At 75.0% G+C, this 56,153-nt stretch carries 50 protein-coding genes, 2 tRNA genes, 1 rRNA gene and 1 riboswitch; of the genes, 24 read left to right on the top strand and 29 right to left on the bottom strand.

Annotated features, from left to right (window positions below):
* Positions 1–27 precede the first annotated feature (27 nt).
* On the top strand, positions 28–486 hold the full coding sequence (locus tag ACIRRS_RS16020; RefSeq protein ID WP_402970606.1) for an RICIN domain-containing protein: 459 nt from the start codon (positions 28–30) through the stop codon (positions 484–486).
* 109 nt (positions 487–595) lie between these two features.
* Here ACIRRS_RS16020 and ACIRRS_RS16015 read toward each other — a convergent pair whose 3' ends face one another.
* The 3 genes from ACIRRS_RS16015 to ACIRRS_RS16005 form a co-directional block, all read right to left on the bottom strand.
* Positions 596–1,291 carry a tyrosine-protein phosphatase gene (locus tag ACIRRS_RS16015; protein WP_402970603.1) on the bottom strand — a complete coding sequence of 232 codons (696 nt, stop codon included), beginning with the start codon at positions 1,289–1,291 and terminating at the stop codon, positions 596–598.
* Between the two features lie 62 nt (positions 1,292–1,353).
* Positions 1,354–2,100 carry an SDR family oxidoreductase gene (locus ACIRRS_RS16010; RefSeq protein ID WP_402971061.1) on the bottom strand — a complete coding sequence of 249 codons (747 nt, stop codon included), beginning with the start codon at positions 2,098–2,100 and terminating at the stop codon, positions 1,354–1,356.
* Positions 2,101–2,116: 16 nt separating this feature from the next.
* Entirely contained in the window at positions 2,117–3,340 is a 1,224-nt protein-coding gene (locus ACIRRS_RS16005) for a DNA glycosylase AlkZ-like family protein (RefSeq protein WP_402970600.1), read from the bottom strand.
* A gap of 109 nt (positions 3,341–3,449) precedes the next feature.
* On the opposite strand from ACIRRS_RS16005, the gene ACIRRS_RS16000 reads away from it, so the two are divergent.
* The 11 genes from ACIRRS_RS16000 (at position 3,450) to ACIRRS_RS15950 (ending at position 15,819) form a co-directional block, all read left to right on the top strand.
* Complete coding sequence (locus ACIRRS_RS16000; protein WP_402970597.1) at positions 3,450–4,151, top strand: DNA polymerase beta superfamily protein; 702 nt, start codon at positions 3,450–3,452, stop codon at positions 4,149–4,151.
* A 96-nt stretch (positions 4,152–4,247) separates the two neighbouring features.
* Positions 4,248–4,320 (top strand) — tRNA-Lys (locus ACIRRS_RS15995).
* 432 nt (positions 4,321–4,752) lie between these two features.
* Positions 4,753–5,991: a cytochrome P450 gene (locus ACIRRS_RS15990; RefSeq protein ID WP_402971058.1), complete on the top strand. Its 1,239-nt coding sequence runs from the start codon at positions 4,753–4,755 to the stop codon at positions 5,989–5,991.
* 363 nt (positions 5,992–6,354) lie between these two features.
* The gene (locus tag ACIRRS_RS15985; protein WP_402970594.1) at positions 6,355–8,097 is read left to right on the top strand and encodes an LCP family protein; all 1,743 of its coding nucleotides are present in this window, start codon (positions 6,355–6,357) and stop codon (positions 8,095–8,097) included.
* Positions 8,098–8,180: 83 nt separating this feature from the next.
* On the top strand, positions 8,181–8,630 hold the full coding sequence (locus ACIRRS_RS15980) for an SRPBCC domain-containing protein (RefSeq protein WP_402970591.1): 450 nt from the start codon (positions 8,181–8,183) through the stop codon (positions 8,628–8,630).
* Positions 8,631–8,805: 175 nt separating this feature from the next.
* Positions 8,806–9,606: a VOC family protein gene (locus ACIRRS_RS15975; RefSeq protein ID WP_402970588.1), complete on the top strand. Its 801-nt coding sequence runs from the start codon at positions 8,806–8,808 to the stop codon at positions 9,604–9,606.
* Between the two features lie 97 nt (positions 9,607–9,703).
* On the top strand, positions 9,704–10,495 hold the full coding sequence (locus tag ACIRRS_RS15970; protein ID WP_402970585.1) for an HAD family hydrolase: 792 nt from the start codon (positions 9,704–9,706) through the stop codon (positions 10,493–10,495).
* Between the two features lie 150 nt (positions 10,496–10,645).
* Entirely contained in the window at positions 10,646–13,051 is a 2,406-nt protein-coding gene (locus tag ACIRRS_RS15965; protein WP_402970582.1) for a glycoside hydrolase family 65 protein, read from the top strand.
* Positions 13,052–13,143: 92 nt separating this feature from the next.
* The gene (locus ACIRRS_RS15960) at positions 13,144–14,877 is read left to right on the top strand and encodes a pyruvate dehydrogenase (RefSeq protein WP_402970579.1); all 1,734 of its coding nucleotides are present in this window, start codon (positions 13,144–13,146) and stop codon (positions 14,875–14,877) included.
* Positions 14,878–14,942: 65 nt separating this feature from the next.
* On the top strand, positions 14,943–15,578 hold the full coding sequence (locus tag ACIRRS_RS15955; protein WP_402970576.1) for a helix-turn-helix domain-containing protein: 636 nt from the start codon (positions 14,943–14,945) through the stop codon (positions 15,576–15,578).
* 37 nt (positions 15,579–15,615) lie between these two features.
* The gene (locus ACIRRS_RS15950) at positions 15,616–15,819 is read left to right on the top strand and encodes a DUF6126 family protein (protein ID WP_402970573.1); all 204 of its coding nucleotides are present in this window, start codon (positions 15,616–15,618) and stop codon (positions 15,817–15,819) included.
* A 21-nt stretch (positions 15,820–15,840) separates the two neighbouring features.
* Here ACIRRS_RS15950 and ACIRRS_RS15945 read toward each other — a convergent pair whose 3' ends face one another.
* The 5 genes from ACIRRS_RS15945 to ACIRRS_RS15925 form a co-directional block, all read right to left on the bottom strand.
* On the bottom strand, positions 15,841–17,268 hold the full coding sequence (locus ACIRRS_RS15945) for a PLP-dependent aminotransferase family protein (protein WP_402970571.1): 1,428 nt from the start codon (positions 17,266–17,268) through the stop codon (positions 15,841–15,843).
* A 132-nt stretch (positions 17,269–17,400) separates the two neighbouring features.
* On the bottom strand, positions 17,401–17,751 hold the full coding sequence (locus tag ACIRRS_RS15940) for a hypothetical protein (protein ID WP_402970568.1): 351 nt from the start codon (positions 17,749–17,751) through the stop codon (positions 17,401–17,403).
* Positions 17,752–17,878: 127 nt separating this feature from the next.
* A complete protein-coding gene (locus tag ACIRRS_RS15935; RefSeq protein WP_402970565.1) occupies positions 17,879–18,796 on the bottom strand; it encodes an undecaprenyl-diphosphate phosphatase in 918 nt (305 codons plus the stop codon).
* 97 nt (positions 18,797–18,893) lie between these two features.
* On the bottom strand, positions 18,894–19,103 hold the full coding sequence (locus tag ACIRRS_RS15930; RefSeq protein WP_402970562.1) for a hypothetical protein: 210 nt from the start codon (positions 19,101–19,103) through the stop codon (positions 18,894–18,896).
* Between the two features lie 86 nt (positions 19,104–19,189).
* Positions 19,190–19,966 (bottom strand): NRDE family protein, encoded by a 777-nt coding sequence (locus ACIRRS_RS15925; protein WP_402970559.1) that lies wholly within the window; start codon positions 19,964–19,966, stop codon positions 19,190–19,192.
* Positions 19,967–20,152: 186 nt separating this feature from the next.
* On the opposite strand from ACIRRS_RS15925, the gene ACIRRS_RS15920 reads away from it, so the two are divergent.
* Together ACIRRS_RS15920 and ACIRRS_RS15915 are read left to right on the top strand one after the other, a co-directional pair.
* On the top strand, positions 20,153–20,620 hold the full coding sequence (locus ACIRRS_RS15920) for a carboxymuconolactone decarboxylase family protein (RefSeq protein ID WP_402970557.1): 468 nt from the start codon (positions 20,153–20,155) through the stop codon (positions 20,618–20,620).
* An 11-nt stretch (positions 20,621–20,631) separates the two neighbouring features.
* Complete coding sequence (locus ACIRRS_RS15915; RefSeq protein ID WP_402970554.1) at positions 20,632–21,441, top strand: isocitrate lyase/phosphoenolpyruvate mutase family protein; 810 nt, start codon at positions 20,632–20,634, stop codon at positions 21,439–21,441.
* 82 nt (positions 21,442–21,523) lie between these two features.
* Here the strand turns inward: ACIRRS_RS15915 and ACIRRS_RS15910 are convergent, their stop codons facing one another.
* From ACIRRS_RS15910 to ACIRRS_RS15860, 11 genes are all read right to left on the bottom strand, one after another.
* Positions 21,524–21,787, bottom strand: coding sequence for a hypothetical protein (locus tag ACIRRS_RS15910; protein WP_402970551.1), 264 nt, complete (start codon positions 21,785–21,787; stop codon positions 21,524–21,526).
* A 44-nt stretch (positions 21,788–21,831) separates the two neighbouring features.
* Positions 21,832–22,902 carry a cytochrome P450 gene (locus tag ACIRRS_RS15905; protein WP_402970549.1) on the bottom strand — a complete coding sequence of 357 codons (1,071 nt, stop codon included), beginning with the start codon at positions 22,900–22,902 and terminating at the stop codon, positions 21,832–21,834.
* Positions 22,899–24,377: a cytochrome P450 gene (locus tag ACIRRS_RS15900; RefSeq protein WP_402970546.1), complete on the bottom strand. Its 1,479-nt coding sequence runs from the start codon at positions 24,375–24,377 to the stop codon at positions 22,899–22,901. The genes ACIRRS_RS15905 and ACIRRS_RS15900 overlap by 4 nt, the downstream gene beginning before the upstream one ends.
* Positions 24,374–25,000 (bottom strand): GTP-binding protein, encoded by a 627-nt coding sequence (locus ACIRRS_RS15895; protein WP_402970543.1) that lies wholly within the window; start codon positions 24,998–25,000, stop codon positions 24,374–24,376. The genes ACIRRS_RS15900 and ACIRRS_RS15895 overlap by 4 nt, the downstream gene beginning before the upstream one ends.
* Positions 24,978–25,325, bottom strand: a complete 348-nt coding sequence (locus ACIRRS_RS15890; RefSeq protein ID WP_402970540.1) for a DUF742 domain-containing protein — start codon at positions 25,323–25,325, stop codon at positions 24,978–24,980. The genes ACIRRS_RS15895 and ACIRRS_RS15890 overlap by 23 nt, the downstream gene beginning before the upstream one ends.
* Entirely contained in the window at positions 25,322–25,738 is a 417-nt protein-coding gene (locus ACIRRS_RS15885; protein WP_402970538.1) for a roadblock/LC7 domain-containing protein, read from the bottom strand. The genes ACIRRS_RS15890 and ACIRRS_RS15885 overlap by 4 nt, the downstream gene beginning before the upstream one ends.
* A complete protein-coding gene (locus ACIRRS_RS15880; protein WP_402971055.1) occupies positions 25,722–27,002 on the bottom strand; it encodes a sensor histidine kinase in 1,281 nt (426 codons plus the stop codon). The genes ACIRRS_RS15885 and ACIRRS_RS15880 overlap by 17 nt, the downstream gene beginning before the upstream one ends.
* Positions 27,003–27,224: 222 nt before the next feature.
* Complete coding sequence (locus ACIRRS_RS15875; RefSeq protein ID WP_402970535.1) at positions 27,225–29,393, bottom strand: SpoIIE family protein phosphatase; 2,169 nt, start codon at positions 29,391–29,393, stop codon at positions 27,225–27,227.
* A gap of 113 nt (positions 29,394–29,506) precedes the next feature.
* Entirely contained in the window at positions 29,507–30,088 is a 582-nt protein-coding gene (locus ACIRRS_RS15870; RefSeq protein ID WP_402970533.1) for a TetR/AcrR family transcriptional regulator, read from the bottom strand.
* Positions 30,089–30,118: 30 nt separating this feature from the next.
* The gene (locus tag ACIRRS_RS15865; protein ID WP_402970530.1) at positions 30,119–30,943 is read right to left on the bottom strand and encodes an alpha/beta fold hydrolase; all 825 of its coding nucleotides are present in this window, start codon (positions 30,941–30,943) and stop codon (positions 30,119–30,121) included.
* 93 nt (positions 30,944–31,036) lie between these two features.
* Positions 31,037–31,321 carry a YiaA/YiaB family inner membrane protein gene (locus ACIRRS_RS15860; protein ID WP_402970528.1) on the bottom strand — a complete coding sequence of 95 codons (285 nt, stop codon included), beginning with the start codon at positions 31,319–31,321 and terminating at the stop codon, positions 31,037–31,039.
* Positions 31,322–31,530: 209 nt separating this feature from the next.
* Positions 31,531–31,689, top strand: a riboswitch (cyclic di-AMP (ydaO/yuaA leader).
* A 12-nt stretch (positions 31,690–31,701) separates the two neighbouring features.
* Here ACIRRS_RS15860 and ACIRRS_RS15855 point away from each other — a divergent pair.
* Positions 31,702–32,553 carry a M23 family metallopeptidase gene (locus ACIRRS_RS15855; protein ID WP_402970525.1) on the top strand — a complete coding sequence of 284 codons (852 nt, stop codon included), beginning with the start codon at positions 31,702–31,704 and terminating at the stop codon, positions 32,551–32,553.
* 64 nt (positions 32,554–32,617) lie between these two features.
* Here the strand turns inward: ACIRRS_RS15855 and ACIRRS_RS15850 are convergent, their stop codons facing one another.
* A complete protein-coding gene (locus tag ACIRRS_RS15850; RefSeq protein WP_402970522.1) occupies positions 32,618–33,478 on the bottom strand; it encodes a hypothetical protein in 861 nt (286 codons plus the stop codon).
* Positions 33,479–33,501: 23 nt separating this feature from the next.
* On the opposite strand from ACIRRS_RS15850, the gene ACIRRS_RS15845 reads away from it, so the two are divergent.
* From ACIRRS_RS15845 to ACIRRS_RS15835, 3 genes are all read left to right on the top strand, one after another.
* A complete protein-coding gene (locus ACIRRS_RS15845; protein WP_402970519.1) occupies positions 33,502–33,639 on the top strand; it encodes a hypothetical protein in 138 nt (45 codons plus the stop codon).
* A gap of 108 nt (positions 33,640–33,747) precedes the next feature.
* Positions 33,748–34,488, top strand: coding sequence for a sensor domain-containing protein (locus ACIRRS_RS15840; RefSeq protein ID WP_402970516.1), 741 nt, complete (start codon positions 33,748–33,750; stop codon positions 34,486–34,488).
* A gap of 44 nt (positions 34,489–34,532) precedes the next feature.
* Positions 34,533–35,252 carry a hypothetical protein gene (locus ACIRRS_RS15835; protein ID WP_402970514.1) on the top strand — a complete coding sequence of 240 codons (720 nt, stop codon included), beginning with the start codon at positions 34,533–34,535 and terminating at the stop codon, positions 35,250–35,252.
* Here ACIRRS_RS15835 and ACIRRS_RS15830 read toward each other — a convergent pair.
* From ACIRRS_RS15830 to ACIRRS_RS15800, 7 genes are all read right to left on the bottom strand, one after another.
* Positions 35,249–36,325 (bottom strand): hypothetical protein, encoded by a 1,077-nt coding sequence (locus ACIRRS_RS15830; RefSeq protein ID WP_402970512.1) that lies wholly within the window; start codon positions 36,323–36,325, stop codon positions 35,249–35,251. The genes ACIRRS_RS15835 and ACIRRS_RS15830 overlap by 4 nt on opposite strands.
* Before the next feature lie 415 nt (positions 36,326–36,740).
* A tRNA-Met gene (locus ACIRRS_RS15825) sits at positions 36,741–36,814 on the bottom strand.
* 85 nt (positions 36,815–36,899) lie between these two features.
* The gene (locus tag ACIRRS_RS15820) at positions 36,900–38,162 is read right to left on the bottom strand and encodes a PrsW family intramembrane metalloprotease (protein WP_402970509.1); all 1,263 of its coding nucleotides are present in this window, start codon (positions 38,160–38,162) and stop codon (positions 36,900–36,902) included.
* A gap of 138 nt (positions 38,163–38,300) precedes the next feature.
* The gene (gene trmB, locus ACIRRS_RS15815; protein ID WP_402970506.1) at positions 38,301–39,131 is read right to left on the bottom strand and encodes a tRNA (guanosine(46)-N7)-methyltransferase TrmB; all 831 of its coding nucleotides are present in this window, start codon (positions 39,129–39,131) and stop codon (positions 38,301–38,303) included.
* Between the two features lie 101 nt (positions 39,132–39,232).
* A complete protein-coding gene (lhgO, locus tag ACIRRS_RS15810) occupies positions 39,233–40,468 on the bottom strand; it encodes an L-2-hydroxyglutarate oxidase (protein ID WP_402970503.1) in 1,236 nt (411 codons plus the stop codon).
* Positions 40,469–40,806: 338 nt separating this feature from the next.
* Positions 40,807–42,396, bottom strand: a complete 1,590-nt coding sequence (locus ACIRRS_RS15805; RefSeq protein WP_402970500.1) for a TROVE domain-containing protein — start codon at positions 42,394–42,396, stop codon at positions 40,807–40,809.
* 416 nt (positions 42,397–42,812) lie between these two features.
* Positions 42,813–44,240 (bottom strand): MFS transporter, encoded by a 1,428-nt coding sequence (locus tag ACIRRS_RS15800; RefSeq protein ID WP_402970497.1) that lies wholly within the window; start codon positions 44,238–44,240, stop codon positions 42,813–42,815.
* A 797-nt stretch (positions 44,241–45,037) separates the two neighbouring features.
* Between ACIRRS_RS15800 and ACIRRS_RS15795 the strand changes: the two genes are divergently transcribed.
* From ACIRRS_RS15795 to ACIRRS_RS15785, 3 genes are all read left to right on the top strand, one after another.
* The gene (locus tag ACIRRS_RS15795) at positions 45,038–47,182 is read left to right on the top strand and encodes an asparagine synthase-related protein (RefSeq protein WP_402970494.1); all 2,145 of its coding nucleotides are present in this window, start codon (positions 45,038–45,040) and stop codon (positions 47,180–47,182) included.
* A gap of 111 nt (positions 47,183–47,293) precedes the next feature.
* Positions 47,294–47,812 carry a universal stress protein gene (locus ACIRRS_RS15790; protein WP_402970491.1) on the top strand — a complete coding sequence of 173 codons (519 nt, stop codon included), beginning with the start codon at positions 47,294–47,296 and terminating at the stop codon, positions 47,810–47,812.
* A gap of 96 nt (positions 47,813–47,908) precedes the next feature.
* Positions 47,909–48,613: a DsbA family oxidoreductase gene (locus ACIRRS_RS15785; protein ID WP_402970489.1), complete on the top strand. Its 705-nt coding sequence runs from the start codon at positions 47,909–47,911 to the stop codon at positions 48,611–48,613.
* Positions 48,614–48,643: 30 nt separating this feature from the next.
* Here the strand turns inward: ACIRRS_RS15785 and ACIRRS_RS15780 are convergent, their stop codons facing one another.
* Together ACIRRS_RS15780 and ACIRRS_RS15775 are read right to left on the bottom strand one after the other, a co-directional pair.
* Positions 48,644–50,668: a sigma-70 family RNA polymerase sigma factor gene (locus tag ACIRRS_RS15780; RefSeq protein ID WP_402970486.1), complete on the bottom strand. Its 2,025-nt coding sequence runs from the start codon at positions 50,666–50,668 to the stop codon at positions 48,644–48,646.
* 532 nt (positions 50,669–51,200) lie between these two features.
* Complete coding sequence (locus ACIRRS_RS15775) at positions 51,201–52,067, bottom strand: TetR/AcrR family transcriptional regulator (RefSeq protein WP_402970483.1); 867 nt, start codon at positions 52,065–52,067, stop codon at positions 51,201–51,203.
* Between the two features lie 578 nt (positions 52,068–52,645).
* Here ACIRRS_RS15775 and ACIRRS_RS15770 point away from each other — a divergent pair.
* The 3 genes from ACIRRS_RS15770 to ACIRRS_RS15760 form a co-directional block, all read left to right on the top strand.
* A complete protein-coding gene (locus ACIRRS_RS15770) occupies positions 52,646–53,995 on the top strand; it encodes an NAD(P)/FAD-dependent oxidoreductase (protein WP_402970481.1) in 1,350 nt (449 codons plus the stop codon).
* 179 nt (positions 53,996–54,174) lie between these two features.
* On the top strand, positions 54,175–55,518 hold the full coding sequence (locus ACIRRS_RS15765; protein ID WP_402971053.1) for a PP2C family protein-serine/threonine phosphatase: 1,344 nt from the start codon (positions 54,175–54,177) through the stop codon (positions 55,516–55,518).
* A gap of 543 nt (positions 55,519–56,061) precedes the next feature.
* Positions 56,062–56,153 (top strand): 16S ribosomal RNA (locus ACIRRS_RS15760); the annotation flags it as partial.

Here is a 56,153-nt window from a genome sequence, read left to right as displayed (position 1 = left end):
GTCGTCGGCCGGTGGCAGAATCCGACCGTGACCAACTCCGCTGACACCCCGGTGACCGACGGCAGCTACCTGATCCGCAACGTCGGCAGCGGGCTGCTGCTGGAGGTCGCGGACGGCTCCAAGCGCCTCGGTGCCCGCGTCCGCCAGGGCGCCGACGACGGCTCCGAGGCCCAGCTGTGGCACCTCACCGCCGTCCACCCGGGCGGCGCGCTCGTCCATCTGGAGAACGCGGGCAGCGGCAAGCGCCTCGACGTCGCCGGGGCCGCCCTGGAGGACGGCGTGGCGATCCAGCAGTGGTCGGCCAACGCCTTCGGCGCCCAGGAATGGCTCCTCGAAGCCCACGTCGACGCCCCGGGCACCTACACGGTCACCAGCTTCATCAGCGGCAAGCCCCTCACCGCCGCCGAACCCCCGGCCGACACCGTCCACCAGTGGGAGGACCTCGACACCTCCGCCCAGTGGTGGCGCTTCGAACGCCGGCCCTGAGCGCGGCCCGCGCGCCGCTGCGCTGCCGCACCGCTGCGCCGCCGCGCCGCCGCCGAGGCCTCCGGCCCGGCGGCGGTGGCGTGCTACCCGCGCGTCTCGCCCCGGCCCGTCAGTCCGACAGGTTCGCCCGGAGGGCCGCGAGGTCGGCCGCCGTGGCGCCGTGGGCGGTGAGGTAGGCGGGGAGGTCGCCGTGGTGGGTGGTGATCCAGGTGAGGGCGGAGGTGAGGAGTTCGGCGCCGACGGGGCGGGAGACGCGCTCGGAGCCGGTCTCGTCGATGTAGGGGGTCGGGCCCTTGTCGAGGCCGAGGCCGACGTTGGAGCGAAGGAAGTCGGCGGTGATCTCCTCCGCCGTGGCGCCGAGGAGGGACTGCAGGACGGCGATCGTGAGCCCGGTGCGGTCCTTGCCGACGGCGCAGTGGACGATCACCGGGCCCGCGGCCGGGTCGGCGAGGAGGCGGACGACGGCGGCGAGGGAGGGGCCGGCGGTCTCGGCCATGAAGGGGTAGAGGGTCGCCTGGTCCTCGGGCCAGGGCCGGTCGAGGTCCTCGCGGTTGGCGGGCAGGGTCGGCAGGCCGACGGATTCGACGTCCAGGCCGTGGAGTTCGTCCGGCCAGACCTCCACCTCGAAGGCGCTGCGCAGGTCGACGACGGTGCGCAGGCCGAGGTCCTTGAGGCGGCTCGCGCCCTCCTCGGTGAGGGTGTGGAGGGAGCCGGAGCGGTAGAGCACGCCCCGGCGGAGGGCGCCGATGCCGCCCGCGTCACGGAAGTTGCGTACTCCGGGGATCTCGATGAAGGCGTCGGTCATGGCCCCACCGTACGGGCGGGGCCGGGGCGGGGGGAAGGAAACGCCAGGTGTACGGACGGGCGTCAGCGTCCGCCCGCGACGTTCAGGAACGCCCCGGTCGTGTACGAGGCCGCCGGGGAGAGCAGGAAGAGGATCGTCTCGGCGACCTCCTCGGGCCGACCGCCGCGCCGCATCGGCAGGTTGGGGGCGACGCGCTCGACCCGGCCGGGCTCGCCGCCGAGCGCGTGGATGTCGGTGTGGATCAGCCCGGGGCGTACGGCGTTGACCCGGACGCCCTCGGCCGCGACCTCCAGCGCCAGCCCCCTGGTCATCGAGTCCACCGCGCCCTTGGCGGCGGCGTAGTCGACGTACTCGTTGGGCGAGCCGATCCGGGAGGCGGCGGAGGAGACGTTGACGATCGCGCCGCCGGTGCCGCCGTGGCGGGTGGACATCCGGCGGACGGCCTGCGCGGAGCAGAGGAAGGCCGAGGTGATGTTGGAGGCCCAGGTGCGGTTGAGTCGGTCCTCGTCGATCTCCTCCAGCCGGCACTGCTTCTCCAGTGAGCCCGCGTTGTTCACCAGGCCGGTGAGCGGCCCGAGTTCGGCGTCGACGGTGGTGAAGAGCCGCTCGACCTCGGTGCTGCGGGTGACGTCGGCCCGGACGGCGATCGCGGTGCCGCCCTCGGCGCGGATCGCGTCCACGACGGCGGCCGCCGAGGCGTCGTCGTTGCGGTAGTTGACGCAGACCCGGTGGCCGCGGCGGGCGGCCAGCAGGGCGGTGGCGGCGCCGATGCCGCGGCCGGCGCCGGTGATGAGGGTGACATCGTCGATGGTCATGTTCCGTACTCTATCGACCAGTTGGGGAGCAGGCCCGTAGTGCGGCGATCTTCGGCGCGCGGCTCTTGGGGGAGTCGAGACTGAAGCCGCGGGCGTCGCCGAGCTCGTCCCGGACGAACGCCTCGGTGCGGGCGACGGCGTCGCGCAGGGCGTCGTCCAGTGGGACGAAGGGCTGCAGGACGATCTCGGACCGCTCGACGTCGTACTCCCAGAGGCCGACGATCCGGCCCCGGTCGAGGACGACGTGGGTCTGCGGGTCGGCCTCGCCGCCGAAGGTGCGCCCGGCCCGGCCGCCGGGCAGGGGGCGGGCGGCGTCGGCCGGGTCGAGGAGCCGGGGCAGGTCGCGGTGGAGCAGGTGGATGCCGTCGATGCCGGCCAGCAGGGTGTAGTGGGGTTCGGTCGGCGGCTCGGACTCCGTGAACTCCGCGAACTCCGCGGCGAGTTCGTGGGTGACGAGCAGCTCGGACCCGTCCGCGAGGGGCACGGCCCCGGCCTCGGCGGCGGCCGTACGGGCGGTGGCGGCGCCGAAGCCGGAGAACCAGCGGAAGTGCCGCAGGGTGGCGGGGCCGGCCCAGGCGAAGTAGCGGCGGGCGAGGTCGGCGGCGTCGCCGCGGACGGGCTGGTCCCAGGCGACGTAGCCGTAACGCTGTTGGTCCAGACGGCCGTTGACGGGCACCCGACGGATCCGGCCGCGCGACTGCAGCAGCCCGAGGGCGAGCGGCAGGGTCGTCGACACCCCGCGCTTGCGGCCTGCCTCGCCGAGGGAGCGGACGGCGTCGCCGACGGCCTCCCGGATGGTGGTCGGGTCCACGGGGTCGGCGGTGTCGAGGACGCTCTCGATGGCCAGGCAGAGCTTCTCGACCTCGTCCCGCTCGACGCCCAAGTGACGCTCGGCGGCGGACAGTTCGGCCTCCGGCGCGGCCGCTCCGGCCGCCAGCCCGAGCGCGAAGTCGGCCGCCGGCAGCACATAGGTGCAGCCCCGCGCGGAGGGCAGTTCGTGCACCTCCAGCCCGGCCACCGCCGCGTCCACCTCGGCCCGGTGCAGCCCGGCCCTGGCGAACAGGCCCAGGTACGGGGCCGCGCCGCCCACCGAGCGGGCCCAGCCGGTGGCGGCGAGGACCTCGGCGGCGGTGGCGCCGGTGTGCGGGCGGTCCAGCCACTGCCGGTGGGACCACCAGGCGCGCAGCCTGGCGGGGTCGAGGGCGGGCGGGGCGGTCGAGGGATCGAGCTGCATGGGGCCAGTATCGGCGGCGGGGCGGCCCCGGGGCGGGAATTCGCTCGCCCGGGCGCGGCCCCACCAGGCAGGATGCCCGTCAACGCCCCGCTCGGAAGGAGCCCGTCCGATGCCCGAAACCCTGCCCGACACCCCCGGTACCGTGCTGCTCTCCGGCATCGTCGGCTCCACCGCGTACGGCTTCGCGCACGCCGGTTCCGACATCGACCGGCTGGGCCTGTTCGCCGTCCCCACCGAGGAGTTGCACGGCCTGGACCGCCCGGCCGAGTCCCGTGTCACCACCGACCCGGACCTCACCCTGCACGAGGCCGCCAAGTGGTGCCGCCTCGCGCTGAGCTGCAACCCGACGGCCTCCGAACTGGTCTGGCTGCCCGCGGAGTTGTACGAGACCCGCACCCCGCTCGGCGAGGAGCTGATCGCGATCCGCGCGACCTTCCTCAGCGCGCCCGCCGTCCGCCGGGCCTACCTCGGCTACGCCGACCAGCAGTTCCGCAAACTCCTCACCCGCGACACCACCGACCCCGAGGCCCGCCGCCGGGCCGCCAAGCACGCCCGCCACCTCGTCCGCCTGACCGAACAGGCCGTACGGCTGCACGAGCAGGGCCTCAACCTGATCCGCCTGCCCGACCCCGAGCGCGTCCGCGACCTCGGCGAGCGCATCGCCGCCCACCCGGCCACCGCCGAACCCCTCCTCGCCCGGGCCGCCGACCGCCTCTCCCACCCCGGCGCCCTCCCCGACGCCCCCGACCCCCGCCCCGCCGAGTCCTGGCTCCGCAAGGTCCGCGCCACCCTCTACACCCCCGCCTCCTGACCCCCGCCACGCCCGCCCAATCCACTGGCCAAGCCCCTCCCTCCACCGGGTAGGATCGCGGTGGCCCTCCCCACCGGCACCCCGGTAGCGGGCCGCGGGCCGCTAGCTCAATTGGCAGAGCTGCGGACTTTTAATCCGTAGGTTCAGGGTTCGAGCCCCTGGCGGCCCACCGTTCTGTCGGGCCAGGTCGGAGATCATCCGGCCTGGCCTTTTTCGCGCCCGCGGCCGGTCGGTCGGGGAGGGCGGCGGTGGGGTCGTGGGCGTGCATCCGGGTGAGGTGCAGGGTGCGGGCGTCGGCGGCCTGGCCGTCGGGGAGTTGGAAGCATTCGGCGTTCCTGCGGGAGCCGGACCGGACCTGCCGGGTGCGGGGGCGGCGCAGGGGTTCGCGGTCGTAGAGGGCCCAGCGGCCGGTGATCGCGGAAGGCCGCGGCGGCCGGAAGTGATCGGGAGCGCGCGCGGCGGTGGCACGCGCTCTCGACGGACGGCGGAGGGCGGGCCATCCTCGACCGTGTGCGTGTACTCCCGTACACGCCTGGACCCGTGTGAAGGAGCCCTCGTGGAGCGCCCGTTGGATGGCCGGCCCGCCCCGCTGAACCGCCCGCTGGAGTGCCCGTTCAAGGGCCCGGTGCTCGTCCTGGACCCCACCGGCCGGGCCCGCGACGCCGAGAGTGCCGAACTGATAGCCCGCGGGCCGGCCACCCCGGCCGACATCCTCGGCGTGCACGTGTGGGCGGTCTCCGACCCGGGCCTGCTGGAGGAGCTGCTCAAGGACCCGCGGGTCTCCAAGGACGGCCTGCGCGACTGGCCCGACTGCGAGTCCGTGGCCGAGAACTGGCCGCTGGCCCTGTGGGTGACGGCCCGCAACATGTTCACCGCCCGGGGGGAGGACCACCGCCGGCTGCGCCGCCTGGTGAGCACCGCCTTCACCCCGCGCCAGGTGACGGCGCTCGCCGAGCGCGTCGAGGAGCTGACGGCCGAGCTGCTCGACGGGATCGCCGCCGCCGGCGAGGGCGGGGCGCCGGTGGACCTGCGCGAACACCTCGCGCTCCCGCTGCCGATTCAGGTCATCTCCCAACTCCTCGGGGTGCCCGACGACTTGCGCGAGGGCTTCCGGATCTACGTCGGCCGGACGTTCTCCACCACCCTCACCCCGGAGGAGTCCCAGGCCAACGCGGCCCTCTTCTACGGGGTGGTCGACGCGCTGATCGCCGCTCGGCGCGAGCAGCCCGGGGACGACATGACCTCCCTGCTGATCGCCGCCCGCGACACCGAGGGCGACGGCAGCGCCCTCACCGAGGACGAGCTGCGCGACACCGTGATGCTGATCGTCTCGGCCGGCTACGAGACCACCCTCAACCTGATCGTCAACGCCGTCTCCCAGCTGCTCACCCACCCCGAGCAGCTCGACCTGGTGCGCACGGGCAAGGCGGGCTGGGACGACGTGGTCGAGGAGTCGCTGCGTCTGGAGGCCCCGGTCGCGCACCTGCCGCTGCGCTTCGCGCTGGAGGACATCGAGCTGCCCGGCGGGATCACCGTCCGCCGGGGCGAGGGGATCCTGCCCGCGTACGCGGCGGCCGGGCGCCACCCCGGCCGGCACGGGGAGGACGCCACCGTCTTCGACGTCACCCGGCAGGTCAAGGACCACCTCGCCTTCGGGCACGGCCCGCACTTCTGCCTCGGCGCCCCGCTGGCGCGGCTGGAGGCGCGGACGGCGCTGCACCGGTTGTTCGAGCGGTTCCCGCGCCTGGTGCTCGTCCCCGGGGTGGAGCTGGAGCCCCTGGACTCGCTGATCTCCAACGCGCCCCGCGTCCTGCCCGTCCTCCTGGAGGACCCGGCGTAACCGGGGCGGAAGGCGCGAGCGGGGCGGGAGGGGCTGACGGCCCCTCCCGCCCCGCTCGTCGTTGTGGGCCCCTCCGCGCGCCCCCGTACCCGGACGCCTTTCGCCACGTGGCGTGGGTCACGCCGTTATCACCCGGTTTCGTCGCATCTGCCGGGGCGTTCGCCGCCTTCGGCAAGGGCGGTCGGTACACCGGAGGTTCGTGATCGCAGCGGCCCTAAATATGATCGGAAGTCACGCTCGTCGGTTCGTATCGGCGACCGTCCGTGTAACCCGGGGTGGCCTTGGGGCCGTCTTCCCAGCGTGCGGTGCGCCAGATCGTCCGGGGTGTCGCTTCCGTCGGTTCCGTCGGTGAAAGGTACGCGCATGTCAGGTGAGTGGGGCGAGGGCCCGGCCCGGGACGGGGACGCCTCCGGCGCCGTCTCGACCGGCGGCGGCGGAGCCGTGCCGCCACCGCGCACCGGCGGCCGTGCCGAGGCCCGCCGCGCCGCCCAGGCGAAGGGCGGCGACAAGGGCGGCGACAGGAGCGGTGACAAGGGCCCGGAGGGGGGCGGACGCGCGGCGGCCCGCAGGGGCGGCAAGCCGAAGCGGAACGTCAAGAAGATCGTCGCCTGGTCCGCCGCGGGCGCGCTGGTGCTGATCGCGGGCGCCGGCGGGGCGATCTACCTCAAGCTCAACGCCAACATCAAGTCCTTCGACCCGGACGCGATAGCCACCGACCGCCCGCCCGAGGCCAAGGCCGACGCGGACGGCAACAAGCCGGTCAACCTCCTGCTGATCGGCTCCGACAGCCGCGGCAAGAACAACTCCGACCTCGGCGGCGGCGAGGAGGGCGGCGCCCGCTCGGACACCACGATCCTGCTGCACGTCTACGCCGACCACAAGCACGCGGTGGGCATCTCGATCCCGCGCAACGCCATGGTCCCGATGCCGTCCTGCAAGCTGCCCAACGGCAAGTGGACCAAGGGCGGCGGCACCGACCTGTTCAACGCGGCCTTCGCGATGGGCGGCAGCGACGACGGCAACCCGGCCTGCACCCAGAACACGGTGGAGAAGCTCACCGGCATCCGGGTCGACCACACCATGGTGGTCGACTTCAACGGCTTCTCCTCGATGACCAAGGCCGTGGGCGGCGTGGACATCTGCCTGCCGCAGGCGATCTACGAGGGGGACGTCAACCCCAACCTGCACAAGAAGGGCGCCCTCGTCCTGCCGCAGGGCAAGCAGACCGTGGACGGCCAGAAGGCCCTGGACTACGTCCGGCTGCGCCACGGCATCGGCGACGGCTCCGACATCGGCCGGATGAAGCGCCAGCAGGCCTTCCTCAGCTCCCTCGCGGCCAAGATCAAGAAGGAGGGGCTGAACCCCACCACCCTGCTCCCGCTGGCCGACGCCGCCACCAAGTCGCTGATCGTCGACCCCGGGCTGGACTCCGCGGACAAGCTGCTCTCCTTCGCCATGTCGCTGCGGAACATCGACATGCACGAGCTCAAGTTCGTGACGGCGCCCTGGCGTTTCCGCACCCAGGACAAGAACATCGACCTCGTCCCGGCCGACAGCCAGAAGCTCTGGGACATCATCAAGGCCGACCAGACCGTCGACGGCCAGAACGCCACCGGCCAGCAGCCCGACGCACCCGCCACCAACGCCCCCGCCCCGCAGCCCACCACCCCGGCCGCCCCGGCGGGGGACGCGGCCAACGCCGCCATCAAGGTCTCCGTCTTCAACGGCACCACGAACAACGGCCTGGCGGGCAAGGCGACCGACCTGCTCAAGGGCGCCAAGTTCACCGCCACGACGGCCGGCCAGGGGCCGAGCACCAAGTACAGGACCACCACGGTCGAGTACGGCACCGGGCAGAAGGCCAACGCCGAGAAGGTCGCCGCGCTGTTCCCGGGCGCCACCCTCAGCGCCTCCGGCGGGCGCGGCGTGAACGTCATCGTCGGCCAGGACTTCGCCGCCGCCAACGGCATGGCGGGCGGCTCCGCGACCCCCGCCCCGGGCGCCCCGGCCGGAGCCCCGCAGCCGCTGCCGACCAGCGTCACCAACGAGGTCCGCTCCGCCGACGACGACATCTGCGCCAACACCTCGTACGGCAGCGGCGGCTGATCCCTCCCGGGGCGCGTGCCCCCTCCGCCCGTGCCATGGTGGCCGTGGAGGAGGGGGCCGTCCCGGCACGGAAAGGCGGGCCCATGCCCGAGATCGCCCTGCAACTCGACGTCGCCGCGCCCCGGGCCGTCGTCCTCGCCGCGCTCACCACCCACGACGGCCTGACCGGCTGGTGGACGGACGCCGTGGACCGCGAGGGCGACGTCCTGCTCCTCACCCTCCCCGACGCCCCGGAGCCGTACCGGCTGCGCGTCCAGCGGGCCGACGCCGAGCGGGTGGTGTGGTCCAACGCCGGGGCCTTCCCGCCGCAGTGGGCCGGCACATGGATCAGCTGGGACCTCGACGAGCAGCCCGGCGCCCCCGAGCGCACCCGGCTGCTGCTGCGCCACGGCGGCTGGCAGCCGGGCAGCGAGCAGGGCGTCCCGGCGGTGGCGGGCGGCTGGGCGGAGCTGGTGGTGCGCCTCAAGGACTACGCGCAGAGCGGCGGGCCCCACCCGCTCCACGTCACCACCCGCCGCCACGACGAGCCCTGAGCGCCCCCGTCGCGCCGCGTCGCCCGCCAGGGCGCCGTCCGGTGGCGGGATCGCGGCGGCGGGCCGATCGTGGGCGGTGTACCGCCGTCCGCGCGACGGGGCGCCGGGCGGGCCCGGCCCGCCGTCCGCCCGACCCCGCCGCAGCCGGCCACCACCGCCTCCGGGAGGCCCCGCAATGCCCGTAGTCACCGATCCGTACCAGCCCGGCACCCCCTGCTGGATCGACCTGATGGCGAGCGACCAGCAGGCCGCGCTCGACTTCTACCGCGACCTCTTCGGCTGGCAGGGCGAGGTCGGCCCGGCCGAGTTCGGCGGCTACGCCGTGTGCACGCTGAACGGCCGCCCGGTCGCCGGGATCATGGCGCGCTCCGCCCCGGAGGGCCGGCCGCTGCCGCCCGTCGCCTGGACGACCTACCTGGCCACGGACGACGCCGACGCGACGGGCGCCGCCGTCACGGGCGCCGGAGGCACCGTCCTGTACGAGCCCATGGACGTCGGCACGATCGGCCGGATGCTGGTCGCCACCGACCCGACGGGCGCGGTGTTCGGCGTCTGGCAGGCGATGGACTTCATCGGCGCGGGCGTCGTCAACGAGCCCGGCGCGCTGGTCTGGAACGAGCTGAACACCACCGACACCGAGGCCGCCGGCCGCTTCTGCCACCAGGCCCTCGGCCTGCGCCCGGCCACCATCCAGGGCATGGACGGCTACTTCTCCCTCAACGTCGGCGACCGCACGGTGGGCGGCCTCCAGGCCGTCCCCGGCTACCTGGCCGGCGGCACCCCCTCGCACTGGATGACGTACTTCTCCGTCGACGACACCGACTCCACCGTGGACGCCCTGGTCAAGGCGGGCGGCTCCGTCGTCCAGCCGCCCTTCGACCTGCAGTCCGGCCGGATGGCCGTCGTCCAGGACCCGCAGGGCGCCGTCTTCGCCGTCATCCAGGCCCCCGAGGCGCAGCTCCCCGACTCGGCCTGAGAGCGTTCCCTGCCAACGGTGACCGGAAGCCGCCCTTCCCGCGACGCGCCGCCGGGAATGGGCGGCTCCGCCGTGCTCGCCGGGTAAGACTGCACCCATGCTGGGGCTACCGGACGACATCCGCGCTTTCCTCTTCGACCTCGACGGGGTGCTCACCCAGACCGCGAAGGTGCACGCCGCGGCCTGGAAGGACACCTTCGACGCCTTCCTGCGCGCCGAAGCCGCCCGCACCGGCGGGCAGTTCGTCCCCTTCGACGCCGTCACCGACTACGACGTGTACGTGGACGGGCGCCCGCGCCTGGACGGCACCCGCGCCTTCCTGCGCAGCCGGGGCTTCGACCTGCCGGAGGGCACCCCGGAGGACCCGCCCAACTCCCGTACGGTGCAAGGGATCAGCCGGGCCAAGAACGACGAGGTGCTCACGCTGATCCACGACCAGGGCGTCCTGCCCTACGAGGGCTCCGTCGCCTACGTGCACCGGCTGCGCGCGCTGGGCCTGCCCGCCGCCGTGGTCTCCTCCAGCGCCAACTGCCGGGACGTGCTGCGCTCGGCGGGCATCGAGGAGCTGTTCGACGTGATCGTGGACGGCGTCGTCGCCGCCCGCGAGCAGCTGCCCGGCAAGCCGGCGCCGGACACCTACCTGTACGCGGCCCGCGCGCTCGGCGTCGAGCCCGCGCACGCCGCCGTCTTCGAGGACGCGCTGGCCGGCGTCGCCTCCGGCCGGGCCGGAGGCTTCGGCGCGGTGGTCGGGGTGAACCGCACCGGTCAGGCCGCCGAACTGCGCCGCGACGGCGCCACGGTGGTCGTCGACGACCTCGCCGAACTGCTGGCCGACGACGGGCCGGGAGACGACAAGCCAGGAGACGACAAGCCGGGAGGCGAAGCATGAGCGAGCGCAGCGAGCGAATCATCAGGAGGTGCGCGTGGGCGAATGCCCCCGCCGAGCGTAGCGAGGTGGGCGCATGAGCGAGCGCAGCGAGCGAATCATCAGGAGGTGCGCGTGGGCGAATGCCCCCGCCGAGCGTAGCGAGGTGGGCGCATGAGTCCGTCCGACAACTTCACCATCGACCCCTGGCAGATCACCGAACACGGCCTGGACCTCGCCGCCATGGCCCGCGCCGAGTCCCTGTTCGCCCTCTCCAACGGCCACGTCGGCCTGCGCGCCAACCTCGACGAGGGCGAGCCCCACGGCCTGCCCGGCACCTACCTCAACGGCGTCTTCGAGCTGCGCCCGCTGCCGTACGGGGAGGGCGGCTACGGGTACCCGGAGTCGAGCCAGAGCATCATCAACGTCACCAACGGCAAGATCATCCGCCTGCTGGTCGACGACGAGCCCTTCGACCTGCGCTACGGCGAACTCATCGGCCACAAGCGCTGGTTGGACTTCCGCGAGGGCCTGCTGCACCGGGAGGCCGAGTGGACATCCCCGGCCGGGCGGACGATCCGGGTGCGCTCGCGCCGCCTGGTCTCGCTGACCCAGCGCGCCGTCGCCGCCGTCGAGTACACCGTCGAGGCGGTGGACGCCCCGGTGCGGATCGTGCTGCAGTCCGAGCTGGTCGCCAACGAGCAGCTGCCCGGCGGCCCCGAGGGGGATCCTCGCGCCGCCGCCGTCCTGGAGGCCCCGCTCCAGGCCGAGGCGCACCACGCGAGCGGCACCAAGGCCGTCCTGGTCCACCGCACCCGCTACAGCGGCATCCGGGTCGCCGCCGGGATGGACCACGTGATCGAGGGCCCGGAGCGGCTGGACACCGTCGCCGAGGCCGAGGGCGACCACTGCCGGATCTCCGTCACCACCCTGCTCGAACCCGGACAGACCCTGCGGCTGGTCAAGTTCATGGCCTACGGCTGGTCCGCGACCCGCTCGCTGCCCGCCGTCCGGGACCAGGTCGAGGCCGCCCTGACCGCAGCCCGGTACACCGGCTGGGACGGCCTCGCGGCCGAACAGGCCCAGTACCTCAAGGAGTTCTGGGAGACCAGCGACATCGAGATCGAGGGCGACGTCGAACTCCAGCAGGCCGTGCGGTTCGCCGTCTTCCACGTCCTCCAGGCCGGCGCCCGCAGCGAGGAACGCGCCATCCCCGCCAAGGGGTTGACCGGCCCCGGCTACGACGGCCACAGCTTCTGGGACACCGAGACCTTCGTCCTGCCGGTGCTCACCTACTGCCTGCCCGGGGCCGTCAACCAGGCCCTGCGCTGGCGCCACACCACCCTCCCGCTGGCCCGCGAGCGAGCGGCCCAACTCGGCCTGGCGGGCGCGGTGTTCCCCTGGCGGACGATCCGCGGCGAGGAGTGCTCCGGGTACTGGCCGGCCGGCACCGCCGCCTTCCACATCGGCGCCGACATCGCCGCCGCCGTCGTCCGCTACGTCCGGGCCACCGGGGACGTCGAGTTCGAGCGCGAGTACGGCCTCGCACTCCTCGTCGAGACGGCCCGGATGTGGCGCTCGCTCGGCCACCACGACACGGCGGGGAAGTTCCGCATCGAGGGCGTCACCGGCCCCGACGAGTACAGCGCCGTCGCCGACAACAACGTCTACACCAACCTCATGGCGCAGACGAACCTGCGCGCCGCCGCCGACGCCTGCGTGCGCCACCCCGACCAGGCCTCCGCCCTCGGCGTCGACACCGAGGAGACCGCCGCCTGGCGCGACGCGGCCGGGGCGATGTACCTGCCGTACGACGAGGACCTCGGCGTGCACCCGCAGGCCGACGGCTTCACCCACCACCAGGTCTGGGACTTCGAGGCCACCCCGCCCGAGAAGTACCCGCTGCTGCTGCACTACCCGTACTTCGACCTGTACCGCAAGCAGGTCGTCAAGCAGGCCGACCTGGTGCTCGCCATGCAGGTGCGCGGGGACGCCTTCACCGACGAGCAGAAGGCCCGCAACTTCGCCTACTACGAGCGGCTGACCGTCCGCGACTCCTCGCTCTCCGCCTGCACCCAGGCCGTCATCGCCGCCGAGGTCGGCCAGCTCGACCTCGCGTACGACTACACCGCCGAAGCCGCCCTGATGGACCTCCACGACCTCGGCGGCAACACCCGCGACGGCCTGCACATGGCCTCCCTCGCCGGGGCCTGCATCGCCCTGGTCGCCGGGTTCGGCGGGCTGCGCGACCACAGCGAGGCGCTGTCCTTCCGCCCCCGGCTCCCGGCCGGGCTGACGGGCCTCGGCTTCTCGCTGATGGTGCGCGGGCAGCTGCTCGGCGTCCGGATCGGCCACGAGGGCACCACGTACACGCTGCGCCGGGGCGAGGTGATCCACCTGCGGCACGACGGGGAGGCGGTGCAGGTCAAGGCCGGTTCGCCGGTCACCCTGCCCACCACCGCCCCGCCCGGGCAGGAGCGCTGCGCCCAGCCGCCCGGCCGCGCCCCGGCCCGCCGCCAGCCGCAGGCCGGCCTCGCCGCGGGCAAGCTCGGCCAGCAGGACCACCTGGCGGCGGAGTAACCCGCCCGGCCCGCCCCGGGTGCGGGGCGGGCCCGGCCGCCGGACGGTGGTGACGTCCTGCGGCACCCGGCGCCCGACGAAGGAGGACCCTCGTGGCGAGCGTGGCCGAACAGATGGTGGAGGTCCTCCGGCAGGCCGGGGTGGAGCGGGTCTACGGCGTCGTCGGCGACAGCCTCAACCCCGTCGTCGACGCGATCCGCCGCGCGGACGGCATCGGCTGGGTGCACGTGCGCAACGAGGAGGCCGGCGCCTTCGCGGCCGCCGCCGAGGCCGAGCTCACCGGGCGCCTGGCCGTCTGCGCCGGCTCCTGCGGCCCCGGCAACACCCACCTGATCCAGGGCCTGTACGACGCCCAGCGCAGCGCGGTCCCCGTCCTCGCCCTGGCCTCGCACATCCCCTCCGGCCAGATCGGCACCGGCTTCTTCCAGGAGACCCACCCCGAGCGGGTGTTCACCGACTGCAGCTCCTGGTGCGAGATGCTCTCCGCCCCCGCCCAGCTGCCCCGGCTGCTGCGGGTCGGGATCCAGCACGCGCTGGGCTCGCACGGCGTCTCGGTGCTGGCCTTCCCCGGGGACGTCGCCGCGCTGCCCGCCGCCTCGCCGACCGGCGACAGCCACTTCCTGACCGAGCAGGCGGTGGCCGCCCCGCCGTGGTCCCAGGTGCAGGAGCTGGCCCGGCTGCTGAACGGGGCCCGCAAGGTCGCCCTGTTCTGCGGCGCCGGGGTGCGCGGGGCGCACGCCGAGGTGATGGAGCTGGCCCGGGTGCTGAACGCGCCGGTCGGGCACTCGCTGCGCGGCAAGGAGTGGATCCAGTTCGACAACCCGTACGACGTCGGCATGAGCGGCCTGCTCGGCTACGGCGCCTGCCACGAGGCGCTGCACGAGGCGGACGTCATGGTGATGCTCGGCACCGACTTCCCGTACGACTCCTTCCTGCCGCAGGCCCGCACCGTCCAGGTCGACCACGACGCGACCAGGCTCGGCCGGCGTACCGCCCTGGAGCTGGCCGTGCACGGGGACGTCGCGGCGACCCTGCGGGCCGTCCTGCCGCTGCTGGAGGCCAAGGAGGACCGCTCCTTCCTGGACGGCATGCTGCGCAAGCACTGCAAGTCGCTGGAGGGGGTGGTCGGCGCCTACACGAAGGACATCGACAAGCACCTGCCGATCCACCCCGAGTACGTCGCCTCGGTGCTGGACGAGGTCGCGGCCGAGGACGCGGTGTTCACCGTCGACACCGGTATGAACAACGTCTGGGCCGCCCGCTACCTCACCCCCAACGGCCGCCGCCGGGTCATCGGCTCCTTCCTGCACGGCTCGATGGCCAACGCCCTCCCGCACGCCATCGGCGCCCAACTCGCCTGCCCGGGGCGGCAGGTGGTCGCCATGGCGGGGGACGGCGGGATCGGGATGCTGCTGGGCGAGCTGCTCACGGTGGTGAAGTACCGGCTGCCGGTGAAGACGGTGGTGTTCAACAACGGCGCGCTCGGCATGATCAAGCTGGAGATGCTGGTCTCCGGGTACCCGGAGTCGGAGATCGACAACGGGGACGTGGACTACGCGGGCATCGCCCGGGCGATGGGCATCCCGGCGAAGCGGGTCGCCGAGCCGGCCCGGGTGCGGGAGGTGCTGGAGGAGGCGCTGGAGCGGCCGGGGCCCGCGCTGGTGGACGTGGTGACGGACCCCAACGCGCTCTCCATCCCGCCGAGGATCACGGCCGCCCAGCTCAAGGGATTCGCGCTGGCGGCGGGCCGGACGGTGCTCTCCGGCGGGGTCGGGCGGATGGTCGACCTGGCGCGCAGCAACCTGCGCAACATCCCGCGGCCGTAAACCCCAGAGCTTGCCTCAGAGGCAAATTTCTTGCCCGACAGGCACGGCGGGTGTCCACTGGACACATGACCACCAGCTCCACCGGCGCCCCCGCCGCAGACGGCCCGAACGACGACCAGGAGGTCGCCGGCCTCGCCGCCCGACTGCGTGAGCACCGGCTCAGCAGCCGCCTGACCCTGGAGGTCGCGGCGGCCCGGGTCGGGCTCTCCCCAGCCTACCTGTCCCGGCTGGAGACCGGACGGCGCCAGCCCTCGCTGCCCGTCCTGCTGGGCCTGGCGCGCGCCTACGGCACGTCCGTCTCCGGGCTGCTCGGCGAGACCATGGCCGAGCCGGACCCGATCGTGCGCGGCGGCGTCATCGAGCCCGGCCGCGCGGGCGGTTGGGGCTACCGCAGGGCCGGCGCCCCCGGCCGTGCGATGCAGGCGCTCCACGTCCACGTGCCGCAGGGCGTGCAGGACTCCGTGGTCCGGGTGCACCCCGGCGAGGAGTGGATCCACGTCCTGAAGGGGGCGCTGCGCGTGACCCTCGGCGACCGCGTCCACCACCTGGAGGCGGGCGACTCCGCCCACTACGACTCGCTCACGCCGCACTGCCTGGCCGCCGAGTCCGACGGCGGCGTGGAGCTGCTCTTCATCCACACCCTGTTGCAGAGCCCCGGCGGTGAGCTCTGCCTGGGCGGCGGCCCGTCCGCCGTCCACTGACCTGACGCACCGTCAGAACACCTTGGAGGAGATCCCGATGGCCGATCCCGCCACCAGCGCCACCAGCCCCGCCCGCACCCCCGCCCTCAACCCCGACACCCCCGCCGGTCCGAAGACCATGGACGCCGGCAAGTGGGCCAACAAGCGCGTCTACCTCCGCCTGGTGATCTACACCGCCGGCATCCACGTGTTCGCCGGGTTCATCATGCTGCTGTTCGAGCTGGGCAGCCGCAACAAGTAGCCCGGCCCGCAAGGTGCTTGCTCAGATGCCGCCCAGCAGGCCGCAGAGCGCCTCCAGCGCCGCCGGGAAGGCGTGCTCCGGCGGGGTCGCGTAGCCGATCACCAGGCCGGGCTCGGCGTCCGCGTCGCCACCGGGCTCGGCCCGGTGCCAGCCGAGGCCGCTGAGCCCCAGCCCCGCCGCCTCCGCGCGGGCCGCCAGCTCCGCCTCCGTGACGGAGCCCCGAGGCAGCCGGATCACCACGTGCAGCCCGGCCGCGATGCCCGTCACCCGGGCGAGCGGCGCGTGCTCGGCCAGTGCCGCGACCAGCCGGTCGCGGCGCCGCCGGTAGTGCAGCCGGCAGCGGCGCACGTGCCGGTCGTACGTCCCGGAGGTGATCAGCTCGGCGAGCGTCAGCTGGTCCAGCACCGGGGACATCGTGTCGGCCCGCTGCTTCAACCGGGCCACCGGCTCGACGAGTTCGTCCGGCAGCGCCAGCCAGGCGAGCCGCAGGCCCGGGGCCAGGCTCTTGGCCGCCGTCCCCGCGTACACCACCCGCTCCGGGTCGAGGGCCTGCATCGCGCCCAGCGGCTGCCGGTCGAAGCGGAACTCGCCGTCGTAGTCGTCCTCGACGATGTACCCGTCCCGCTCGCGCGCCCAGCGCACCGCCGCCGCCCGGCGCTCGGCGGACAGCGCGGCGCCGGTCGGGTACTGGTGCGCGGGGGTGAGCAGGACGGCGCCGTCGCCCTCGCCGAGCCCCTCCACCCGGGCGCCGTCGCAGTCCAGCGCCAGCGGGCGCACGGCCAGCCCGGCGGCCCGGGCCACGGCGTGCTGGGGCGGCAGCCCGTACTCCTCCACCGCGAGCGTCGCGGCGCCGCGCTCCCGCAGGGCCGCGCAGAGCAGGCCGAAGCCCTGGGTGACGCCGGTGCAGATCAGCAGGTGGTCCGGGTCGGTGCGCACACCGCGGACCCGGGCCAGGTAGTGGGTCAGCGCCTCCCGCAGCTCGATCCGGCCCAGCGGGCTGCCGTAGCCGAACGCCTCGTGCGGGGCGGTGGCCAGCGCCCGGCGGGCGGCGGCCAGCCAGGCGGTGCGGGGGAAGGTCGACAGGTCCGGGCGGCCCGACATCAGGTCGTGCCGCACACCGGGCCGCTTCGGCCCCGGCCGTACGCTCCTCGTCCGGTCGACGCAGGGCGCGGAGCGCTCCGCCACCACCGTGCCCGACCCCTGCCGCGAACTGAGCCACCCCTCGGCCGTCAGCTGCCCGTACGCCTCGACCACCGTGTTCCGCGCGATCCCCAGGTCCCCGCCCAGCGCCCGCGAGGACGGCAACCGCGTCCCGGGCGCCAGCCGCCCGTCCTGCACGGCCTCCCGCAACGCGTCCTCCAACGCCACCCGCAACCCCGCCCCACCCGCCCGCCGCTCGGTGAGGTCCAGATGCAGATCGCCGCCAAACGCCGTCCAGGTCCCGGTCACGCCCCCATTCTCGTCGGTCGCCGCCTGAGCCGGACGCTCAGGCGGGGGGAGCCGTGATCTGGCAGATCGCCACGAGTCGGAGGCGCGGCACCACGTGGTACGTGAAGAAGCCGTCGGCGACGTCGACGTACTTCATCGGTTCGCCGCCGCGAACGCCGAGCGGTAGAGCTCGGCAACCTCGACGGCGTGTGCCCGGCACTCCTCGGCGGTCGGTGCGTGGTTGGCCAGATAGTTGGCCCGGTGGAACGCCGTCGCCGTCGCGGGGACCCGCTCGATCTCGATGACGGCTGCCCAGTGCGAGAGGAAGGAGCGGATCGGTGCCACGCCGCCCAACTCGATCGCGGAGGCCATGGCGCCTGTCTGCCCCTCCAGCATCTCCGGAAGCCTGTCCGGCGCGACGACGGCGAGCGCGGCCTTGAGGCCCGCGGGTGTTTTCTCGGGCCGGGGGATGATTGCGACGCCGTCGGGCAGTGGCCGGCTCATGGGCGTTCCTCTCTCCTCCTGGGCGAGCCTACTCGCCGATTCGACACGCCCGATTGTCGATTCGACAAACGCACCGGCGCCCGGGCCGCAGGGTGCGGGCCGGGCGCCGGGGGGACGGAGCAGAGGTTCAGAGGGAGAGGTAGACGGCGCTGCCGGCGCCGGCGAGGAAGCAGTAGATCGCGAAGGGGGTGAGGCTGCGGGTCTCGAAGTACTTGGTGAGGAAGCGCACCGAGATGTAGCCGGCCACGAAGGCGGCGACGCTGCCCGCGGCGACGGGGCCGAGGACGGAGGAGTTCTCGGGCTTGAAGAGCTCGGGGACCTTGAGTATCGAGGCGGCCAGGATGACCGGGGTGGCGAGGAGGAAGGAGAAGCGGGCGGCGTCCTCGTGGTGGAGGCCGCGCAGGATGCCGGCGCTCATGGTGACGCCGGAGCGGGAGATGCCCGGGAAGAGGGCGAGGATCTGGGCGGAGCCGATGAAGGCGCCCTGGAGGAAGCTCAGCTTGGTGAGCCGGTTGTCGGAGGCGATCGCCGGGTCCACGCCCGGCTCGTCGACGGGGGCCGCGTGGCCGGCCCGGCGGCGGCCGTTGCCGCCGCGCTTGAGGCGTTCGGCGCCGAGCAGGACCAGCCCGTTGACGGCGAGGAAGACGGCGGCCGGGACGGGCTTGCCGAGCGCGTGGCGCAGGGCCTTCTCCAGGACGAGGCCGGCGATGCCGACCGGGATGGTGGAGATGATCAGCAGCCAGGTCAGCTTCTCGTCGCGGGTCTCGATCCGGCGGTACCGGATCGAGCTGACGAGCCCGCTGACGACGCGCACCCAGTCCCGCCGGAAGAACACCACCAGCGCGAGCGCCGTGGCCAGGTGGAGGGCGACGAGGGCGGCCAGGTACGAGGAGCCGTCGGCCGTCATGTCCAGGTCCTTGCCGAGCTTCCCGCCGACCAGGGCGGGGAGCAGGATGCTGTGGCCCAGGCTGGAGACCGGGAAGAGCTCCGTCACTCCCTGCAGCAGGCCGACGCCTATCGCTTCCGGGTAGGTCAGGGTGGACATCAGTCACCTTCGCTCGGGATCTGCGACCGCCGAATCCGGAGGCCCCCGCGAAGCTACTACGGACCTGTAGACGCTCGGCAAGCCCGTAGCCAGAAATTCATCGACCGTACGACCCCGTGACACCGAGGTGGTCGAGCAGTGCGGAAGCGACGGCGGCCAGCACCGTCACGGAGGGCACGCCCCGGTGCGGCGCCCCGCCGCCGCCGAGCAGCAGGGCGAGCCCGGCCACCGCGAGCGGGGTGCCCAGCAGCGGCAGGGCGACGGTGAGCAGGGCGGGCAGGCGGGTGCGGGGTCGGGGGCGGTCCATCGTGGCTCCTACGGAGGGGGTCGACGGCCGCCCACGATTCCGCCTCCCGCTGCGTCAGGCGCAAGCCCTTTTCCGTGGGCCCGGCCTCAGCCCAGCGGGACCGGCTCCCAGGCCCCCGCCACCGGCGCCGCCGCGAAGTCGTAGCGCAGCAGCCCCGGCCCGAGCGCGAGCAGCGAGATCGAGGAGGAGCCCCACACCCGCCCGTCCCCGAAGTCCCGCCGCTGCACGAGCGCCGCGTCCTCGTCCAGCGCCAGTCCGTCCCCCGCGACGATCGGCAGCCACGGGCCCCAGGCCCGCTCCGCCGGCCCGTCCGCGCCCGGGTGGGGCCGGGGAGCGGCGGTGAGCCTGGCCCGGAAGTGCGCGGCGCGCGCGGCCATCAGGGCGCGGACCCGCTCGGACGTGGTCCGGCTGGCGGCCTTGCCCTCCAGCCCGTCGTTGAGCACCACGCTGAGCCCGCGCGGGAGTTCGCGCTCCTCGGCCCGCCCGGAGCCGCCCCAGCTGGTGACGCGGGCGCCGTCCGGCCGGACGACGACGAGGTGGAACGGGTCGTACGGGGCGAGGTCCAGGTGCCCGATCCCGCCGTGCCGGACGGCGGTCAGCGGCAGTTCGCCCCGGGAGAGCCGGGCCGTGGCGGGGGCGAGCGGGCCGAAGCCGTTCAGCAGGCAGGCGGCGGTGCGCCGCTCGGGGTCGACGGCCAGCCAGGTGCCGCCGGCGGCGAGGTCGAGCCCGCCGACCACTCCGGGCCGTCCGGGCCAGTGCGGGCCGGGCGGCAGCCAGGCGCGCCCGAGGTACTCGTCCCGGACGGAGAGGAGCAGCACCGGGGCCGGGGAGTCCGGCTCGATGCTGACGAACGCCGTGCACACGCCCCTTCGACCCCCTTCAGCCCCTTTGGGACCTTTCAGACCTTTGGCCTCTTTCGCCTCTTTGGCCATGCCCTCCCCGCGATCCTCGCACGTGTGTTCACGTACCGGAAGGGCGCGAAGTGGCCCAGGGAAACGGCCGCCGAATGCACCAGAACCCCGGGCCGCCCGCTCCCTAGGCTGATCACCATGACGACCGACGAGACCGTTCCCGCCCCCGCCCCGCGCCTGGCGATGCACCAGCTCGCCCCCGAGTACTACCAGGCGATGATCGCCGTCGACCGGGCCTCCCGGACGGGCCTGGACCCGGTCCTCGCCGAGCTCGTCAAGGTGCACGCCTCGATGATCAACGGCTGTGCCTTCTGCATCGACATGCACGCCACCGACGCCCGCAAGAACGGCGAGCAGGACCACCGCCTGGTCTCCCTCCCCGCCTGGCGCGAGACCCCCTGGTTCACCGCCCGCGAGCGCGCCGCCCTGGCCCTCACCGAGTCCGTCACCCTGCTCACCCAGGGCCACGTGCCGGACGCCGTGTACGAGGAGGCCGCCGCGCAGTTCGAGCCGGCCGAGCTGGCCCAGCTGATCGCGCTGATCGCCACCATCAACGCGTGGAACCGCATCGGCGTGTCCACCCGCATGAGCCCGGCCGCGAAGTGAGGGGCGCAACGATGACCACTCAGCAGGAGAAGGCCCGGCTGCTCCGCGAGCTCCACCGCCCCGGCGACCCGCTGGTCCTCGCCAACGTCTGGGACGCGGCGAGCGCCCGCCTGGTGGTCGCCGCCGGGGCGAAGGCGGTGGCCACGGCCAGCGCCAGTGTCTCCTGGTCCCTCGGCAGCCCGGACGGCGGCGGCGCCGACCGCGACCAGGTGCTGGCCCGCACCGCCCAGATCGTCCGCGCCGTGGCCCTGCCCGTCACCGCCGACATCGAGACCGGCTACGCCGACACCCCGGCCGGCGTCGGCGAGACCGTCGCCGCGCTGCTCGCCACCGGCGCCGTCGGCCTCAACCTGGAGGACGCCGCCTTCACCCCCGAGCAGGCCGCCGAGCGCATCGCGGCCGCCCGGGCGGCGGCCGACGCGGCGGGCGTCCCGGCCTTCGTCAACGGCCGCACCGACGTGTTCCTGCGCGGCATCGGTGCCCCCGAGGGCCGCCTGGACGAGGCGGTGCGCCGCCTGCGGGCGTACGTCGAGGCGGGCGCGGACGGCGTGTTCGTCCCCGGCGTCCTTGACCCGGCCGTCGTCGCCGCGCTGGTGGAGGCCGTCCCGGCCCCGCTGAACGTGCTGGCCGGCCCCGGCTCGCCGTCCGTGGCGGAGCTGGCGAAGCTCGGCGTCGCCCGGATCAGCCTCGGCCCGGGCCTGGCCGAGGTCGCGTACGCGGCCGTGCGCCGCGCCGCCGAGGAGGTGTACGGCCCCGGCACGTACACCGTGCTGGAGGGCGGGCTCAGCTACCCCGAGCTGAACGGCCTCTCCGCGGGCTGACGAACGGGGCCGACGAACAGGGCTGATGTGTGGGGCGGCCGGCCGTACGGGGGTCGGCCGGCCGCCCGCTGTCGGCCGGTCCTCAGCCGATCTGGCCGCTGAGGCCGGGGTGGCTCATCTGGTTGGTGCCCACGGCCTCGACCTCCCCTGCGGTGTGGCTGACCACCGGGAGGTCGAGCTTGCCGACCGTCTGGAGGGCGAGGTCGGCGGGCGAGGCGTTCAGGCCGTCGGTGAGGCCGCCGGTGGCGTCCGGCGAGACGGCGGTCTGGCTGGTGGCGGAGGCGGCCGGGACGGCGAGCGCGAGGCCCGCCATGGTGAGGGCGGCCAGCGTGGCGAGTTTCTTCATGCCCTGCCGAACGACCGGACCGCCCTCAGGTAACCCACGAGGCGTCAGACCGTCACCCAGAGGCTCCGCGCGCCGTTGCTGACGAAGGACGCGATCGGCTCGTTCTCCCGCCCCTCGGCGAGCGCCAGCGCGGGGTGGCGCCCGAACAGGTGCCGCAGCGCCGTCTCGGCCTCCAGCCGGGCGAGCGCCGAGCCGAGGCAGAAGTGCGGGCCGTGGCCCAGGGACAGGTGCCGGGCGGCGCGGTCCAGGTCGAAGCGGTCCGCCTCCGGGTGCTGCCCGTCGTCCCGCCCGGCGGCCGCGTACGAGGCGAGCACCGCTTCGCCGCGCCGGATCAGCGCCCCGCCGACCTCGACGTCCTCGGTGGCGTAGCGCATCGGGAACTGCCCGACGGGCGAGTCGTAGCGCAGGGTCTCCTCGACCGCCGCCGACCACGGCCGCGCGCCCTCCCGCAGGAGCCGCAGCTGGTCGGGGTGGGCGAGCAGGGCCCGCACCGCGTTGCTGATCAGGTTGAGCGTGGTCTCGTGCCCGGCTATCAGCATCAGCAGCAGGGTGCCGACGAGTTCGGCCTCGCTCAGCTCGTCGCCCGACTCCCGGGCCTCGATCAGCGCACTGGTCAGGTCGTCTCCGGGCTCGGCCCGCTTGGCGGCCACCACCGAGGCCAGCAGCGCGTTGAGGTCCCGCTGCGCGGCCATGGAGGCCTCGGGCGTGGCGGAGCTGGAGACCATGGTGTCGCACAGCTCGTGCAGGTGGTCCTGCTGCTCCTCGGCGAGGCCGAGCAGCTCGCCGATCACCTGCATCGGCAGCGGGTACGCGTAGCGCGCCCGCAGGTCGAACGCGCCCTCCGGCCGCCCGATCCCGTCCAGCAGCGCGATCGCCCGCGCCTCGACCGCGGGCGCCAGGGCGGCGATCCGGCGCGGGGTGAAGGCCTGGGTGACGAGCCCGCGCAGCCGCCGGTGGTCCTCGCCGTCCGCGGTGGTCATGCCGGGGACGGCGACGAAGTTGAGCAGCGGCCAGCCCTGCGGCAGCCGTCCCTCCCGGAAGGTCGTCCAGAGCCGGGCGTCCTTGCCGAAGCGGGGGTCGGCGAGCACCGACTGCAGGGCGTCGTGGCGCGTCACCGCCCAGACCACCACCCCGCCAGGGAGCTCCACCAGGACCGCGGGCCCTGCGGCCCGGAGTCGGGCGTTCTCGCCGTGCTGGTCGCGTCCGAAGGGGTCGAGCCGGATCGGCTCGGCGGCGCGGGCGGTCTCGTGGCCGTCGACGACGGTGTCCATGGGGATCTCTCAGGTGCTGGGGGGCGGGGCGGTGTGAAGGCGCTGTAGAGCACCGGCAGGGCGGTCAGGGCCCGCGACCAGGGCGAGGGCCGCCAGGTCAGGTCGTTGCCGGGGACGGCGAGCTGGAGGTCGGGCAGGCGGTGCAGCAGGGTCTCGACGGCCGTCTCGACGATGATCCGGGCCGGGTGCTGCGCGGGGCAGACGTGCTCGCCCGCGCCCCAGGCCAGGTGGGCCCGGTTGCCGCCGAGGGAGCCCTGCGCGGCGGAGGCGCCGCCGTGGACGGCCGGGTCGGCGTTGGCCGCCGCCAGGCCGAGCACCAGCATGTCCCCGGCGCTGATGTACTGGCCGCCGAGCACGGTGTCGGCGGTGGCCCAGCGGCCGGGGAAGTTCTGCGTCGGCGGGTCGCGCCACAGCACCTCCTCCAGCGCGTCGGAGACGGTCAGCCGCCCGCCGGTGAGCGTGGTGCGGAAGCGCCGGTCGGTGAGCAGCAGCCGCAGGGTGTTGCCGATCCAGTTGATGGACGTCTCGTTTCCCGCGACCATCAGCACCACCAGGTGGTGCACCGCCTCCTCGTCGGTCAGCGCGGCCGGGTGGGCGAGCAGCCAGGAGGTGAGGTCGGCGGTGGGGGCCGTCCGGCAGCGCCGTACGAGGTCCACCAGGATCGTCTGGAACTCGGCGCTGGCGCGCACCGATTCGGGGCCGCTGTCCACGAAGTGGCTGATCAGCCCGACGAGCCGGGGCCCGGTCCGGGCGGGCAGGCCGAGCAGCTGGGTGAAGACCAGCAGGGGCAGCGTGCGGGCGTACTGGGCGATCAGGTCGGCGGTGCCGTCCGGGCCCCAGCCGTCGATGAGGCCGTTGGCGGCGGCCTCGGTGGCCTCGCGCAGCTGGTGGTGGTCGATCTGGGCGAGGGTGTCGGACACGGCGGCGCGCAGCCGCTGGTGCTCGGCGCCGTCGAGGTTGAGCAGGGTGGGGCGCCAGGCCGTCATCGGCAGCAGCCGGGAGTCGGGGGCCAGCCGGCCCTCGGCGGGCACCCGCCAGTGCCGGGAGTCCTTGGAGAACAGCGCCTCGTTGCGGGTGAGTTCGAGCAGCTCGCCGTAGCCGAGGACGAGCCAGGCCTCGACGCCGGGCTCCAGCTCGATCGGCGCGACCTGCCCGTGGCGCTCGCGCAGCCGCGCGTACAGCCCGTGCGGGTCGTCGGCGACGGCCGGTCCGTACAGCGGGGCCGGGCGCGCGCCCCGGGCGAAGTCCGAGCCCCCGTACGGGAGTCGGGCGCCTCGGCCGACGGGGCAGCCGGCGGTGTCGGGATCGGGCGCGCTCATGCCCCGAGCTCCAGGAGGGAGCTGCGGTGCAGGTGGTCCACGAAGTCGATCAGCAGGTCGTAGGACTGCCGCCGGTCGCGGGCGTCGCAGAACAGCAGGGGCACGTCGGGCTCCACGTCCAGTGAGGCGCGCACCTCCTCCTCGGGGTAACTCGGCGTCCCGGGGAAGGTGTTGACGGCGATGGCGAAGGGGATGCGCTGCTCCTCCAGCCGGCCGAGCACCTCGAAGCTCTCGTCGGGCCGGCGCAGGTCGACCATCACGATCGCGCCGAGGGCGCCGCGCGAGAGGTCCTCCCACAGCGGCAGGAAGCGCTGCTGCCCGGGGGTGCCGAACAGGTACAGCGCCAGGCGGGAGTTGAGGGTGATCCGGCCGAAGTCCAGGGCGACGGTGGTGCTGGTCTTGCCGTCCAGCCCCGTCAGGTCGTCGACGCCGGAGCTGGCGGCGGTCATCGTCTCCTCGGTGCGCAGCGGGGCGATCTCGCTGAGCGAGCCGACCAGGGTGGTCTTGCCGACCCCGAACGGCCCGGTGACCAGGATCTTCACCGAGCCCCGCACCGAGCGCGGCAGGTACTGCGGCGCGGCGCCGGGGGCGGGCGCGGCCTCAGCGGAGTTGGCGGAGTCCAACGAGCACCTCCTCCAGGAGCGTGGTGGGCAGGCGCTCGGCCTGCGGGACGGGCGGGAGGACCTGCACGGCGCCGAGGTCCCAGAGGTCGCCGACGAGCACCTTGACCACGCCGAGCGGCAGCCCCAGGTGGGCCGCCACCTCGGCGACGGACAGCAGGCTGTGGCAGAGCGCCACGATGCGCCGGTGCTCCCGGTTGAGCAGCACGTGCTCGGGCAGCACCGGCGGCTGGGGTAAGGCGGTGACGAGGCTCTCCACGGCCAGGTCGGTCCGGGTGGGCCGGCTGCGGCCCCCGGTGATGACGTACGGCCGTACCGGCCCGCTCACCGCAGCCCCTGCGCCGCGTGGTCGGCGAAGCGCGGGGGACTGGTCAGGTGGGTGCCGATCCGCTCGACGAGCATCTGCATCTGGTAGGCGACCAGTCCGGCGTCGACGGCCTCGCCGGTGACCACGGCCAGGTGCGCACCGGCTCCGGCGGCGACGATGAACAGGTAGCCGCCGCCGTACTCGACGATGATCTGCCGGGTGGCGCTCTCCGGTCCGCCGAAGCCGACCGCCACGCCCCGGGCCAGCGACTGCAGGCCGGAACAGGCGGCGGCGAGCCGCTCGGCGTCCTCGCGCGCGATCTCGGCGCTGCGGCCGATCTCCAGGCCGTCGCTGGAGACGACGACGGCGTGCTGGACCTGCGGCACGGCGATGATGTCGGCGAGCAGCCAGCCGAGGTCAGGGGTGGTGGTCATGGAACTCTCCGGGCTGGGGAAGTCGGGGGGAAGCGGACAGGGAGGGGTCGGACTGCTCCAGGGCCCGGGCGCGGGCGGCCGAGCGGCCGCTGGCCGTCCCGGCCTGGAACATCGTCATGAACGCCTGCGCGTCCCGGGCCGACCGCTGCGGCGGCGCGGGCGGCGGCGGGGGAGCGGCGTGCTGGGCCGGGCGGCCCCCGCGGGGGCGCCGGTGGCTCCGGCGGGGCAGCGGGGGCGGGGTGCCGTCGGCCGCGGGTGCGGGGCCGGGTGGCGGGGTCTCCACCAGCGGGTGGCCGGTGAAGTGGCCCGAGGGGCTGCCGGTCGCGGGGACGGCGCCGAAGGCGGGGCCGGCCGGGCCGAGGCCCGGGACGGTCGGCGGCAGCGGTTCGGTGAGCAGCGCGTTGGGCAGCAGCACGACCACCCGCACCCCGCCGTACGGGGAGGGCGCCGAGCTGAGCGTGACGCGGAAGCCGTACTGCTCGGCGAGCCGGCCGACGGCGGCCAGGCCCAACTGCGGGACCTCACCGAGCCGGGAGACCTCCAGGGTGCTGCCGCCGGCGAGCGCGGCCGCGGCCTTGGCGACGGCCTGCTCCGGCATGCCGACGCCGCAGTCGTCGATCTCGATCACGGCGCCGTTGTGCACCGGCACCAGGGTGACGAACACCTGGGTGCTGGGCGGGGAGTAGCGGGTGGCGTTGTCCAGCAGTTCGGCGGTGGCGTGGATCAGCGCCTCGGCGGCGGCGCCGATGACGGCGGACTCGATGCGGCTGCGCAGCACCACCCGCTGGAACGGGAGGATGCGGGACTGCGCGCCGCGCACCACGTCCTCCAGGGCGATGGGCTCGGGCCAGTTGCGCCCGGCGCGGGCGCCGCAGAGCACGGCCAGGGTCTGGGCCAGGCGGGCCTGTTGGGCCGCGGCGTGGTCGGCCTTGAGCAGGCCCTCCAGCAGCGCGGGGTCGTCGTGGGTGCGCTCCATCTCGTCGAGCAGGGCCTGCTGGTCGTGGGCCATGACGAGGATGCGGCGGGCGACGCTGAGGAAGGCCCGCTGGGTGGAGGCGGTGAGTTCGTGCTCCTGCTGGACGACGGCCAGGTCGGCGTCGCGGCGGCTCTGTTCGAGGGCGAGCTGTTCCCGGAGGTGGTGCAGTTCGCCCTGGAGCCGGTCGGCCCGGCGGCGATGGGTGACGGACACGGCGCGGTAGCGCGCGGCGGTCACGAGGGCGAGGACGGCGAGCACGCCGGTAGCCGTTGCGCACCACTGAGTCATCGTCACGCCGCGAATTCTAGGGCGATGATCCTACGAAGGTGTGAACAGATCTCGCCAAGTGACTGGATCTCGTCAATATCCGGCAACAGGGCGCCGTTTCAGCGTGGTTCGAACGCGATCCTCAGCCGGGTGCTTTGGCTGGTCCGGGCCTTGCGGGTGCGTACCGAACGGGGCGATTGGCCGAGTCGCGACGCCGGATGTGTGGGATTCGTGCGCAGGCTGTCAGGGAAGCGGCACCGCCCGGTGCAGGAGCAGCAGCGCCACGTCGTCCGGCCGCGACCTCCGCTCGGTCACGTTCAAGGTCAGCAGGTCGGCCAGGCGCTCCAGCGCGTCCGCCGAGCCGATCCTTCCCGGCCCGGCCTGACGGGCCCACAACTCCAGTCCGCCGAGCATCCGCTGGACGGACTCGTCGTAGTCCTCCTCGCGGTCCTCCACCAGCCCGTCGGTGTACGCCAGCAGCGTCTCGCCGACCCCCAGCCGCTCCACCGCCAGCGGGTACGGCTGCCCCGGGTCCACGCCCAGCGGCGGCCCGCCCGGCAGCGCCAGCTCGACGGCCCGGGCGTCCTCGGTGATCCGCACCGGCGGCGGGTGCCCGGCCCGGGCGGCCGCCAGGGTGCCGTCCGAGGGGTCCAGGGCGAGGAAGAGGCAGGTGGCGAACAGGTCGGTGTCCAGCCCGGCCAGCAGCCGGCTGGTCCGGGCCAGGGCGGCCGCCGGGTCGTGCCCGTCGGTGGCGTACGCCCGCAGGCCGCTGCGCAGTTGGCCCATCACGGCGGTGGCCTCGGCGTTGTGGCCCTGCACGTCGCCGATCACCAGCCCGATCCGGCCGTCCGGCAGCCGCAGCAGGTCGTACCAGTCGCCGCCGATCTGCATCCCCTCGGTGCTCGGCAGGTAGCGGGCGGCGCTGGCGATGCCGGGCAGCGCGGGCAGGGTGCGCGGCAGCATGGCGCGCTGCAGTTCGCTGGCGCGGTGGTGCTGGGTGTCGAACAGCCGGGCCCGCTCCAGGGACTGGGCGAGGATGCCGGCGAACGCCGAGTACAGGGTGCGGTCCTCGCGGCCGAAGGCGCGCTCGGTGGCGAAGGTGATCAGGCAGGAGCCGACCTGCCGCCCCGAGGCCACCAGCGGGAGCACCGCCCAGGCGGCCGGGGCCAGCGGGCCGCGCCCGGCCCGGCCGCCGGGTTCGCTGAACAGCGGGGCCGAGCGGGCCAGCGAGTGCTGCATGACGTCCTCGGAGAGGTCCGCCAGCCGGGTCAGCTCGGCGCGGCGCGGGCCGCCGTACACGGTGTGCGAGACGGGCAGCAGCCGGCCCTCGTCCACCAGGTCCAGCACGATGCTCGCGGCGCCGAAGGCGGGGCGGGCCACGTCGGTGACGGCGGTGGTCACCTCCCGCACGGTCACCGCGCGGGACAGCGACCGGGTGAGCGAGAGCAGCAGCGCCGTGCGCGCCCCGGCCTGTCCGGCGCTCCTGGCCCGGGCCTCCTCCTCCCGCCGCACCTCGGCGAGCAGGCCGGCGATCCGCACCGGGCGGCCGTGGACGTCCAGCATCACCTCGCCGGACTCCTCGACCCGGGTCTCCCGGCCGCCCCGGCGCAGCATCCGGTAGCCGATCCGGTAGCGCCCGCCGGCCGCCAGCGCCTCGGCGAGGGCGGCCTGCACGTCGGGCAGGTCCTCGGGGTGGACGATCCGCTCCAGGTCCGGCGCCGTGCCGTCCGGGTCGGCGGGCCGGCCGGCGAGGCGGAAGGCCGCCTCGTCCCAGTAGCTCTCGCCGGTGACGAGGTCGCGCTCGAAGGCGCCGTGCCCGGAGGCGCGGACGGCGAGCGAGACCAGCGGGTGCGCGGGCCCCTCGCCCGCGCCGGGGGCCGGGAGGGTGCGCACGTCCGCGTGGTCCAGGAGGTGGGCGAGGCGGTGGGCGCAGGCCTCGCCGATGGTCTCCAGCACGTCCAGGTCGCGGCGCGGGACCGTCCCCCGGTGGGCCAGTGCCAGGGCCAGCACCCCGACCGGCTGCTCGTCCACCACCATCGGCAGGGTGACCACGGCGACCATGCCGGTGCCCATCCCGGCGTTGCGGTTGGGGTAGTCGGCGCTGGTGTGCTCGGGGCTCATCAGGTACGGGCGGCGTAACCGCAGGGCCATCGCCGCCGGGAGGTCCCCGGCGGGGTCGACGACCCCGTACCGCTCGTGCGCCCACGTGGGCAGCCCGTGCGAGGCCGTCAGCCGCAGCATCCCGCCCGCGTCGACGAGGTAGAGCGCCGAGCCCTCCCCGGTGATCCAGCCGGGCCCCTCGGCCAGCACCGTCCCCAGCAGTTCGGCCGCGCTGCCGCACCCGAGCAACAGGCGCACGCACCGCATGGGGCTGCGCGGCGTCGTCCGGATGGTCTCGTCGGCGGGGGGCACTGATTCTTCATACCCCATAACCCCCGGCCCCGACTCCCACCCCACGCCCCTCGCGCGCCCCTAAACGGGGCACATATTGTTCCCTCGTTGTTCCCCGCGCCGGGGGGCGGACCTCACGCCGACCCGTGCGCCCCCGGCCAGTGCCGCAGCGCGGTCGTCAGCGCCGTGACGATGCGCTCGTGCGTCTGCGTCAGGTCCTCGGCGAGCTGGAAGGCGCCCGAGGTGCTCAGCGCCGCGAAGCCGTGGGCCGCCGAGCGCACCGTACGGGCGGCGTGGATCGCCTCCGAGCCGTCCAGCCCGTACCCGCGCAGCACCGCGACGATCACCCCGACCAGCCGGGTCGCCGCCCTGGTGAGGTCCTCGTCGGGCTGCGGCGCCTGCGGCAGGGCGCGGTAGCGCTGCGGGTACGCGACGGCGTACGCCTGGTACGCGCGCAGCACCGCCGCGACGGCCTCGTCCCCGCCGCGCCCGACCGCCGCCTCCGCGAGCCGGTCGGCGAGGTCCCCGGTGACGCGGACGGCGATCAGCCGCCGCAGCTCGGTCAGGCCGCCGCTGACGTGCTTGTACAGCGAGGGCGTGGCCACGCCGGCCCGGGCGGCGACGGCGGCGAGCGTCAGCCCGTCCGCGCCCTGCTCGTCGATGAGGCCGAGGGCGTGGTCGACGACCTGCTCGGGGTTCAGTCCTACGCGGGGCATGGGGGTCTCTCTCCGTCCGAGGGGGCGGGCTCAGGCGAGCCGGGCGAGGAAGGGCAGCAGGGCGTCCGCGACGGCCTGCGGGTTGTCGGCCATCGGGTAGTGCCCCGACCCGTCGATCATCACCTTCTCCGCCCGCAGCTTCTCCGCCTGCCGCTGCGCGACGGCCGCCGGGTCCGGGAAGTCGGGGTCCTTGGAGCCCATCAGGACGATCGCCGGGCAGCGGACCTGCTCCGCCCAGCCCACCGGCGCGGAGTCCCCGCCGACGTGGCCCCGGGTGGCGGCCTTGCGGCCGGGGGTGCGCAGGGCGGCGACCAGCCCGTCCACGTACGCGTCGAAGTCGGCCGGCTTGGGGCCCGGGTAGGCCATCTTCCGCAGGTAGAGGCCCCAGGAGGCGGGCCAGTGGACGAGCATCGCGCCCATCGCCGTCATGACGGCCTTCATCAGGCCGCTCGGCGGGTTCTCCACGAAGGCGTCGATCAGCGCGATCCCGGCGACCCGCTCCGGCGCGTCGATCGCGGCCCGGACGACGGTGGCGCCGGTGTAGGACTGCCCGACCAGGACGGCCCGCTCGATGCCGAGGTGGTCGAGGAGGGCGAGGGCGTCGCCGGCGATCGCGGCGGGGGAGTAGTCGTCCCAGGCGATGGAGCTCTCGCCGAAGCCGCGCAGGTCCATGGTGACGACCCGCCGCCCGGCGGCGGTGAGCAGCGGCCTGAGGTGGCGGTAGGCGGTGCGGCTGTCGAGCATCCCCGGGAGCAGGACGACGGGGAGGCCGTCGCCCTGCCGGGTGTCGTCGTAGGCGATCCGGCCGCCGGGGAGGTCGAGGTGGCCGGTGGCCGGGGTGGCGGTGCCGTTCATGGGGAATCTCCTCGCTCCGGGGTTCGTGCTGCCGATAGCCATAAAGCTAAGGCTAATAGCCTTAGCCGTCAAGCGGTCGGCGACACGGCCCCGTCAGGGCCCCTGGAACGGGTCGTGCTCGGCCAGCAGCTTCTCCAGCCGCGCCTGGTCGACCCGGGCGACGGTGTCGCCGGCCTCCTGCCGGTCCCGGATCACCTTGGCCAGCGTGAACGCGGAGGTGACGGTGTAGAGCAGGCCCACCCCCAGGAAGGCGCGGACCCACCCCCCGACGGGCAGGTAGGCGATCCCGACGGCGAGGGCCGTGCCGGAGATCGCGAAGGAGAGGACGGCCTGGATGTAGTAGGCGGCCGTCGTGCGGCTCTGCATCGGTGCGCTCATGGCGCCCAGCATGCTGGCGCCCCGGCCCTCGCACATGAGTACCGGTACTCAGTCGGGGCCGTGCGTGCGGCGCCCCGCGTGAGGGATCGTTCGTTGACGTCCCCTCACGGGCTTCCCGTTCGTCCCGGACGAACGGCTTGGAATCAGAGCCTCCTCGGATTAACGTTTGATAACGCAGCGCGGTCGTCAACGCCGTACCCAGACGGCACCGTGCGCCGTCGCCTAATCCCGCCGACCGGCCTCCGGGCAGGTCAGGGAGCCGGGGAACCACGTTCCTTGGGGTGAATCGGCGGGGCTCCGGCCCGGCCGTAGGAGACCTTCCTGCTCCGAACCCGTCAGCTAACCCGGTAGGCGCGAGGGAAGGAAAGGAGCGCGCCCCCGTGGCGTCGACGCACACCCCCGCAGCCGGAATCCAGCTGCTCGACCACCCCGGTCACCCCGGCCACGACGGCTTCGAGCCGGACGGCACCGGCCCCCTCGGCGCGGCCCCCGAGGCCGAGGCCAACCGCCACCGGATGCCGCGTCAGACCCGCGGGGCCTCCCCGCTGCTCGGCGTCACCGCCGTCGCCGCCACCCTGGGCGCCACCGGCTTCGCCTCCGCGACCCCGGCCGCCGCCCCCGCCGTCGAGGCCCCCGACGAGACCCCGGTCGCCCTCGCCGCCGACCCCGGCCTCGCGCTCGCCGCCCGCATCCAGCAGCAGGCCGACAGCCAGCGCACCGCCGCCGAGGAGACCGCCCGCCTCCAGGCCGCGAAGGAGGCGGAGGCCAAGGCCGCCGCCAAGGAGGCCGAGGCGAAGAAGGCCGCGGCGGAGGCCGAGGCCAAGAAGGCCGCCGCCCTCACCCTGCCGGTCGCCGAGTCCGACTACCGCCTCTCCGCCCACTACGGCCAGAGCGCCCGCTACTGGGCCCACCTGCACACCGGCCTGGACTTCGCCGCCGACACCGGCACCCCGGTCATGGCCATCGGCCAGGGCGTCATCACCTCGGCCGGCTGGTCCGGCTCGTACGGCTACCGCATCGTCGAGACCCTGCCCGACGGCACCGAGATCTGGTACTGCCACCTCTCCTCGATCATCAAGGGCTCGGGCAGCGTCACCGGCGGTCAGCAGATCGGCAAGGTCGGCGCCACCGGCAACGTCACCGGCCCGCACCTGCACCTGGAGGTCCGCCCCGGCGGCGGCGCCCCGGTCGACCCGGAGTCCTGGCTCCAGCAGCGCGGCGTCAACCCGTAACGGACGTCCGGACGTACGGACGTAGGCACGGAAGGGGCCCCGGCGGGCCCCTTCCGTGCCCGTCCTACCGCCCCAGGTACGCGTCGATCTCCTCCGCGCCCGGCTCCGGCGCCAGCTCCGGGAACTCCTCGACCAGCAGCCGCGCCAGGCCCGGCACCGTCCACTCCCCGAGCAGGTCCAGCGCCGCCTGCGCCGCCGCCTCCTCCAGCTCCTCGAAGTCCCCCGTCAGCTCCTCCGGCATCGGCCGGCCCAGCGCCGTCAGCTCCTCCAGGTTGCGGTAGCTGCGCCGCATCAGCCCGTGCTCCAGCAGCCGGCGCGCGCCGTCGGTGGCCATGCCCACGGACAGCACCCGGGCCGGGCCCCAGCCCCGCTCGTCCTGCTCGTCCAGCCACCCGGCCTCCGCCAGCGCCTCGTACGCGGCCGAGCGCCCCTCCTCGCCCAGCTCCACCAGGGCGGCCAGCCAGTCGCGCACCGCGCCCCCGTCCGCCACGTCCACCCCGTGCGCGTGCATCAGCAGGGCGTGCAGCCGGGGCCAGGTCACCAGGTCGGCGCGGCGCAGCAGCCCGGCGGCGACCTCGCCCTGCCACTCGGCCTCGGCGTGCAGCCGCTCCTGGCGCTTGGCGTTGAGCCGCCGCGCGGCCCGCTGGTGGTCGACCAGCAGCAGGACGGCCGCGCCGTACGCGAGCGGGTCCTCCTCCGGTGCGGGTTGGACGTACAGGTGCAGCCGCTCGTACAGCAGGTGCTCCACCGCGGTGGAGGTCAGCTCGGGCCAGCCGTCGTGCATCCTGCCCCCGCCCAGCTCCAGCAGCGCCAGCACCGCCCGCAGCGGCTCCTCGGCCACCGGCGGGCGGCCCTGGCCGTCCGACCAGGCGAGCAGGTCGGCGGCCCTGGTGCGCGGGGCGATCCGCAGGTCTTCGTCGTTCATGCTCCGACCGTATCCGCGCGTGGGTGGGCTCGGCAGCCATGGTCCCCGTCCAGCTCACCCGCCCCCGCCTCGCGCTCCGTGAGCACCGCCACACCCCGGACGGGGCCGAGGCGCTCCACGCGCTGTTCGGCGACCCGGAGGTCACCCGGGTAGGGGGTTAACCCCACCCCCGATCCGCCGGGCCCCCCGATGTTCCGCCCGCCGCCGTTCGGCCAGACTGGTGATCGTCAAGGAGTACGAACCACCGCGAAGGGCCGGGGGAACGCGACATGAGCAGCAGCGGCGTCACGCAGGACGGCGACCGGTACGCCCTCGGCGGGTACGGCGAGGACGCGGGGCGCCCCGCCCGGGCCCGCCGCACGGAGGAGCCGCCGCCGTTCTGGCGGGCGCCGTTCTCCACGCACTACTACCGCGAGGTCGGCTACGCGCTCACCGGGCTGCCGGTGGCGATCGTGGGCTTCGCCGTCTGCGTCGCCCTGTTCTGCGCCGGCCTCGGTACCGTCGTCACCTGCCTCGGCCTGCCCGTCTGGGCCGCCCTGACCAGCACCGCCCGGGGCCTCGGCCTGATGGAGCGGGCCCGGGTGCGCTCCATGCTCGGCGTGGACGTGTCCGGCCCGGATCCGGTGGAGCAGACCCGGCCGGGCTTCTGGGGCTCCGTCACCGCGCGGCTCGCGGACGCGGCGGGCTGGAAGGCCGTGCTGCACCAGGTGGTGATGTTCCCGTGGGCGATCTTCCGCTTCGTCATGACCCTGGTCTTCCTGCTGCTCGGCTGGGCGATGGCCCTCTACCCGCTCTACCACTGGGTCTTCCCGCGCTACGTCGGCTGGCCCGGCTACCGGATCTTCGACTTCACCGTCGAGAGCGGCCACTACGAGTACTACGTCCAGTCGCCGGCCCAGATCGCCGCCTTCTCCGCGATCGGCCTGGTCCTGGTCTTCCTGACGGCGCAGCTGGTGCGCGGCCTGACCAACGTCGACCGGGCCGCCGCCCGGGGCCTGCTCGGGCAGTGATCCTCCGGGATGCGGGCGCCCGGCGCCCGTGTTCCGATGGCCGGGTGGCCGCCCCCGCCGACACCCCGGACGTCCTGGTCACCTCCCGGCCGCTGGACGAGTACTGCGCCCTGTTCGACCTCACCCGCGCCCGCCTCGCCGCCCTGCCCGGTCCGCTGCTGGACTGCCCGGGCGGCGCGGCGGGCCTCGCCGCCGAGGCCCGCGCGCTCGGCTGCCGGGTGATCGCCGTGGACCCGGCGTACGCGCTGCCCCCGCCCGTGGTCGCCGCCCACGCGCTGGCCGCCCGCACCTCGATGGCCGCCGACCTGGCCGCCCGCCCGTCCCTCCACCCGCCCCCGGGCCGCCGCCCGGACAGCTACCTGCGCAGCTGGGACCGCGCCCGCCGGCTCTTCACCGCCGACTCGGCCGCCCACCCGCAGCGCTACGTGGCCGCCCTGCTGCCCCGGCTGCCCTTCGCGGACGGCGCCTTCGCGCTCACCCTCAGCGGGTACCTGATCTTCGCCTACCCCGAACTGTTCGGCCCCGAGCGGCAGTTGGCGGCCCTGGTCGAGCTGGTCCGGGTGACCTCCCCGGCCGGCGAGGTCCGCGTCCAGCCGCTGCACGACGGGTACGGCCGCCGCTGCGGCCACCTCGACGCCCTGCGGTACGCCCTCGGCGAGCGCCGGATCGCCACCGAGGTCCACCGCTTCCCGCGCCCCGGCGACGGCCGCACCCGCAGCGTCCTGGTGCTGCGCGCGGCCGACCACCGCAGCCGGTCCGTCTAGGACTTCTCCACCGGCTGGGCCGGGACGAGCGGGGGCGCGGCCGGCAGTTGGGAGAGGATCTTCTCCGCCAGCCAGCTGCGGTCCGACCCGTACGGAATCCCCTCCGGGTCCATCAGCCGCCCGGCCACCGCGTCCCGCAGCCGCTGGGCGTCGGCCACCGGCAGCCGGGAGAGCAGGCCCCGGGCGGCCAGCAGCGCGTGGTACTGCTCGAAGTCCGAGCGCGGGTGCTCGATCGCGTCCAGCACGCTCGACAGGTCCGCCAGCGCCGGATCGCCCTGCATCAGCGCCAGCGCCTGGACGCGCCGGCCCTCCGAGCCCTCCGCGAACAGCTGTCGCACCTGCTCGGCCGTCAGCGCCGAGCGCCGCGCCGTCGCCCGGACCTCGGCCACCAGGCCGTCCGGCCCGTTCGGCGCGACCGCCGAGGGCGGCAACTGGCCCGCCAGCGCGGCCGGTTGCTCCGTCGTGCCGCCGAGCAGGCCGAGCTGCTGCATCGCCCGGACCCGCAGGTCGTCCGCGCCGACCTTGTCGCCGTGGCGGTCGCGGTCCTGCCCGGCGAGGAAGAGGTCCAGCGCCTGGTCGGCGTCGGTGAGCACCCGGGGCAGCGCGAGCCTGGTCACCAGCCAGCCGGCCAGGAAGCCGAGCACCAGGAAGTACACCACCAGCGCGGAGGCGAACGGCGCCGCCGCGTCACCCCCGCCGAGCGCGGGCGCCAGCGCCGTACCGGTCCGGTGCAGCCGCTCGCCCAGCGAGCCCAGCTGCGTCAGGCCGACGCCCAGCAGCACCTTGGTGAGCCAGTCCGAGACCTGCTCCAGATTGGTGTTCGGCGCGTACGAGCCCTGCGGCTCACCGGAGTTGTCGCGCACCCGGGGCACCCCGAACAGGAAGCCCAGCACGCCGCCGAGCACCGTCGCGGCCCCGGCCACCACCAGGCCGCCGCCGATCGCCCGCCACGGCTGGTCCCGGTCGACGGCGAACAGCAGCAGGCCGAGCAGGCCCGTCCCCGTGAGGACCCCGACCGCCGCCCCCTTCGCCGTCCGCAGGCCGACCGCCCCGTTCCGCCGCGCCTTCGCCACCGCACACCCCCCGTGTCCACGCCACTGCGCTCCGGATACCCGCGCCGCCCGACTCTAGCGCCGCCGTTCGCGTTCGGGAACGCAGACGGCCCGTGGGCTGCTCCTCACGCGTCGGCCCGTGCACTGGCCTGACGCCGAGGCACCGGGGATGTACCGGTGAGCCCACGGGCCGGGTGACTGCTGTGGATTTCGCCTGCCGGAGGCCGAGGGCCTCACCCTGCGCAGGCAGGGGCGGCTCTAGCGAGCAGCCACCTCACGCATCCTGAAGGAACTCAACTCAGGATCACCTCCTTTCAGTGTGGGCCCACCATAGGCAGCCCCTCGGAGGGAGGGCAACGGATTTTCGATCGGCCGCCGTGGCCGGGGAATGCGAAAGGCCCGGAGGACGAATCCTCCGGGCCTTCCTGCTACTGAGTAGCGGGGACAGGATTTGAACCTGCGACCTCTGGGTTATGAGCCCAGCGAGCTACCGAGCTGCTCCACCCCGCGTCGGTGAACACAACAATACGGGGAAGGCGCCGAGAAGGGAAATCGGTTCTCCGGGCCCGGTTCTCGGCCCCTCCCGGGACCCGGCTCAGGCGGGCTCCTCCGCCCGCCGGTGCCCGCGCCGGGCGGGGCCGCGCGAGGCCCGGGTTCTCGCCCAGGCGGCGAAGACGACCAGGGCGAGGAAGCAGGGCACCATCAGCGCCCCGTAGACCACCAGGAAGCCGTCCGTCCCCAGGTCCGCGGCGGCGTTCCAGGTGCCGTGCAGCGCCATCGCCAGCAGCAGCCCGGTCGGGACGGCCAGCCGGGCCAGCCAGCGCCGCCCGCTGGTCAGGGCGACGGCCAGGCCGATGCCCGTCAGCGCGGTGAACAGCGGGTGGGCGAAGGGGGAGAGCAGGGCGCGCAGCACGAAGGTCTGCACGGTGCTGTCGAAGTCGCGGATGCTGGGCCGGGTGCCCAGGCCGATGCTGTCCAGCCGCTGCCGCTGGTCGCTGGTGAAGGCCCGGCCCAGGTAGAGGGCGTTCTCGGTGAAGGCGAACCCGCAGGCCGTCATCCCGCCGAGCACCACCCCGGCGGCCAGCGTGCGCGGCCGGGAGCGGCGGTGCCCGCCCTCGCTCAGGTACGGCAGCGGCCGCAGGAACGGGCGCGGCCTCGGCCCGGCGCCGCGGCCGGCCGGTCGGTGCCCGTACGGGCGGGGGCGGCGCGGGGCGGGCGTGCGGTGCAGCAGCGGGGCGCAGGGGCGGGTACGGCGGCCCCGGCAGCGCATCCGCCGGCCGAGCGGCAGCAGCAGGACCAGCAGGGCGGTGGCCTTGGCGCACTCCTCGATGAGCGGGGTGGCGATCCCGGGGCCGAGCAGTTCTCCCAGCGGGCCCTGGCGGTTGGCGAGGTGACTGGCCGTCCAGTTGTTGGCCAGGATGGCGACGGTGGTGGCCGCGAAGGCGCCCCAGGCCAGGCAGAACACGGTGTGCCGCAGCGGGACCCCGGCCGTCAGGTTGAGCCAGGCCAGGGCGCCGAGCACGAAGGGCAGCGGGACCATCGCCAGCCCGAGGCCGACGAACAGGCCGAGTGTGCCGGTCTGGCGCTGGACGAGGTGCAGGATCAGCGCCCCGCAGGCGGCCAGGGCCAGCACGGTGGTGGCGGTGAGGGAGGAGAGCGCGGGCGAGCGGCCCCGGCGGGCGGCGGGTGCGGGGGCCGGGCGGGGCTGGGGGAGGAGGGGCGGCAGGGGCCGGTCGGCCCGGCGCCCCCGGGGTCCCGGGATGGTCCGGGTGTCGCCCGTGCGCGGAGCCGTCGCCTGCGGTGCGTCGTCGGCGTCTCCGGCGGTGACCCGGAGCCCGCCGCCGACCGGGCTGCCCATGCGGCTCAGGGTAGGCCACGGGGGCCGTCCGCCGGGAGGAGTCGGGACGAATCGTCCGTCCGGGTCATGACGACTGGGCCGTCCGGGTCAACCGCGCCCCGCTGGGCGCGGTCACCCGTTCGAATTGCGGCCGGTTGGTCAGCGGCGGCGGAACAGCAGGTCGTGCACCACGTGGCCCTTGGCGATCCCCGCGCGCTCGAACTTGGTCACCGGGCGCCAGTCGGGGCGCGGCGCGTAGCCGGGGACGCTGCCCTCCGGGTGGTCGGCCGGCTCCAGCCAGCCCGTGCCGTCGCCCTCGGGGTGCAGGTTCTCCAACTCGCCGGAGGCGGAGAGCACCTCCAGCATCTGCTCCGCGTACGGCTCCCAGTCGGTGGCGCAGTGCACCAGGGCACCGGGGGCGAGCCGGGGCAGGACGAGCTCCAGGAAGGTGGGCTGCACCAGGCGGCGCTTGTGGTGCTTGGGCTTGGGCCACGGGTCGGCGAAGTACACCCGCAGGCCGGAGAGCGAGGCGTCCTGGAGCATGTCGCGCAGCAGGATGACCGCGTCGCCGGCGGCCGTGCGGACGTTGCGCGAGCCGTCCCGCTCCAACAGGCCGATGAGGTTGCCGTGGCCGGGGGTGTGCACGTCGGCGGCGAGGATGCCGGTGGACGGGTCGGCGGCGGCCATCGCGGCGGTGGTCTCGCCCATGCCGAAGCCGATCTCCAGGGTGACCGGCAGGCCGTCGAACAGCTCCGCGAGGTCCAGCGGGGTGCCGTCGATCGGGATGCCGTACTGCTCCCAGCCGCGGTCGAGGGCGCCCGCCTGGGCGTTGGTCATCCGGCCCCGGCGCGGCTGGAAGCTGCGGATGCGGCGCTCGCGGTGCTGGGCCTCGGTGGCCTTGTGCGGGTACATCGGCGCGGGGTAGGCCGCGGGCGCGGCGGACAGCCGGGCGGACGGCGAGGGCTGGGGGGTCGGGGCGGTGGCAGTCACAGTGACCCGAGTCTACGGGGCCGTCCGGGTGGTCCGTCGGGGTGTGTGACGGGGCTCATCCGGGGCTCGTTCGCAGCCCGTCCGCAGCCCGTCCGGGGCTCTCAGGCGCCGGCCTCCAGGGCGGCCAGGGCCCGGCGGGCGACCTCCCGGCCGATCGGCAGCGAGGCCGTGGCGGCGGGGGAGGGGGCGTTGAGCACGTGCACGGTGCGGCGCGGGGAGCGCGGGTCCTCCGGGTCGAAGCCGGCGAAGGCGAAGTCGTCCAGCAGGGAGCCGTCCCGGGCCACCGCCTGGGCCCGGACCCCGGCCGTGGCGGGCACCAGGTCCTCGGATGTCACGGCGGGCATCAGGTGCTGGACGGCGGCGGTGAACGCCCGCTTGGACAGCGAGCGGTGCAGCTCACCGACCTCGTAGCGCCAGTGGCGGCGCAGGATGCGCCAGGTGCCGGGGAAGGCGAGGGTGTCGGCGAGGTCGCGCGGGCTGACGGTGCGCCAGTCGTAGCCCTCGCGGGCCATCGCGGGCACGGCGTTCGGGCCGACGTGGACGTCCCCGTGGATGCCCCGGGTGAGGTGCACGCCGAGGAAGGGGAAGGCCGGGTCCGGCACGGGGTAGACGAGGCCGTTGACCAGGTCCCGCCGCTTCTCGGTCAGTTCGTAGTACTCGCCGCGGAACGGGACGATCCGCACGCCGGTGTCGTCCCCGGCCATCCGGGCGATCCGGTCGCTGTGCAGGCCGGCGCAGTTCACCAGCACCTGGGCGCGCAGCTCCCCGGCGTCGGTGGTCACCGTCACGCCGTCGCGGCGGCGGTCCACGGAGCGCACCGCGCGGCCGGGGCGCAGCTCGGCGCCGGCCTCCCTGGCCAGCCGGGCGAAGGCCGCCGCCACGGCGGGGAAGTCGCAGATGCCGGTGGTGCCGATGTGCAGCCCGGCCACGCCGGTGACGTTCGGCTCGTAGTCGGCGATCCCGGCGCGGTCCAGCTCGATCACGGGGATGCCGTTCGCCCGGCCGCGCTCGGCCAGCGTCGCCATCCGGGGCAGTTCGGCGGCGGAGGTCGCCACGATCAGCTTGCCGGTGACCTCGTGCGGGATGCCCTGTTCGCGGCAGAACTCCACCATCTCGGCGGCGCCGGCCACGGCGAAGCGGGCCTTGTACGAGCCGGGGCGGTAGTAGACGCCGCTGTGGATGACCCCGCTGTTGCGGCCGGTCTGGTGCGCGGCGAAGCCGTTCTCCTTCTCCAGCAGCGCCAGCCGCAGGTCCGGACGCGCCTGGGTCAGTGCGTAGGCCGTGGCCAGTCCGACGATCCCGCCACCCACGACAACGACATCGAACTCGCCCGCCACCGCTCGCTCCCGCCTGACGCCCGGCTGTTGTGTGCCGCCGATGCTGCCACGGGGGCGGGAGGGCGTCGAGAGCGCGTCGGGTCGGCAGGGGCGGCCGTTCTCCCGCGCGCCGGTCGGCCCGTGAAGGCTCCGCCGCGCGGGTGTACGGCGTCCCGGCAGGTCAGGTGGTGTGCGCGGTCCGGCCGCGCGGGGGCGTGCGGTGGCGCGCCGGGCCCCCCGACCCGGCGCGCCGCCGCGCCCCCGTGTGCCCGGCCTCGGCCCGCCGTGTTCGACGGGCCGCCCCCCGGCCGTGCTCCGGTGTGCCGCGTCGAGCCCCCCGGCTCCGCGCGGCACTCGGTCTATTCGCCGGCCTCCCACGGCCAGCCCGCGTCCTGCCCCGCCTCCAGCAGCGGGATCAGCCGGAACGCCGCGTCGGTCAGACCGCCGAAGGTGTGCCGGTTGGCGACGCCGCTGGGGCCGTGGCCGGTGGCGTAGCCCGCGAGGTTCCAGGTGTAGACCGGCACGTGGGCCGGGACGGCGGCGAGCGGGTCGTGGCCGTTGCGCTCCCAGCCGGTCTGCTCGTCGGTGACGATGACCACCCGGTCGTGCCCCCGGTAGTTCTCGCGGACGGCCATGGCGGTGTTGGTGCCGCCGAGGCTGGAGAACCGCTCCAGCACCCGCAGCACCGACTCCCCGGGCTCGACCTCGACCACCTTGTGCGCGGTGCCGAACTCGACGAGGTCGGCCTGCGCGGCGCGGACCTTCAGCGCGGTGCCGAAGATCGCGGCCGAGTCGGCCCGGTTGAGCTGGGTCTGCGCGCTGGGCCGGTCGAACATCGAGCCGGAGCGGTCGACGAGGACCAGCGTGCGGCCCGGCAGTTCGGGCACGTTGGCGAGTGAGTGGGCGAGCGCCTTCTCCAGCGCGTGCCCCCAGCGCAGCGAGCGCGTGTGCCGGTGGGCGGCCAGGTACCGGAAGGGGAACTGGCGCGAGCGCCGGACCTCGGCCTTGTCGGATATCCGCCGGGCCACCGCCTCCGCGACCTCGTCCGAGACTCCCGCCTCGTCGAAGTTGCGCAGGTTCCGCACGAGCGCCATCGGGCCCATGGATGGGATGACCGCCTCCCAGGCGGCGGCGTCCATCGGCCCCTGGAGCCAGCCGGCCAGGGCCTCCCACGTCAGCCCGGCCGCCGCCAGCCGCTCGGCGCCGCCGGGCGCCGTCACGGCCGCCCGCCGCTCCTCGACGGGCAGGGCGAGCAGCTCGCGGTTGGCGGTGAGCATCGCGTCGGTGGCCGGGGGGAGCGCCTCGTCCGGCCGGTGCCGGCGGTCCAGCGCGTACCGGAAGAGCGGGCCCTGCCAGTCCTTCGCCGGGTGCGGCGCCGGGTGCGTCAGCTCCAGGACGTCGCCGAAGCGGTAGCCCTTGCCCGCCGTGTCGTACTTGAGCAGCGCGCGGGCGTCGTAGAGTTGCTGGACGGCGTCCGCGACACCGCGCTTGACCGGCTTGGGCAGCGCCCGGCCGTAGCGCGACGTCCAGTACGCGAGCAGCTCGCCCGGCTCGTCGGGGCGGCGCAGCACGGCGGCGACGGCCTGCCGGGACCAGCCCGGCGCGCCGGCGTCCAGCCGGGCCCGGGTGAACTCGGCGGCGCCGACCAGCGCGGCGGTGCGCATCTGCGCGCCGTACCGCAGCCAGCGCAGCAGCTTGAACGTCCACTCCGGGTCGCTGACGGCGAGTTCGCGCACGAGGGCGGTGTACCGGTCGTCGCGGGCGCCGCCGTGCTCGTGGAAGGCGTGCCGGCCGACCATGTTGGCGACGGCGAGCAGGAACAGCTCGGACCGGGTGTCCCGGACGTGCCCCGCACCGCCGTTGGCGTTGACGACGACCTTGCCGGTGGTGGCCACGGGCGAGACGGGACCTGGCGCGGCCTTCTTCTTGCGGATGTTGAACCTGGACATGCTGCAGCCCCCCTCGGAGTGCGGTTCTTCGCGACGGGAGGGAGGCATGCTGCGGCCAGGGGTGCCCAGCTCGGGCACCCCTGGAGAGCAGAGCCTCCCGAGATCAGGATTGGCGGCGGTATCGCGGGCTCGAACCGCTACGTCCTACGGACGCTCAACCAGAAGTAACCGCTGCCTTCGCACCGGGAGGTGCGGACGAACTGTTCACGTGTAGGTGTCCAGAGTTCGAAGTCGGCTGAGGTGACATAGCTGCTCTACCAACTGAGCTACACCGACCCGAAAGTCGGTGGCGGGACTCGAACCCGCGACCCGCCCATCCGGAGTGGAAGTAACCTCTGCCTGCGCACCTGGACGAGAGAGACCTTAGTAGGGCCTCTCTCGCAGGTGCATCCGAATTACCGCCCGCCGCGCGCCGCTCACGCCGGCGCGACGATCACCGCGCGCGCCCGCTCCGTCAACTCCCGTACGCGGCGTTCACCCTGGAAGGGTTCCAGCCGGCGCAGCATCTCCACCACGTACTCGCGGCTCCGCTGCGAGGAGATCCGCCCGGCCACCTCCACGGCCCGCTCGCCGGCGGCCACCGCCGCGTCCAGGTCGCCCGCCTCCGCCTCGGCCATCGCCGAGACCACCAGCCGCAGGCCGTGCGAGCGCACGTACCCCTCGGTGGGCGTGGCCAGCGCCTCGCGGGTGAACTGCCGGACCTTGGAGGGCACCCCGAGGTCGCGGAAGCACTCGGCGGCGTCGGCGGCCAGCCGGTCGTAGGCGTAGAAGTCGATCCAGGCCGGGTCGGGGTCACCGGCGCGCGCCCGTTCCAGCGCGCTCTCCGCCGCGCCGAGCGCCGTCGCGCACGCCGCCGCGTTGCGCGCCTTGGCCTGGGCCCGCGCCTCGACCAGGTGGAAGAAGCTCATGGTGCGGGCCGTGGCCAGCCCCCGGTTGCGCTCCAGCGCGGCCTGCGCGAGGTCGACGGCCTCCTCGGCGAAGCCCCGGTAGCCCGCCTGGAGGCTCATCGAGGCCAGCACGTACCCGCCGAGCGGCACGTCGGCGGCGGCCCGGGCGAGCCGCAGCGCCTGGATGTAGTACCGCTGGGCGGCCTCGTGCTGCCCGGTGTCGAAGGCCATCCACCCGGCCAGCCTGGTCAGTTCGGCGGTCGCGCCGAACAGCGCCCGGCCCACCGCGTCGCTGTACGAGGCGAGCAGCAGCGGGGCCGCCTCCACCCGCAGGCACTCCGGCACCATCGACGAACGCCAGTCCCCGCCGCCGTACTTGGAGTCCCAGCGGCGGGCCTCCTGGGCCGCCTCGCGCAGCTTCGCCGCGTCGGAGTGGCCGACCCGGTAGGAGGAGCTCTCGCTGGGCGAGCGCGGCGCCTCACGGGCCACCGAGCCGTCCGCCGGGTTGATCAGCCAGCGGGAGACGGGCGTCGCGTACGCGGCCACCGAGAAGGTGCCGGCCAGGCTGTCGCTCCACCGCCCGCCGCCGGGGCCGCGCCGCAGGTCGAGGTCGACCCGCCACAGGTCGGTGGCCGAGCGCACGGCGTCGGCCACTTCGCGCGGGAAGGCCAGGCCGAGTTCGGGCGCCGGGTCGGTGTCGCCGAGGCCGATCTCCTCCAGCGGGACGGGCCGGCCGAGCTTGCCGCCGATCGCGGTGGCGATCAGGTGCGGGACGGGCCCCTGCGGGACCATGCCCTTGCTGACCCAGCGGGCGACGGAGGTCTTGTCGTAGCGCAGGGTCAACCCGCGCTGCGCGCCGAGGTCGTTGACCCTGCGGGCCAGTCCGGCGTTGCTGATCTGGGCGAGGGACAGGAGCGTGCCGAGCCGTTCGTTCGGTCCTCGTGGGCTGACGGTCATGGTGGCGGCTGCACCTCCTGCGGCCTTGTGCGCGGGGCCCGGGCGGCGCCGGGCCGTAGCTGCTGTACCTAGAGTAGTCGGACGCGTTCCGAGGGTTAAGAGGTCGCATTCCGGATGGCGGGATCGCGTGCCCGGCCCACCGTGCCGGAGTGGCGCGGGAGTTGGTCCGGACCACTCGTTTCCGGCCGGGTCCGCCGCGCGCCGGAGCCTCGTGCTCCGGTCCCGTGTCGATGTGCGCCCGGCCGTGCCCCCTGGCCCGACCGGCAGGTCGGCGATTCGCTGGTGGTCGTGGGTCGGCCCGCCGTCGAGGACCCGGCGGGCCGGGGGATGCCGCCGCCTCAATCCCCGCGGGCGGCAGCGGAGTCCGGGAGGGCATGCGGATGCCCTCCCGGACTGGGCGACGCCTTTCGGCCATCTCGCGATGCCCATGCCAAGGCGTTCCCGGGGCGGCCCGGGCCTTGGAGGGGAAGGCCCGGACCGCCCCCGCGCGCCCCAAGCGGAACCGCACCCGCCGCCGTCGGCCGGAACCCGCCGCACCGCCGTCCGGAATCCGCCGCGCGGTGCCCGGCGCCATCCCCGACGCGTCGTCACCCGCCCCGCCCGGCCCCGGTGACGCACAACCGGAACCGGAAACACCGGCACCGGCGGCCCCCGGCGGTGGCACCATGTCTCCCAGACGGCGCGCCGGGAGCGCCGGCGGCCCGCCCGTCCGTACGGGCCCGCCGCCCGCGCCCGGCCCGGCCACCACCCGGCGGCCGACGCGCCGCGGGTGCGGGTCCTCGTCCGGTGGAGGCGCGATGCGGTGGCTGACGGGCTGGAGCACGGGCGCGCCCCGGCCGGGAAGGCCGGCGCACGAGGCCCTCGCCACCGTCGCCCCGATCGCCGCGCGCCCGCTGTGGGCGGGCCCCAACCCCCTCTGGGCGGTGGGCGACTGGCGCCCCGAGGAGATCCGGCTCGTCATCCTGCGGCCCGGCGCCCCCGCCGTGGTCGGCACCGGGCCCACCGCCCCCGACACCGCCGAGGACACCCCCGCCACCACCCGGCTCGCCGTCCTCGGCCACTGCGGCGCCACCGACGCCGAACTCGCCGCGGGCCTCGCCGCCGCCCGGGGCGGCGCCGTCCGCCACCTCACCGCCTGGCCCGGCAGCTACACCGTCGTGCTGCGCACCGGCGCCCGCTCCACCCTGCTGCTCACCGACCTCGCCGGTGCCCAGCCCGTCTTCCACACCCCCTGGGCCGGCGGCACCGCGTACGCCACCGCCGCCCTCCCGCTCGCCGACCTCGTCGGCGCCCCGCTCGACACCGGCCACCTCGCCGCCCGGCTCGCCTGCCCCGAGTCCCCGGAGGCGCTCGGCACCGGCACGCCGTACCTGGGCGTCCAGCGGGTGCCGCCCGGCCACACCCTCACCATCCACGCCGGGCGTCCGTACGTCTCCGGCTACGACGAGCCGGCCGCCACCGAGCAGCCGCGCGGCGAGGCGCCCGCGATCCGCGAACTCACCCGCGCGCTGCTGGAGTCCGTCCGCTCCCGGGTCCGCACCACGGTGCCCGCGCCCTCGCCGGACGGGCGGGCCCGGCTCGGCGTCGACCTCTCGTACGGCACCGCCTCCGCGACCGTCGCCCTGCTCGCCGCCGCCGTTCCGCTGCCCCCGGCGCCGTCCCCGGCCGCGCCCAGGGAGGCGGCCGCCCCGGCCCCCGCCGGTGCGCGCAGCGGCGCCGTCAAGGGCTCCTGGGTCCGGGACGGCGGGCGCGGGCCCTCCGCGCCCGAGCAACTGGCCGCCGTCACCCTCGGCGAGACCGAACCCTCCGCCACCCTCGCCCTCGCCCCCGACACCCCGCGCCTGCGGCACACCGTCCTCGACCCCGGCCCCGGCACCCTCCCGTACGCGGGCCTGGGCGCCGACCCGCAGTCCGGCCCGCTCACGGACGAGCCCGGCCCCGAACTCGTGGCCGCCGCCCGGGCCGTGGCCCGCTTCGACGCCGGGGGCGCCGACCACCTCACCGGCTACGGCGCCCGGCAGGTGCTGGACGGGCACCCGGCCCGGCTCGCGGACCTGATCCGGGCCGGCCGCCCGCGCGAACTCCTGCCCCCGGTAGCCGCGTTGGCGGGGGTCGACCGAGCCGCGGCGGGCGTGCTGACGGGCGCGCTGCGCACCCCGCTCACCGTCGTCCGCGCCGCCCACCGGCTCTCCCGGGTCCGCTACGCGGAGGCGCTGGACGAGGCGGCGGCCAAGCTGACCGCCCGCCACGTCCCGGACGGGGTCGGTACGGCGGGGCGCCGCTCGGCCCTGGACCTCGCCTGGTGCGTCCCCGGCCCGGCCGCCCGCTGGCTCTCCGACGAGGCGCTCTCCTCGGTGGCGCTACGGCTCCGCCTGGCGGCGCGCAGACCGGCGCCCGACGAACACCCCGGCGCGCACCGGGCCCGGCACGCCCTCCACCGGCAGGCGCGCTCCTTCCGCACGCTGGTGCACGCCGCCGAACAGCCCGGCCAGCGGCTGCACGCGCCCTTCCTCGACAACCAGGTGATCCGCGCCGCCCGCCTCCTGCCCGACGACGTCCGCCTCCAGCCCGGCGCCCGCCACGCCCTCCTGCACGCCGTCCTCACCGGCGCCGGCCGCACCGACCTGCCCCCCGACTGGGGCCGGGGCCCGCGCCCCGACCGCGCCGCCCCCACCCGCGCCGGCCTGCGCCTCGCCGCCGACGGCCTCGCCGAACTCTTCGACGCCCCCCTCCTCGCCGAGGCCGGCCTCATCGACCTCCCGGCCCTGCGCACCCACCTCGCCCGCACCGCCGACCCCGCCACCCCCCTCACCCCGGCCACCCTCGCCGGCCTCGCCGACCTCGTCTCCACCGAACTCTGGCTCCGCCGCCTCCGCTCCCGCCGCCACGGCGCCTGCTGGACCGGCCTCCCCCACCCCGAGCCCCCGTCCCTCACCCCCTGACCCGCCGGCGCGCCCTCCCGCCCCCGCAGGGTCCGGCGCGGCTTGACCGGGCGGGGTGGGGCGGGCGGGTGATGATGGCGGGGTCGTGGGGTCCGGGGTGAGGAGGGTGCGGTGGCCGGTGTGGGTCCGGAGCGGGTGGTGCCCGTGGTGCTGTCGGTGCTGGGGCGCCCGCCGTCCGGGCGGCCGGCGGGGGTGCTCGCGGCCTGCGACGGCTCGGACGGGTCGCTGTGGGCGCTGGACCGGGCGATGACGGAGGCCGAGCTGTTCGGCCTGCCCCTGTACGTGCTCGCCGTGGTGAACCCGGCCCCGGCCGGCTACCCGCCGGGGATGGCGGAGCTGGTGCAGGAGAGCGTGGAGACCCTCGTCGAGAGCATGGCGGACGGGCTGCGCCGCGCCGTCGGGGCCGTGCAGCGCCAGCGCCCCCGCCCGTACGCCGGGGAGATGTCCCTGCACGTGGTGCTCGGCAACGTGATCGAGGTGCTGCTGGAGGCCTCGACCCGGCAGCACACGCTGGTGGTCGGCACCCGGGGCAACGGCGGGTTCGCCCGCCTGCTGCTGGGCTCGGTGAGCTCGGCGGCCGTGCACCACGCCGCCTGCCCGGTCCTCGTGGTCCCGGCGCCGCCGACCTGAGGGTCCTCCCCGCCGGGAATGCCCCGAGATGGTTCACCGTTCACCTAATCCGGAAAGACGGAAACACGACGGTCACCCCCCTTGGAGTCCCCCCGCATGAAGGTCGAGATCTACAGCGACATCGCCTGCCCCTGGTGCTGGATCGGCAAGCGCCGCTTCGAGCAGGCCCTGGAGGGCTTCCCGGGCAAGGACGCCGTCGAGCTCGTCTACCGCCCGTACCAGCTCGTCCCCGACGCCCCCGCGACGGCGAGCCCCCACCGCGCCTGGCTCGCCGAGCGCTACGGCCCGCAGTCCGTCGCGATGGACGCCCGGGTCGCCGAGCTGGGCCTCGCCGAGGGCCTGACGTACGACTTCGACGCCGCCCAGCACGTCAACACCGTCCTCGGCCACCGCCTGCTGCACCTGGCCGAGACGGAGTACGGCGCCGAGGCCCAGGGCCGCCTCAAGGAGGCCCTGCTGAAGGCGCACTTCACCGACGGTGTCGACGTCGGCGACCGCGCGGCCCTGGCCGACATCGCCGCCTCCGTCGGCCTCGACCGCGACCGCGCCGCCGCCTACCTCGCGGGCGACGAGGGCGCGGCCGAGGTGGCGGCCCAGCTGGCGGAGGCCCGCGAGATCGGCGTCAACGCGGTGCCGACCTTCGTCTTCGAGGGCAAGTGGGCCGTCCAGGGCGCCCAGGACGCCGAGACCTTCCGCAAGGTCCTGGACCAGGTGGCCGCCGAGATCGGCGAGAGCCGCCCGGCCCCGCAGCCGGTCGCCCCGGCGGGCGAGTCCTGCGCGGACGGCACCTGCGCGATCTGAGTCGGACGGCCCCGGGCCCGGAGGCCCGGTTCAGGAGCACCTGAACCGGGCCTCCGCCCAGTCCGCCACGTTCAGCACCGACCACACCCCGTTCACCGGCGTGACCACCAGCCGGATCGAGGTCTGCCCGGCCAGCGGCACGTGCACCGGCACCGCGTCGTCCCCGGCCGCGAGCGGGCGGGAGCGCCACAGCGTGCTGCCGTCGCCGCCCTGGACGGAGAACACGACCCCGCCCGGCGAGAGCGTCACGTCGTCCACCCCCGCGACGGCGTCGAAGGACGTGCAGGTGCGGTTGAGGTCGATCAGCGTGGTCGCCGGCGCGTGCACGGTGAGGGCGTGGGGGTGGTAGTCGCCGCCGATCCAGCCGCCGGAGCGCTGCTGGAAGGCGCCGCTGCCCTTCTGCCGGATGCTCGGCCCGGGCGGCGGCACCCGGTTGTTGCCCGGCTTGACGACGGGCAGCGAGTCCGCCCAGAAGTCGGTGGGCACGGGCGGCGTGGGCGTGGGCACGACGGTCGGCACCGGCACGTCCGGCACGGTGGGCACCGGTACGTCGGGCACGGGCACGGACGGGATCGTCGGCTCGGGCACGACCGGCGGCGGCACGACGGGCGGCCGCGGAGCCGGGGGGCTCGGCGCGGGCGCCGGGCTCTTCGGCTCGTGCGTGGGCGTCGGCTGCACGGGCGGCGGCGGGCTCGGCGCGGGCTGCTCCGGCGCCGGCGCGGCACTGCTGGGCGCGGGCGCGGGCGCGGGAGCGGGCGGCGCGGGGGCCGCCGGGCGCGGCACGGCCGGAGCGCTGGTGACCGGGGGAGCGGCCGCCGGGGGCTTGGCCTCGGGCGAGCCGGTGAGTGCGTACGCGGCGACGGCGGCCGCGGCCACCGCGATGGCGGCGGCGATGCCGGCCTTGGCGGCCGTGCCCATGCCCTCGCCCGCCACCGCCCCGGCGGCGCCGCCACCCGAGGAGGCACCGGCCCCGGCCGCACCGGCAGCCCCGGCACCCGCCGTCCCACCCGTCGCCGCGGCGGCCGTCCCGGCCGCCGCGGCTCCGCCGACCGCCGCGACGCCGCCCACGGCGGCCGCCGCGAACCCGGCCCCGCCGACGCCGATCCAGACCAGCACACCGCCGGGCAGCAGCGCGCGCAGCCCGGTGTTGATCTCGGTCAGTTCCAGGCAGGCCGCCGTGCAGCGGTCGCACTCCTTGAGGTGCCGACCGACCTCCGCCGAGGCCCGCTTGCGCAGCGAGCCGCGCGCGTACGCCCCGAGGCGGTTGGCGTACGACTCGCAGGTGCTGTCCTGGCTGCCGGAGACGTGCGCCTGGAGGAAGCCGGCGGCCAACCGGTCGCGGGCCCGGTGGGCCTGGACGGCGGTGGCGTTGGCGGTCTTGCCGAGCATCACGGCGACGGTCTTGGGGGATTCCCGCTCGACCTCGGTGTGCCAGAGCACCACCCGGTCGTCCTCGGGCAGTTCGGCGTAGGCCTGCATCACCATGCGTTGGTCGGCCAGGGCCATCGCCCAGGCGTCGGCGCCCGGGTCGGCGAGGTCGAACTCGGCGACGGCGGCCGAGGTCTGCGCGAACACGGAGAAGTCGTCGACGAGTTGTTCGCGCCGCTCGCTGCGGTGCCAGGCGGCGGCGACGTTGCGCACGGCGGTCAGCAGGTAGGCGCGGACGGCGAAGTCGGGCCCCTTGCCCGCCCGGAGGGCCTGGAGGGTGCGGGCGAACACCTCGCCGGCCAGGTCCTCGGCGGTGAAGTTGTCCCGGCAGCAGGTGCGCGCGTACCGGCGCACGGAGTCGGCGTGCCGACGGTAGATCTCCTCGTACGCGGTGTCGTCCCCGGCCCGGACGCGGGCGGTCAACTCGGCGTCGGAGGGCGGGCGCTCGCCGTCGACGGGGTCGGCGGGCGCGGGGACGGTCGGGCGCACGGGCAGCCCGTCGCCGACGAAGGCCTCGGGGGCGACGCCGCCCCGTCCGGCCGGGGCCTGTCCGGGGACGCGGCCCGAGGGCAGCGGGGAGGTGGCGGAGAACGACTCGCGGCCGGGCGTCCCGGCCTGGTCGGGCACGTGACCGGCGCCCGAACCCGACGCGGAGCCCGGCACTTGGGCGGCCCCGGCCCCGGTGGGGCCCGCGGCGGACCCTTCGGCCGTACTACCGGACCAGCCCCCGAAGTCGAGACCGTATCCGTGGTCGTTCTGTTCCTCGGCACTCACAGCGGACCCCAGATTCCACGACAGCCCCCGTAGTGTGGCAGGGCGCGCGGGAGTGCGTGGGCGCACGGTTCCCCGACGTACGGCGCCGACGGCGCGCGAAGGGCGCGCATCGGGACATTGGCTCCAACCACGGGCAAAGGATGGCATAGCGCAGGATGGGGCGGTAGCCGGACCGGCCGGTACCCACTCTTCCGAGGGGCCGTTCCGGGGGCGTTCGCCCAGCGTGCGTCGGCGGGTCGCGCGCCGCCCTCACCCGGCGCGCGGGTCCGCTTCGCGCGCCGGTGGGCCGATCAACTCCCGTGGCCCGCACACGGGATGGAGCGCCGGGGGCGCACGGGTGCACGCGAGCGGCGCACCGTCGTACGGTCGTCGGCGCGCCCGGGCCTCAGCGCGCCCGGAGGCCGTCCAACAGGATCTGCAACAGCCGGTCCGACGGACCCGTCGAGCGTTGACCGTCCGCCTGCGAAGCGATCGAACCAGCGCCCGCCGAGGTCCCGAAGCCCGCCGGAGCCGTCCGCGCCGCGTGCACCGGGACGGACGCCGTCAGCACCAGCACCACGTCCGACACCGTGACGCCCGGCCGCAGTTCACCCGCCGCACCGGCCCGCGCCACCAGGGCGGCCAGCAGCTGCAGCAGCAGTCGCGGATCGGCGTCCGCCGCCGAGGGCTCCGCCGGCTCCGCCTCCGGGCGCACCGCACCCCCCTGCTCCGGCACCCGCTGCTCGGGCACCCGGCCCAGCTCCTCCGCGTACCGGAACGCCTCCGGCGGCAGCAGCCGCCCGGCGCCCGTGGTCACCGCCCGCGCCAGGTACCCGGCCAGCGCCTCCCACGCGCCGTCGCCGCCGTACAGCGACTCCCGCGCCTGCGCCGTCAGCCACGCCACCTCCTCGGCGGCGATCCGCTGGACCAGCACCTCCTTGCTCGGGAAGCGCCGGTACACCGTGCCGACGCCGACACCGGCCCGCCGCGCGACCTCCTCCATCGGCGCGTCGTAGCCGTACTCGCCGAACACCTCGCGGGCGGCCCGCAGCACGCTCTCCAGGTTCCGCCGCGCGTCCACCCGCAGCCGGGCCCCGGGTACCGGCGCCGTGGCCGGTACGGGCTCCGCCCGGTAGGGGAGGCCCGCGTACGAGACGCCCGCCGCCGCACCCGGCGGCTGCACGTCGACCGGCCCGCGTTGCTCCGGCACCGTGTTCTGGACGGCGTGCGGTGAGACCGCCCGCCCCAGCACCTGCTCCTGTTGTTCCATCATCCCAACTCTCCCCCGCAGGCGTCCGAATTCGGATTCAATCGTCGCCCGCCCCTGCACCCCCCGGTGCAGCTCGATCCGTCAGAAGTGACCCGGTGATCCATCGCTCGTGCCGCCCGTCCCGTTCCGGTGACCGCGGTCGGGCGTCGTGCCGCCGGTCCGGGGCAGCCCGGCTCGGCGCGTCGGCGCCGACCGGGGCCTCGTCCGGGAACTACCCTTCCCCGGATGACTGTCCCGCAGTCGGGTTCTCCCGCCAACACTGGAACAGGCCGTAGTGGCCGCCCCACGGTGCGTCGCCGCCGGTGGTCGTGGCGGTGGCCGCTCCAGTACACAATCCGACCATAGTTCACGGCTCTTCGCGCCCGAAAGTGCGTCAGAAAGTCGCCCTGCGGGCACAACTGGCCACTCCCGCCCCGGCCGTCACGATCCGAGCGGTACGGACTGTGGACAAGACCGCCCCCGCCGGTCCTTCATAGGGGGCGTGTGGGGGGACACCCCCGGCCGCAGGGCCGGGACGAAACGTCACATCGGCAGGAGGTGGCACCATCCGAATCCTGATCGCCGGCGGCGGCTGCGCCGGGATGGCCACCGCGCTGCACCTCCAGCGCGGTCTGCGCGAGAGACTGCGCACCGGCGAGGTGGAGATCACCGTCGTCGAGCCCCAGGCGTACTTCACCTACCACCCGCTGCTGGCCGAGGTCGCGGCCGGCTCGATCGACCCCCGGCACGTGGTCGTGCCGCTGCGTCGGGTCCTGCCGGACTGCCGGGTGGTGACGGCCAAGGTCACCCGCATCGAGCACGCCGCCCGCCGGGCCCTCGCCGACGCCGCCGGCCCCGGCGAGCCCCCCGCGCCCGTCGAACTCCCCTACGACCTCCTGGTCGTCGCCCCCGGCTCCGTCGCCCGCGCCGCCCCCGTGCCCGGCCTCGCCGAGCACGGCCGGGGCTTCTCCACGGTCGGCGACGCGGTGAGCCTGCGCAACCACGTCCTGGAGCAGCTCGACCTCGCCTCCGCGACCCGGGACCCGGCCCTGCGCCAGTCCGCGCTGACCTTCGTCTTCGTCGGCGCCGGCTACGCGGGCGTGGGCGCCCTCGCCGAACTGGAGGACATGGCCCGGGCGGCCGTGCGCGACTACCACAACGTCGACGTGACGGACCTGCGCTGGATCCTGGCCGAGGCCACCGACCGCATCCTCGCCGAGGAGTCGCTGGAGCTCGCCGAGCACACCCTGCGCGAACTGCGCGAGCGCGGCGTCGACGTCCGGCTGGGCACCACCCTGACCTCCGCCGTCGACCAGGTGGTCGCGCTCTCGGACGGCAGCCGCTTCGGCGCCCGCACCCTCGTCTGGACGGCCGGCGTGCGGCCCGCCCCGATGCTGCGCGACACCGACCTCCCGCTGGACACCCACGGCCGGGTCCGCTGCCTCGCCACCCTCCAGGCCGTCGGCCCGGACGGACGGGCGCTGCCCGGGGTCTGGGCCGCCGGCGACTGCGCCGCCGTCCCGGACCCGAACGCGGACGGCGCGCCCTGTGCCCCCAACGCCCAGCACGCCTTCGCCCAGGCCGAACTGCTCGCCCGCAACCTGGTGGTCGCCCTGGACGGCGGCCCGTACGCCCCGGGCCTGGTCGCGTACGAGCCCGGGCCGGCCTCCTGCTCCACCTCGCTGGGCATCGGCCGGGCCGTCGCGCACACCCGCCGGGGCGCCCGGATCACCGGCCGCCGCGCCTGGTGGCTGCACCGGGCCCGGCACCTGCGGCGACTGCCGAGCGCCGAGCGCCGGGTGCGAGTGCTCATGGACTGGGTGCTGGGCGGGGTCTTCTCCCGGGAGGTGGTCTCCCTGGGAGGGGTCGAGTACCGGCGTTCGGACTTCGAGGAGGGGTTCGACCCCGGGCCCGGCCGACCACCCGGCCCCGGACCGGAAGCCCCCCGGTGAGCGGGTCCCACGGCGGCCCCCGGGGGCCGTTCGGACGGCCACGCCGGGCGGGCGACTTCCGGAACCGGGCCTCCGCCTGACAGGATCAGCCCGTCCTGGTCATTACCCCGTGTGCCAGTGCGCACACAAAAAGTGATGATATGCCTGGAAAACGAGGAAGCAGCCGTCGTTTGAACCTCATGCGCTGGAGCGCCCGGCTCACCGGAGTCCCCTGGCGTGCCGCCCCGCCCAACGGGGCCGGCACCGACGACGGCACGCCCTGCGCCGACAGCGTGGTCGTCCCCAGCCCCCGGGACCCGACCAACCTCACCACCGCCGCCGAGCTCCTCGACCCCCACCGGCCCCAGAACCTGCGCGAGGTCCTCAACCGCATCCCCGCGCCGGTCGCCGTCACCTACGGCCCCGCCCACCAGCTCGGCTACACCAACCGCGCCTACCGCGAACTCTTCGGCGACCGCCCCACCGGCCTGCCCGCCGGCGAGGCCCTCCCCGAACTCGCCGCCATGGGCGTCCTGCCCCTGATGGACCAGGTCATCCGCGGCGGCCGCCCGCGCAGCGTCAAGGCCCGCTGCATCCTCGGCCTCACCGGCAACCGCTACTACAACGTCTCCTGCGTCCCCCTCGGCCCCGGCGACACCAGGAACGCCGGGGACACCGGGGACGGCTCCACGGAGGGCCCGCCCGCCGGCGTGCTGATCTTCGCCGCCGAGGTCACCGACCAGGTCCTCGCCGCCGCCCGCCTGCGCGAGGCCGAACGCCGCCAGCGCGAGGCGGCCGTCACCCTCCAGCGCAGCCTCCTCCCGCAGAAGCTCGACCAGCCCGCCGACCTCCGCGTGGCCGCCACCTACCAACCCGGCGGAGCCGAGGCCGCCGTCGGCGGCGACTGGTACGACGTCATCGCCATCGACGGCGGCCGCACCGCCCTGGTCATCGGCGACGTCATGGGCCGCGGCCTGCGCGCCGCCGCCGTCATGGGACAGCTCCGCACGGCCGTCCGCGCCTACGCCCGCCTCGACCTGCCCCCGCACGAGGTGATGCGCCTGCTCGACGGCCTCGCCATGGAGATCGACGCCAACCAGATCGCCACCTGCACCTACGCCGTCTGGGACCCGTGCCGCCGCACCCTCACCTACGCCTCCGCCGGCCACCTCCCCGTCCTACTGCGCTGCCCGGACGGCACCATCCTGCGCAGCGAGGAACAGAACGGCCCCCCGCTCGGCACCGGCGACGGCCTCCACGTCTCCCACACCCTGCGCCTGCTCCCCGGCACCACCGGCGTCCTCTATACGGACGGCCTGGTCGAACGCCGGGACGAGGACATCGACCAGGGACTCGACCAGCTCGCCCGCACCCTGACCGGAGCCGTCGGCGCCCCCGAGGTCGTCTGCGCCCGCCTGCTGCGGGCCATGGGCGTCACCTCGGAGCACGACGACGACGTGGCCGTCCTCGCCTTCCAGTTGCCGGCGGAGGAGGACGCTGAGAATCCGGTTGCGGAGCTTGACTCCGCCGTGCCAGAGGTCTAGTGTTCTTCGAGCTGCCTGGCTGGGAGCACCGGACACGCTTCTGCGCGGACGGTCCCGAGGTAGCCAATCCCTTGAAACACCCTTCCGGTTCGTACCGGTCGTTTCGCTATTTCGCGTCTCGGCCTGGTGCTTATTCGGCGTGCTCGTTTTATCGGATTGCGGCCGGATTCGCTTTTCGGAGCGGAGATCGGCTAGAGTTTGAAACGTCGGACAGGGCGTCAAGCCCCGGAAGACACCAGCGAGTTGGATGACGAAGCCCCGGAAAACGGAGCGGAAAACATCTGGTAAGCTGGAAACACGAAAGAACGAAGCGCCCGGAGGGCCCGCTGGAAGGCGGCCTGAAGGAAGCGTCCGTTCCTTGAGAACTCAACAGCGTGCCAAAAGTCAACGCCAGATATGTTGACATCCCCGGCCTTGATCTTCGGATCGGGGTTGGAGATTCCTTTTGAAATAACACTAGCGAGGACGCAGTGCGCGGGGCCGCCCTATTCCGGTGGTTGCCGTGCCGCTCAACGCGAGTGGGCACCCGATTGCGGGTAAACATTCACGGAGAGTTTGATCCTGGCTCAGGACGAACGCTGGCGGCGTGCTTAACACATGCAAGTCGAACGGTGAAGCCCTTCGGGGTGGATCAG

Source organism: Kitasatospora sp. NPDC101183 (assembly GCF_044767945.1).
Taxonomy (GTDB): domain Bacteria; phylum Actinomycetota; class Actinomycetes; order Streptomycetales; family Streptomycetaceae; genus Kitasatospora.
This window is presented reverse-complemented; position numbering and strand designations above follow the sequence as displayed.

Coding starts and splice junctions, on each gene's coding strand:
- ACIRRS_RS15800 (WP_402970497.1), bottom strand. CDS start 44,240: ATGACCGTCAGCCCACGAGGACCGAACGAACGGCTCGGCACGCTCCTG.
- ACIRRS_RS15970 (WP_402970585.1), top strand. CDS start 9,704: ATGCTGGGGCTACCGGACGACATCCGCGCTTTCCTCTTCGACCTCGAC.
- ACIRRS_RS15985 (WP_402970594.1), top strand. CDS start 6,355: ATGTCAGGTGAGTGGGGCGAGGGCCCGGCCCGGGACGGGGACGCCTCC.
- ACIRRS_RS15935 (WP_402970565.1), bottom strand. CDS start 18,796: ATGTCCACCCTGACCTACCCGGAAGCGATAGGCGTCGGCCTGCTGCAG.
- ACIRRS_RS15975 (WP_402970588.1), top strand. CDS start 8,806: ATGCCCGTAGTCACCGATCCGTACCAGCCCGGCACCCCCTGCTGGATC.
- ACIRRS_RS15820 (WP_402970509.1), bottom strand. CDS start 38,162: ATGGGCAGCCCGGTCGGCGGCGGGCTCCGGGTCACCGCCGGAGACGCC.
- ACIRRS_RS15930 (WP_402970562.1), bottom strand. CDS start 19,103: ATGGACCGCCCCCGACCCCGCACCCGCCTGCCCGCCCTGCTCACCGTC.
- ACIRRS_RS15785 (WP_402970489.1), top strand. CDS start 47,909: ATGAAGGTCGAGATCTACAGCGACATCGCCTGCCCCTGGTGCTGGATC.
- ACIRRS_RS15920 (WP_402970557.1), top strand. CDS start 20,153: ATGACGACCGACGAGACCGTTCCCGCCCCCGCCCCGCGCCTGGCGATG.
- ACIRRS_RS15770 (WP_402970481.1), top strand. CDS start 52,646: ATGGCCACCGCGCTGCACCTCCAGCGCGGTCTGCGCGAGAGACTGCGC.
- ACIRRS_RS15870 (WP_402970533.1), bottom strand. CDS start 30,088: ATGCCCCGCGTAGGACTGAACCCCGAGCAGGTCGTCGACCACGCCCTC.
- ACIRRS_RS15850 (WP_402970522.1), bottom strand. CDS start 33,478: ATGAACGACGAAGACCTGCGGATCGCCCCGCGCACCAGGGCCGCCGAC.
- ACIRRS_RS15805 (WP_402970500.1), bottom strand. CDS start 42,396: ATGTCCAGGTTCAACATCCGCAAGAAGAAGGCCGCGCCAGGTCCCGTC.
- ACIRRS_RS15965 (WP_402970582.1), top strand. CDS start 10,646: ATGAGTCCGTCCGACAACTTCACCATCGACCCCTGGCAGATCACCGAA.
- ACIRRS_RS15840 (WP_402970516.1), top strand. CDS start 33,748: ATGAGCAGCAGCGGCGTCACGCAGGACGGCGACCGGTACGCCCTCGGC.
- ACIRRS_RS15860 (WP_402970528.1), bottom strand. CDS start 31,321: ATGAGCGCACCGATGCAGAGCCGCACGACGGCCGCCTACTACATCCAG.
- ACIRRS_RS15865 (WP_402970530.1), bottom strand. CDS start 30,943: ATGAACGGCACCGCCACCCCGGCCACCGGCCACCTCGACCTCCCCGGC.
- ACIRRS_RS16005 (WP_402970600.1), bottom strand. CDS start 3,340: ATGCAGCTCGATCCCTCGACCGCCCCGCCCGCCCTCGACCCCGCCAGG.
- ACIRRS_RS15765 (WP_402971053.1), top strand. CDS start 54,175: ATGCGCTGGAGCGCCCGGCTCACCGGAGTCCCCTGGCGTGCCGCCCCG.
- ACIRRS_RS15950 (WP_402970573.1), top strand. CDS start 15,616: ATGGCCGATCCCGCCACCAGCGCCACCAGCCCCGCCCGCACCCCCGCC.
- ACIRRS_RS16015 (WP_402970603.1), bottom strand. CDS start 1,291: ATGACCGACGCCTTCATCGAGATCCCCGGAGTACGCAACTTCCGTGAC.
- ACIRRS_RS15980 (WP_402970591.1), top strand. CDS start 8,181: ATGCCCGAGATCGCCCTGCAACTCGACGTCGCCGCGCCCCGGGCCGTC.
- ACIRRS_RS15900 (WP_402970546.1), bottom strand. CDS start 24,377: ATGAGCGCGCCCGATCCCGACACCGCCGGCTGCCCCGTCGGCCGAGGC.
- ACIRRS_RS15940 (WP_402970568.1), bottom strand. CDS start 17,751: ATGAGCCGGCCACTGCCCGACGGCGTCGCAATCATCCCCCGGCCCGAG.
- ACIRRS_RS15775 (WP_402970483.1), bottom strand. CDS start 52,067: ATGATGGAACAACAGGAGCAGGTGCTGGGGCGGGCGGTCTCACCGCAC.
- ACIRRS_RS15915 (WP_402970554.1), top strand. CDS start 20,632: ATGACCACTCAGCAGGAGAAGGCCCGGCTGCTCCGCGAGCTCCACCGC.
- ACIRRS_RS15880 (WP_402971055.1), bottom strand. CDS start 27,002: ATGACTCAGTGGTGCGCAACGGCTACCGGCGTGCTCGCCGTCCTCGCC.
- ACIRRS_RS15795 (WP_402970494.1), top strand. CDS start 45,038: ATGCGGTGGCTGACGGGCTGGAGCACGGGCGCGCCCCGGCCGGGAAGG.
- ACIRRS_RS15910 (WP_402970551.1), bottom strand. CDS start 21,787: ATGAAGAAACTCGCCACGCTGGCCGCCCTCACCATGGCGGGCCTCGCG.
- ACIRRS_RS15885 (WP_402970538.1), bottom strand. CDS start 25,738: ATGACCACCACCCCTGACCTCGGCTGGCTGCTCGCCGACATCATCGCC.
- ACIRRS_RS16000 (WP_402970597.1), top strand. CDS start 3,450: ATGCCCGAAACCCTGCCCGACACCCCCGGTACCGTGCTGCTCTCCGGC.
- ACIRRS_RS15955 (WP_402970576.1), top strand. CDS start 14,943: ATGACCACCAGCTCCACCGGCGCCCCCGCCGCAGACGGCCCGAACGAC.